Annotated in this window: 55 protein-coding genes (2 of these 55 running past the window's edge); 32 read left to right on the top strand and 23 right to left on the bottom strand. The window is 74.0% G+C overall.

Going from position 1 to position 55974, the window contains the following annotated elements; translation table 11 throughout:
- Positions 1-441, top strand: the 3' portion of a protein-coding gene (locus ACZ66Z_RS07320) for an ABC transporter ATP-binding protein (RefSeq protein ID WP_469933007.1). The gene continues 603 nt to the left of window position 1, outside the view; only the last 441 of its 1044 coding nucleotides appear in the window; its start codon lies beyond the left edge, outside the window; the stop codon is at positions 439-441.
- Positions 442-700: 259 nt separating this feature from the next.
- Positions 701-1633, top strand: coding sequence for a hypothetical protein (locus ACZ66Z_RS07315; protein WP_469933006.1), 933 nt, complete (start codon positions 701-703; stop codon positions 1631-1633).
- 55 nt (positions 1634-1688) lie between these two features.
- Here ACZ66Z_RS07315 and ACZ66Z_RS07310 read toward each other — a convergent pair whose 3' ends face one another.
- Positions 1689-3857: a S9 family peptidase gene (locus tag ACZ66Z_RS07310; RefSeq protein WP_469933005.1), complete on the bottom strand. Its 2169-nt coding sequence runs from the start codon at positions 3855-3857 to the stop codon at positions 1689-1691.
- 177 nt (positions 3858-4034) lie between these two features.
- Between ACZ66Z_RS07310 and ACZ66Z_RS07305 the strand changes: the two genes are divergently transcribed.
- The 4 genes from ACZ66Z_RS07305 (at position 4035) to ACZ66Z_RS07290 (ending at position 7903) form a co-directional block, all read left to right on the top strand.
- Positions 4035-4229 (top strand): hypothetical protein, encoded by a 195-nt coding sequence (locus ACZ66Z_RS07305; RefSeq protein ID WP_053640878.1) that lies wholly within the window; start codon positions 4035-4037, stop codon positions 4227-4229.
- Between the two features lie 25 nt (positions 4230-4254).
- Positions 4255-5145, top strand: coding sequence for an N-acetyl-1-D-myo-inositol-2-amino-2-deoxy-alpha-D-glucopyranoside deacetylase (gene mshB / locus ACZ66Z_RS07300; RefSeq protein WP_469933004.1), 891 nt, complete (start codon positions 4255-4257; stop codon positions 5143-5145).
- A complete protein-coding gene (locus ACZ66Z_RS07295; RefSeq protein WP_469933003.1) occupies positions 5142-5525 on the top strand; it encodes a DUF6113 family protein in 384 nt (127 codons plus the stop codon). The genes mshB and ACZ66Z_RS07295 overlap by 4 nt, the downstream gene beginning before the upstream one ends.
- Positions 5526-5701: 176 nt before the next feature.
- Entirely contained in the window at positions 5702-7903 is a 2202-nt protein-coding gene (locus ACZ66Z_RS07290) for a peptidoglycan binding domain-containing protein (RefSeq protein WP_469933002.1), read from the top strand.
- Positions 7904-8005: 102 nt separating this feature from the next.
- On the opposite strand, the gene ACZ66Z_RS07285 is transcribed toward ACZ66Z_RS07290, so the two are convergent.
- Both ACZ66Z_RS07285 and ACZ66Z_RS07280 read right to left on the bottom strand, forming a co-directional pair.
- On the bottom strand, positions 8006-8893 hold the full coding sequence (locus ACZ66Z_RS07285) for a transglutaminase family protein (RefSeq protein ID WP_469933001.1): 888 nt from the start codon (positions 8891-8893) through the stop codon (positions 8006-8008).
- The gene (locus ACZ66Z_RS07280) at positions 8890-9900 is read right to left on the bottom strand and encodes a GNAT family N-acetyltransferase (protein ID WP_469933000.1); all 1011 of its coding nucleotides are present in this window, start codon (positions 9898-9900) and stop codon (positions 8890-8892) included. Before ACZ66Z_RS07280 ends, ACZ66Z_RS07285 begins: the two co-directional genes overlap by 4 nt.
- A gap of 112 nt (positions 9901-10012) precedes the next feature.
- On the opposite strand from ACZ66Z_RS07280, the gene fdxA reads away from it, so the two are divergent.
- On the top strand, positions 10013-10333 hold the full coding sequence (fdxA, locus tag ACZ66Z_RS07275; protein WP_015035968.1) for a ferredoxin: 321 nt from the start codon (positions 10013-10015) through the stop codon (positions 10331-10333).
- 82 nt (positions 10334-10415) lie between these two features.
- Positions 10416-11513, top strand: coding sequence for a succinyldiaminopimelate transaminase (gene dapC / locus ACZ66Z_RS07270; protein WP_469932999.1), 1098 nt, complete (start codon positions 10416-10418; stop codon positions 11511-11513).
- 101 nt (positions 11514-11614) lie between these two features.
- On the opposite strand, the gene ACZ66Z_RS07265 is transcribed toward dapC, so the two are convergent.
- Positions 11615-12073: an ATP-binding protein gene (locus ACZ66Z_RS07265; RefSeq protein WP_469932998.1), complete on the bottom strand. Its 459-nt coding sequence runs from the start codon at positions 12071-12073 to the stop codon at positions 11615-11617.
- Positions 12074-12538: 465 nt separating this feature from the next.
- Positions 12539-13486: a VldE C-terminal domain-containing protein gene (locus ACZ66Z_RS07260; protein WP_469932997.1), complete on the bottom strand. Its 948-nt coding sequence runs from the start codon at positions 13484-13486 to the stop codon at positions 12539-12541.
- A 29-nt stretch (positions 13487-13515) separates the two neighbouring features.
- Here ACZ66Z_RS07260 and dapE point away from each other — a divergent pair, with 29 nt between their 5' ends.
- Positions 13516-14610, top strand: coding sequence for a succinyl-diaminopimelate desuccinylase (gene dapE / locus ACZ66Z_RS07255; protein ID WP_469932996.1), 1095 nt, complete (start codon positions 13516-13518; stop codon positions 14608-14610).
- An 84-nt stretch (positions 14611-14694) separates the two neighbouring features.
- Complete coding sequence (locus tag ACZ66Z_RS07250) at positions 14695-15444, top strand: LOG family protein (protein ID WP_123455262.1); 750 nt, start codon at positions 14695-14697, stop codon at positions 15442-15444.
- A gap of 86 nt (positions 15445-15530) precedes the next feature.
- Here the strand turns inward: ACZ66Z_RS07250 and folP are convergent, their stop codons facing one another.
- Positions 15531-16391, bottom strand: coding sequence for a dihydropteroate synthase (gene folP / locus ACZ66Z_RS07245; RefSeq protein WP_469932995.1), 861 nt, complete (start codon positions 16389-16391; stop codon positions 15531-15533).
- Positions 16392-16494: 103 nt separating this feature from the next.
- Between folP and ACZ66Z_RS07240 the strand changes: the two genes are divergently transcribed.
- Both ACZ66Z_RS07240 and ACZ66Z_RS07235 read left to right on the top strand, forming a co-directional pair.
- Positions 16495-16827 carry a hypothetical protein gene (locus tag ACZ66Z_RS07240; RefSeq protein WP_469932994.1) on the top strand — a complete coding sequence of 111 codons (333 nt, stop codon included), beginning with the start codon at positions 16495-16497 and terminating at the stop codon, positions 16825-16827.
- The gene (locus tag ACZ66Z_RS07235; RefSeq protein WP_469932993.1) at positions 16824-17408 is read left to right on the top strand and encodes a DNA-3-methyladenine glycosylase I; all 585 of its coding nucleotides are present in this window, start codon (positions 16824-16826) and stop codon (positions 17406-17408) included. Before ACZ66Z_RS07240 ends, ACZ66Z_RS07235 begins: the two co-directional genes overlap by 4 nt.
- 18 nt (positions 17409-17426) lie before the next feature.
- Here the strand turns inward: ACZ66Z_RS07235 and chcB are convergent, their stop codons facing one another.
- Positions 17427-18230, bottom strand: coding sequence for a 2-cyclohexenylcarbonyl CoA isomerase (gene chcB / locus ACZ66Z_RS07230; protein ID WP_469932992.1), 804 nt, complete (start codon positions 18228-18230; stop codon positions 17427-17429).
- Between the two features lie 320 nt (positions 18231-18550).
- Between chcB and ACZ66Z_RS07225 the strand changes: the two genes are divergently transcribed.
- Positions 18551-18718, top strand: a complete 168-nt coding sequence (locus ACZ66Z_RS07225; protein WP_017239934.1) for a DUF3117 domain-containing protein — start codon at positions 18551-18553, stop codon at positions 18716-18718.
- Between the two features lie 89 nt (positions 18719-18807).
- On the opposite strand, the gene ACZ66Z_RS07220 is transcribed toward ACZ66Z_RS07225, so the two are convergent.
- Positions 18808-19473, bottom strand: a complete 666-nt coding sequence (locus ACZ66Z_RS07220) for an O-methyltransferase (protein WP_093874218.1) — start codon at positions 19471-19473, stop codon at positions 18808-18810.
- 142 nt (positions 19474-19615) lie between these two features.
- Here ACZ66Z_RS07220 and sigE point away from each other — a divergent pair, with 142 nt between their 5' ends.
- The 5 genes from sigE (at position 19616) to ACZ66Z_RS07195 (ending at position 24426) form a co-directional block, all read left to right on the top strand.
- Complete coding sequence (gene sigE / locus ACZ66Z_RS07215) at positions 19616-20374, top strand: RNA polymerase sigma factor SigE (protein WP_225799322.1); 759 nt, start codon at positions 19616-19618, stop codon at positions 20372-20374.
- On the top strand, positions 20371-21312 hold the full coding sequence (locus ACZ66Z_RS07210; RefSeq protein ID WP_469932991.1) for an anti-sigma factor family protein: 942 nt from the start codon (positions 20371-20373) through the stop codon (positions 21310-21312). Before sigE ends, ACZ66Z_RS07210 begins: the two co-directional genes overlap by 4 nt.
- Before the next feature lie 75 nt (positions 21313-21387).
- Positions 21388-23211 carry a S1C family serine protease gene (locus tag ACZ66Z_RS07205; protein ID WP_469932990.1) on the top strand — a complete coding sequence of 608 codons (1824 nt, stop codon included), beginning with the start codon at positions 21388-21390 and terminating at the stop codon, positions 23209-23211.
- 91 nt (positions 23212-23302) lie between these two features.
- Positions 23303-23746 carry a sec-independent translocase gene (locus ACZ66Z_RS07200; RefSeq protein WP_469932989.1) on the top strand — a complete coding sequence of 148 codons (444 nt, stop codon included), beginning with the start codon at positions 23303-23305 and terminating at the stop codon, positions 23744-23746.
- 74 nt (positions 23747-23820) lie between these two features.
- Positions 23821-24426: a hypothetical protein gene (locus tag ACZ66Z_RS07195; RefSeq protein WP_469932988.1), complete on the top strand. Its 606-nt coding sequence runs from the start codon at positions 23821-23823 to the stop codon at positions 24424-24426.
- 180 nt (positions 24427-24606) lie between these two features.
- Here ACZ66Z_RS07195 and ACZ66Z_RS07190 read toward each other — a convergent pair whose 3' ends face one another.
- The 3 genes from ACZ66Z_RS07190 to ACZ66Z_RS07180 are packed head-to-tail and all read right to left on the bottom strand — an operon-like array spanning position 24607 to position 27609.
- On the bottom strand, positions 24607-25740 hold the full coding sequence (locus tag ACZ66Z_RS07190; protein WP_469932987.1) for an Mrp/NBP35 family ATP-binding protein: 1134 nt from the start codon (positions 25738-25740) through the stop codon (positions 24607-24609).
- 44 nt (positions 25741-25784) lie between these two features.
- A complete protein-coding gene (locus ACZ66Z_RS07185; RefSeq protein ID WP_469932986.1) occupies positions 25785-26348 on the bottom strand; it encodes a DUF1003 domain-containing protein in 564 nt (187 codons plus the stop codon).
- Entirely contained in the window at positions 26338-27609 is a 1272-nt protein-coding gene (locus tag ACZ66Z_RS07180; protein ID WP_469932985.1) for a magnesium transporter MgtE N-terminal domain-containing protein, read from the bottom strand. The genes ACZ66Z_RS07185 and ACZ66Z_RS07180 overlap by 11 nt, the downstream gene beginning before the upstream one ends.
- 293 nt (positions 27610-27902) lie before the next feature.
- Here ACZ66Z_RS07180 and ACZ66Z_RS07175 point away from each other — a divergent pair, with 293 nt between their 5' ends.
- The gene (locus tag ACZ66Z_RS07175) at positions 27903-28661 is read left to right on the top strand and encodes a hypothetical protein (protein ID WP_469932984.1); all 759 of its coding nucleotides are present in this window, start codon (positions 27903-27905) and stop codon (positions 28659-28661) included.
- On the opposite strand, the gene ACZ66Z_RS07170 is transcribed toward ACZ66Z_RS07175, so the two are convergent.
- Complete coding sequence (locus tag ACZ66Z_RS07170; RefSeq protein WP_469932983.1) at positions 28658-29188, bottom strand: hypothetical protein; 531 nt, start codon at positions 29186-29188, stop codon at positions 28658-28660. The two genes, ACZ66Z_RS07175 and ACZ66Z_RS07170, sit on opposite strands and share 4 nt — an antisense overlap.
- A gap of 14 nt (positions 29189-29202) precedes the next feature.
- Positions 29203-30330 carry a magnesium and cobalt transport protein CorA gene (locus ACZ66Z_RS07165; RefSeq protein ID WP_469932982.1) on the bottom strand — a complete coding sequence of 376 codons (1128 nt, stop codon included), beginning with the start codon at positions 30328-30330 and terminating at the stop codon, positions 29203-29205.
- Between the two features lie 420 nt (positions 30331-30750).
- On the opposite strand from ACZ66Z_RS07165, the gene ACZ66Z_RS07160 reads away from it, so the two are divergent.
- Positions 30751-31335 (top strand): suppressor of fused domain protein, encoded by a 585-nt coding sequence (locus ACZ66Z_RS07160; RefSeq protein ID WP_469932981.1) that lies wholly within the window; start codon positions 30751-30753, stop codon positions 31333-31335.
- A 9-nt stretch (positions 31336-31344) separates the two neighbouring features.
- On the opposite strand, the gene ACZ66Z_RS07155 is transcribed toward ACZ66Z_RS07160, so the two are convergent.
- A complete protein-coding gene (locus ACZ66Z_RS07155; protein WP_469932980.1) occupies positions 31345-32571 on the bottom strand; it encodes an MFS transporter in 1227 nt (408 codons plus the stop codon).
- A 178-nt stretch (positions 32572-32749) separates the two neighbouring features.
- Here ACZ66Z_RS07155 and ACZ66Z_RS07150 point away from each other — a divergent pair, with 178 nt between their 5' ends.
- The 3 genes from ACZ66Z_RS07150 to ACZ66Z_RS07140 all read left to right on the top strand — a co-directional run bounded on the left by ACZ66Z_RS07150 (position 32750) and on the right by ACZ66Z_RS07140 (position 35277).
- On the top strand, positions 32750-33388 hold the full coding sequence (locus ACZ66Z_RS07150; RefSeq protein ID WP_469932979.1) for a DUF6758 family protein: 639 nt from the start codon (positions 32750-32752) through the stop codon (positions 33386-33388).
- 121 nt (positions 33389-33509) lie between these two features.
- Positions 33510-34373 (top strand): PHP domain-containing protein, encoded by an 864-nt coding sequence (locus ACZ66Z_RS07145; RefSeq protein WP_469932978.1) that lies wholly within the window; start codon positions 33510-33512, stop codon positions 34371-34373.
- Positions 34374-34671: 298 nt separating this feature from the next.
- On the top strand, positions 34672-35277 hold the full coding sequence (locus ACZ66Z_RS07140; RefSeq protein WP_190154919.1) for a MarC family protein: 606 nt from the start codon (positions 34672-34674) through the stop codon (positions 35275-35277).
- A 99-nt stretch (positions 35278-35376) separates the two neighbouring features.
- Here ACZ66Z_RS07140 and ACZ66Z_RS07135 read toward each other — a convergent pair whose 3' ends face one another.
- Positions 35377-35529 (bottom strand): hypothetical protein, encoded by a 153-nt coding sequence (locus tag ACZ66Z_RS07135; protein WP_190154918.1) that lies wholly within the window; start codon positions 35527-35529, stop codon positions 35377-35379.
- A 175-nt stretch (positions 35530-35704) separates the two neighbouring features.
- Between ACZ66Z_RS07135 and ACZ66Z_RS07130 the strand changes: the two genes are divergently transcribed.
- Positions 35705-36646, top strand: coding sequence for an NYN domain-containing protein (locus ACZ66Z_RS07130; RefSeq protein ID WP_469932977.1), 942 nt, complete (start codon positions 35705-35707; stop codon positions 36644-36646).
- On the opposite strand, the gene ACZ66Z_RS07125 is transcribed toward ACZ66Z_RS07130, so the two are convergent.
- Together ACZ66Z_RS07125 and ACZ66Z_RS07120 are read right to left on the bottom strand one after the other, a co-directional pair.
- Entirely contained in the window at positions 36630-37517 is an 888-nt protein-coding gene (locus ACZ66Z_RS07125) for an alpha/beta fold hydrolase (RefSeq protein WP_469932976.1), read from the bottom strand. The genes ACZ66Z_RS07130 and ACZ66Z_RS07125 overlap by 17 nt on opposite strands.
- 213 nt (positions 37518-37730) lie before the next feature.
- Complete coding sequence (locus ACZ66Z_RS07120) at positions 37731-40319, bottom strand: DEAD/DEAH box helicase (protein ID WP_469932975.1); 2589 nt, start codon at positions 40317-40319, stop codon at positions 37731-37733.
- A 486-nt stretch (positions 40320-40805) separates the two neighbouring features.
- Between ACZ66Z_RS07120 and ACZ66Z_RS07115 the strand changes: the two genes are divergently transcribed.
- Complete coding sequence (locus tag ACZ66Z_RS07115; protein WP_469932974.1) at positions 40806-41528, top strand: ferritin-like fold-containing protein; 723 nt, start codon at positions 40806-40808, stop codon at positions 41526-41528.
- A 119-nt stretch (positions 41529-41647) separates the two neighbouring features.
- Here the strand turns inward: ACZ66Z_RS07115 and ACZ66Z_RS07110 are convergent, their stop codons facing one another.
- From ACZ66Z_RS07110 to ACZ66Z_RS07095, 4 genes are all read right to left on the bottom strand, one after another.
- Complete coding sequence (locus ACZ66Z_RS07110; RefSeq protein WP_469932973.1) at positions 41648-41917, bottom strand: hypothetical protein; 270 nt, start codon at positions 41915-41917, stop codon at positions 41648-41650.
- A gap of 175 nt (positions 41918-42092) precedes the next feature.
- The gene (locus tag ACZ66Z_RS07105; RefSeq protein ID WP_073809026.1) at positions 42093-42320 is read right to left on the bottom strand and encodes a DUF3107 domain-containing protein; all 228 of its coding nucleotides are present in this window, start codon (positions 42318-42320) and stop codon (positions 42093-42095) included.
- Between the two features lie 154 nt (positions 42321-42474).
- Positions 42475-43134: a TetR/AcrR family transcriptional regulator gene (locus tag ACZ66Z_RS07100; RefSeq protein ID WP_469932972.1), complete on the bottom strand. Its 660-nt coding sequence runs from the start codon at positions 43132-43134 to the stop codon at positions 42475-42477.
- A 164-nt stretch (positions 43135-43298) separates the two neighbouring features.
- Positions 43299-43514, bottom strand: coding sequence for a hypothetical protein (locus ACZ66Z_RS07095; RefSeq protein ID WP_469932971.1), 216 nt, complete (start codon positions 43512-43514; stop codon positions 43299-43301).
- Between the two features lie 138 nt (positions 43515-43652).
- Between ACZ66Z_RS07095 and ACZ66Z_RS07090 the strand changes: the two genes are divergently transcribed.
- From ACZ66Z_RS07090 to moeZ, 7 genes are all read left to right on the top strand, one after another.
- The gene (locus ACZ66Z_RS07090) at positions 43653-44618 is read left to right on the top strand and encodes an alpha/beta fold hydrolase (protein WP_469932970.1); all 966 of its coding nucleotides are present in this window, start codon (positions 43653-43655) and stop codon (positions 44616-44618) included.
- 410 nt (positions 44619-45028) lie between these two features.
- Entirely contained in the window at positions 45029-46099 is a 1071-nt protein-coding gene (locus ACZ66Z_RS07085) for a DUF3152 domain-containing protein (protein WP_469932969.1), read from the top strand.
- A gap of 684 nt (positions 46100-46783) precedes the next feature.
- The gene (locus ACZ66Z_RS07080; RefSeq protein ID WP_469932968.1) at positions 46784-48421 is read left to right on the top strand and encodes a glycosyltransferase; all 1638 of its coding nucleotides are present in this window, start codon (positions 46784-46786) and stop codon (positions 48419-48421) included.
- Positions 48422-48434: 13 nt separating this feature from the next.
- Complete coding sequence (locus ACZ66Z_RS07075; RefSeq protein WP_469932967.1) at positions 48435-50003, top strand: hypothetical protein; 1569 nt, start codon at positions 48435-48437, stop codon at positions 50001-50003.
- 202 nt (positions 50004-50205) lie between these two features.
- On the top strand, positions 50206-51177 hold the full coding sequence (locus tag ACZ66Z_RS07070) for an NAD-dependent epimerase/dehydratase family protein (RefSeq protein WP_123455293.1): 972 nt from the start codon (positions 50206-50208) through the stop codon (positions 51175-51177).
- Positions 51165-51911, top strand: coding sequence for a spherulation-specific family 4 protein (locus ACZ66Z_RS07065; RefSeq protein ID WP_469932966.1), 747 nt, complete (start codon positions 51165-51167; stop codon positions 51909-51911). Before ACZ66Z_RS07070 ends, ACZ66Z_RS07065 begins: the two co-directional genes overlap by 13 nt.
- Positions 51912-51974: 63 nt before the next feature.
- Complete coding sequence (gene moeZ / locus ACZ66Z_RS07060; protein WP_469932965.1) at positions 51975-53153, top strand: adenylyltransferase/sulfurtransferase MoeZ; 1179 nt, start codon at positions 51975-51977, stop codon at positions 53151-53153.
- 100 nt (positions 53154-53253) lie between these two features.
- Here the strand turns inward: moeZ and ACZ66Z_RS07055 are convergent, their stop codons facing one another.
- Positions 53254-54834 (bottom strand): alpha/beta hydrolase, encoded by a 1581-nt coding sequence (locus ACZ66Z_RS07055; protein ID WP_469932964.1) that lies wholly within the window; start codon positions 54832-54834, stop codon positions 53254-53256.
- Positions 54835-54910: 76 nt separating this feature from the next.
- On the bottom strand, positions 54911-55974 hold the final stretch of the coding sequence (locus tag ACZ66Z_RS07050; protein ID WP_469932963.1) for a lysylphosphatidylglycerol synthase domain-containing protein. 1582 nt of this gene lie beyond the right edge of the window; 1064 of the gene's 2646 nt are visible here — the last part of the coding sequence; the start codon falls outside the window, past its right edge — the gene reads right to left on this strand; its stop codon occupies positions 54911-54913.

Genomic DNA, 55974 nt, shown 5'->3' with positions numbered 1-55974 from the left:
AACCTGCAGACCGAGTTCTCCCTGTCGTACGTCTTCATCGCCCACGACCTGTCGATCGTCCGGCACATCTCCGACCGCGTCGGCGTCATGTACCTCGGCAAGATCGTCGAGATCGGCACCGACGCCCAGATCTACGACCACCCCACCCACCCCTACACCCAGGCGCTGCTCTCCGCCGTGCCCGTCCCCGACCCCGAGGCGCGCGCCCACCGCGAGCGGATCATCCTCACCGGCGACGTCCCCTCCCCGGCCGCCATCCCCTCCGGCTGCCGCTTCCGTACCCGCTGCTGGAAGGCCCAGGAACGCTGTGCCCTGGAGGTCCCGCCCCTCGCCGTCCCGGCCTTCTTCCGCCTCACGGACAGTCCCGCGAAACACGACTCCGCCTGCCACTTCGCCGAGGAGAAGCAGGTCGTCCCGCCGGAGACGCCCGAAACGCCCTGACCGGGCGACTCCACGGGAACGGATCCGATGCGCGGACGGGACGGGGGCACCGGCTCACGGCCCGCGCGGGCGCCGTGAGCCGGCCCGGGCGCACCGCGGCCGCCCCGGCCGGCCGCGCGCCGCCCCTTCTCGGCCCGTCCGAAACCGCTCGTTCCGCACCCACCCGAAACCGCTCGTTCCACGTGCACCCGGAACCGCTCGTCCGGTGTTCACGCGGAACCGCTTGTCCCCGCCGGTCGCGACGGTGAGTATCGGGACCGTGACTGTGACACGACCGGCACGTCTCACCGGCGCCGCGCTCTGCGCCGCGCTCGCCCTCATCGCCGCCGTGTGGATCCTCCAGGACCTCGCCGTGCTCGGCTCGCCCGCCGACCTCGGCTGGTACTGGGCCGGGGACCACCGCTTACCGACCCGGGGACGGTCCGCCACCTCCCTGCTCGACCCCGTGCTCCTCGCCGCCTGCGCCGCCACCGCCGTCGCCGCGCTCCGCTCCCGGCACGCGGCCTCCGCCCTCGCCGCCACCGGGGCGGTCACCCTCGCCCTGCGCCTCCCCGGGCTCTGGGCGGCCGGGAACGGAGCCCTCGTCACCGCCCTCCTCGAACTGGCCCTCGGCGCCGGACTCGTCCTCGCCGCCGCCGTCGGCCGCCGCCCCGCGGACGCCCCGCACGAGCGGCCCACCCGGCCCCGGACCGGTCCCGCCGTCGCCGCCGGGACCCTCCTCGCGGTCGCCGCGCTCCTCCTCGTCCTGTGGGAGCTGTACTGGGCCGGCGAACTGCCTTCCGAGGTCACCGTCGACCGGTTCACCGGCGGCCGGTCCGTCGTCGGGCCCGCCCTCGCGCCCCCGCCGGGCTGGCTGTCGCTGATCGCCGCAGGGCTGTGCGGCACGGCCGCCGCCTCCTGCTTCGCACGGGCCCGCCACGCGCGGGCGTTCGGGCTCCTCGCCGCGCTGCTCCTGACGGCGGGCGGCCTCGGCGCGGTCGCCCGCGCCGTGCGGTACGAGACCCTCGTCCACCTCGGGAGCCTCACCGCCCCGGGCCCGGCGGACGTCCTCACCTCCGCCTTCGAGCTCCTCGCCGGCCTCGCGGTGCTCGTGCTCCTGGCCGGGCGCGGCGCCCCCGCCGCGCCCGGACCGCACCCGGCGGCCGGGGCGCGGCCCCCGGCCCCGCCCCACCCGACGCCGCCCGGCTGGTGACGCGGGACCCGCCCTCCGTGCCGGGCCCCGCGGGGCCCGGCACGGAGGGCGGGCCCTACCGCGTGATGCCGAGCGACCGCTTCAGGAAGTCCACCTGGAGCAGCAGCAGGTTCTCCGCCACCTGCTCCTGCGGCGTCATGTGCGTCACCCCGGACAGCGGCAGCACCTCGTGCGGCCGGCCCGCCGCGAGCAGCGCCGACGACAGCCGCAGCGCGTGTCCCACCACCACGTTGTCGTCGGCGAGACCGTGGACGACCATCATCGGCCGGGCCGGCTCCTCCGGCGCCGTCAGCCCGTCGTCGGTCAGCAGCGACTGCGCCGCGTACGCCTCCGGATCGTCCTGCGGGGTGCCGAGGTACCGCTCGGTGTAGTGCGTGTCGTACAGCCGCCAGTCCGTCACCGGCGCCCCGACCACGGCCGCGTGGAAGACGTCGGGCCGTTGGAGCACCGCCCGGGCCGCCAGATAGCCGCCGTACGACCAGCCGCGGACCGCCACCCGGTCCAGGTCGAGCGGGAGGCTTCCGGCCAGCGCCCGCAGCGCCTCCACCTGGTCGTCGAGCGTCACCCCGAAGTCCCGCGCGACCGACTTCTCCCAGGCGGGCGAACGGCCCGGCGTGCCCCGCCCGTCCGCCACGACCACCGCGAAGCCCTGGTCGGCGAACCACTGCGAGGTCAGGTGCGGGTTGTGCGCAGCCAGCACCCGCTGCCCGTGCGGACCGCCGTACGGGTCCAGCAGGACCGGCAGCGGCCCGTCCCCCTCCTCGTACCCCGAGGGCAGCAGCACCGCGCACGGGATCCGCCGCGCCCCCGCCTCCGTCAGCCGCACCCGGGCGGAGATCACCGGCCGCTGGGCGTACGAGGCCACCACCGCGACCGGCTCGCCGTCCCGCAGCACCCGCGCCACGCTCCCCGGCTCCTCCGGCCGCGCCGACACCAGGACGGTCACCGCCCCCGCGCGCACCGCGCCGTGCACGCCGGGGCCGTCCGACAGCCGCGTGAGCCGCTCCGCGCCCCGCCCGGTCACCCGGTACACATGGATCTCGCCGGTCTCCGGCGCCGCCGCCGCCCCACCCGCCGAGGCCGACACGAGGACGTCGTCCGCCCCCACGTCGAGCACCGCCCGGACGTGCAGCCCCGCGTCCGTCCACGCCTCCTCCCCGACGGCCAGGACCCGCGCCCCGCCCTCGTCGGTGATCCGGACGAGCCCCCCGCCCGGCCCCCACGCCGGAACCCCGTGGTACAGCTCCAGCCACGCCGGATCCGCCTCCGCCCGTACGGTCGCGGTCCTGCCCGACTCCGGGTCCACCGCCAGGAACAGCTGCTCCCGCTGGTCCCGCGTCTGCACGAGCAGCAACGGCGCCCCGGCCGCCGACCAGTGCACCCGCGCCAGGTACGGACACCGCTCCCGGTCCCACACCACCTCCGTACGGGACCCGTCCAGGCCCGTCAGGAACAGCCGCACCTCCGCGTTGGCCGTCCCCGCCGCCGGGTACCCCACCCGCTGCGGCTCCCGCTCCGGATGCGCCGGGTCCGCGATCCACCAGCGCCGCACCGCCCGGTCGTCCGCCCGCGCCACGAGCAGCCGGTCCGAGGCGGGCGACCACCAGTGACCGCGCTGCCGCCCCATCTCCTCCGAAGCGATGAATTCGGCCAATCCGTAGGAGACGTGCTCGTCCTCCGGCACGGCCAGCGCCCGGTCGCCCGAGCCGTCCGCGCCCACCACCCGCAGGGCGCCCTCCGCCACGTACGCCACGAACCGCCCGTCCGGCGAGGGGCGGGGGTCGATCACCGGCCCCGGCACCGCGAGCTCCCGCGCCGTCCCCGCCCGCAGCCCCACCGTGAACAACCGCCCCGACAACGCGAACGCCGCCGACTCCACGGCCGCGTCCACCGCGTACGCCACGATGCCCGCCGAGCCCTCCCGGCTCCGCTCCCGGCGCGCCCGCTCCTGCGGCGACAACTCCTCCTCCGCGCCCGCGAGCAGCGCCACCGGGTCGGCGGCGACCCGCTCTCCGGGCTCGCCGTCCCGGGGCAGGTCCAGCACCCAGAGCAGGTGCGAACGGTCCGTCCCCGAACCGGATCTGACGAACGCCACGCGCTCCCCGTCCGGGGAGACCGAGAAACCGCGCGGAACCCCCAGGCCGAACCGCTGGGTTCGGGCGTGCTGACGGGGGAAGGAGAGACCGGCCGAGGGTGTGGCCGACTGCTGCGAAGACAAGGTCATGCGGCTGAAACTAGCGCCGTGCGCCCCCCTCGTGCCTCCGTCCGCCGATCGATGCGGCCGCACGGATAGTTATGATCCGTAGCGCTAGGTGGGTATGCATCGGACTGACATGCCCTCTGGCACATGCTGATCGACCGAACCGCTCGAATATCCGACCGAAGGTGGAGGTGAACCGCCGTGGCACTCTCGATCTCCGTGGTGGTGCTGCTGGCGATCGTCGTCTTCCTGCTGATCCGGAAATCCGGGCTGAAGGCTGGACATGCGGCGATCTGCGCGCTCCTGGGCTTCTACCTGGCGAGCTCCTCCATCGCCCCCTCCATCAGCACCCTCACGACCAACGTGGCGGGCATGATCGGCGGCCTCAAGTTCTGACGGCCTGACCTCGTAGGGTGGGGGCATGTCCGATCTCCCCGCCCGCCGTCTGCTGCTCGTGCACGCGCACCCGGACGACGAGTCGATCAACAACGGCGCCACCATGGCCAGGTACGCGGCCGAGGGCGCCCTCGTCACCCTCGTCACCTGCACGCTCGGCGAGGAGGGCGAGGTCATCCCGCCCGACCTCGCCCACCTGGCCCCCGACCGGGAGGACCGGCTCGGTCCGCACCGCGTCGGCGAACTCGCCGCCGCGATGGCCGAGCTGGGCGTCACCGACCACCGCTTCCTCGGCGGCCCCGGCCGCTTCCGCGACTCCGGAATGATGGGCGCCGAGCAGAACGAGCGCGCGGGCGCCTTCTGGAACACCGACGTCGACACCGCCGCGCCCCACCTCGTCGAGGTCATCCGCGAGACCCGCCCGCAGGTCCTCGTCACCTACGACCCCGACGGCGGCTACGGCCACCCCGACCACATCCAGGCCCACCGGGTCGCCACCCGCGCCGCCGAACTCGCCGCCGACCCGGACTACCGCCCCGACCTCGGACCGGCCCACACGATCGCCAAGATCTACTGGAACCGCGTCCCGCGCCCCGTCGCCGAGGCCGGATTCGCCCGGCTCCGCGCCGAGGGCTCCGCCTTCCCGGCCGTCGCCGCCGTCGAGGACGTCCCCGGCGTCGTCGACGAGGACCGGATCACCGCCGAGATCGCCGCCGACCCCGCGCACACCGCCCGCAAGCGCGCCGCCATGGCGGCCCACGCCACCCAAGTCGCCGTCGACGGCCCCTTCTTCGCCCTCTCCAACGACCTCGCCCAGCCGATCTTCACCACCGAGTACTACGAACTGGTCCAGGGCACGTCGGGCGCCCCCGAGGGCGAGCGCGAGACGGACCTCTTCGCGGGGGTGACCCCGTGAGCACCACCACCCCGACGCCCTCCCCGACGCCCTCCCCGGGCGTCCGGTACGCCTCGTACGCCGCCCTGCTCGTCCTCGGCGCCCTCGTCGGCACCGCCGGGGCCCTCGTCCAAGCCGCCTGGCTCCCCGGCGGCTTGCTCCTCGCCCTCCTCGCCACCGCCGGCCTCTTCTACGGAGGGCTCCGCGCCACCGGCACCCAGGTCGGCGTCGTTTCCGCCGCGGGCGGCTGGCTCGTGGCCGTCATCCTGCTCAGCCTCGGACGCCCCGAGGGCGACGGCGTGTTCGGCGGAGGCGTCGGCGAGCTGCTCTTCCTCTTCGGAGGCATGGCGCTCGCTGTGATGTGCGCCACTCTGCCCCGGATGTCGCGACCGGCCCCGTGAACAGCACGACTTGAGGTCGGGGTCGCCCTGACTTCGGCCGGATTGCCCGTCGTCCTCCGCCCGGGGGTCGGGTATGAGTCGGCGGCGTTCAGTATGGTGGTGCGCGCCGCCGAACCGCCCGGGTCAACACGAGCATCAGCAAGAGCGGGCGGTGGAGCCAACCGGGAGATCCTGCTTTGAGTCGTGAAACTGGTCGAGAGACTGACAGTTCGTCCTCCGGCGCCCAGGGGCGCGGGGGAGCCGCGTACCCCTCGGGTACCCCGCCGTACGGATCCCGCCAGTATCCGTCGCTCCACCCCACGCAGGACGCGTCGGAGGAGGGCGCCGTCGCGCCCGCCCCGCCGGAGGAGCCCAAGACCGAGACGACGCTGACGACCCGGATCCGGATCAACATCCCGGGTTCGCGTCCGATCCCGCCGGTCGTGGTCCGCAAGACGGTCAACGAGACGTCCGCCCCGGACCCCGAGCCCGTCGCGCAGCCGGAACCGGAGCCCGAGCCGGTGGCCCCGGCCCCGGAGCCCCCGCGGGCGGCCGAGGAGGCCCCGCAGGCGCCGAAGGCGAAGGAGACGAGCGACTGGTTCGCCCCCCGCAAGGCGGCGGCCCCCAGCCCGTCTCCCGCGCCCGCGCCCGCGCCGGTGGCCAAGCCCGCCCCGGCGCCCGCCGGGCCGGACGCCCCGGGCACGGGCTTCGCGGGCTCGGCGACCTCGGGCGTCCCGACGGTCGGCACCACCCCGTCGAGCCGCCCGGTCGCCGCACCCGCCCCGACCCAGCCGGGCAACCCGCTGTACGAGAGCGGCACACCGGCGGGCGGTACGCCGATGTACGACGGCACCCCTGCCGGGGGCACCCCGATGTACGACGGGACGCCCGCCGCCGGTACGCCGATGTACGAGGGCACGCCCGCCGCCGGTACGCCCCTGTACGACGGGACCCCTGCCGGGGGCTCCCCGATGTACGACGGGACGCCCGCCGCCGGTACGCCCCTGTACGACGGCGCCCCGGCCGCCGGTGCTCCCGCCCACCGGGGCCCGGGCGGTCAGGGCGCTCCCGGCGCTCCTGCGGCGCCCACCGGCCCCACCACGGGACCGGTCACCGGCACCGCCTCCTTCGGCGGCGCCGCCACCGCGCCCCGTCCCTTCGGCGGCGACCAGGGCGCGGGCTCCCCGTTCCCCGGCGGCGGCGCGCCCCGCATGTCCGACGACACCGCGATCCTGACGCCCCAGCAGCCCGCCCCGGCCCCCGGGCCCGGACCGGGAGCGACGGGCGACAACGGCGCGCACATCTCCGGGGACACGCTCACCAGCGGCATCCCCGTGGTCCCGCCGACGGCGGCCCGCCCGAACCTGACCCCGCGCATCGAGGAGCGGACGGGCCCGGCCCCCGCCCCGGCGCCGCGCCCGGCACCGGCGGCCGACCGCGCCCCGGCGAAGAAGGGCCGCTCCAAGCTGGTCCTCGTCGCCGCCGGAGTCCTGGGCCTCGCCGGCGTCGCCTACGGCGCGGGACTGCTCCTCAACCACTCCGACGTCCCCAAGGGCACCACGGTGCTCGGTGTGGACATCGGCGGCGGCACGAAGGAGGAGGCCGTCGACAAGCTGGACGCGGTGTTCGGCAAGCGGGCCACCACCCCGCTCCAGCTCGGCGTCGGCGGCAAGAAGGTCCAGCTGGCCCCGGACAAGGCGGGCCTGGCGCTCGACAGCCAGGAGACCGTCCGCGCCGCGGCCGGCAGCGACTACAACCCAGTCTCGGTCATCGGCTCCCTCTTCGGCGGCGAGCGGGTCGCGCAGCCGGTGTTCCCCGTCGACAAGGAGAAGCTCGCCGTCGCCCTGACGGACCTGGCCGGCACCTCCGCGTCGGCGAGCGAGGGCACGATCCTCTTCGCCCCGAACAAGGTGACCCCGGTGGAGGGCAGGCCCGGCAAGGGCCTGGACGTCCAGCGTTCGATGATCTCCGTCCAGGACGCCTTCCGCGCCCAGGTCGAGACCGGCCGGAACACGCTGGTCGAGCTGCCGGTCACCACCCGCCGTCCGACGGTCACCAAGGCCGAGCTGGACCGGGCCATGAAGGAGTTCGCGACGCCCGCCATGTCCGGCCTGATCAGGATCCAGGCGGGCGGCAGGCACATCGACTTCGGCCCGGCGCGGTCGCTGCCGCAGATCCTCTCCATGAAGGCCGTCGACGGCCGACTGGTCGAGGTCTACGACAAGAAGGCGATCGAGCGGCTCCTCGACGGCGCCTTCGACGGCGTCACGATCACCAAGGGCGACGGCACGAAGCACCAGGTCTCCGCCGACGACGTGGCCTTCGTGATGCGCGACGCGCTGAGGGGCAAGACCCTCGCGGAGCGCACGAAGACGATCGACCTGAGCGGCGAGGGCTGATCCTCCCCCGCTCCCGCCCCGAGCCCCCGTCCCGCGCAGGGACGGGGGCTCGCGCGTGCGGCCGGCGCGCCGGGCGGGACCCGGGCGGCCGCGTGCCGGGCCTCAGTTGAGCAGTGCCCGCGCCGCCTGGGCCCGTCGGCGGATCGTCGTCGCCGACTCCGGGTCCACCGCGTCCATGATCTGGGCGTACGCCTCCATCTCCACCGCCCCCGTGAGGAAGTCCCCGCGCTGGACGAGCAGCTCGGCCCGCTCGTAGCGGAGCCTCGCCGGGTGGGAGGGGAGCAGCAGGGCGAGCTCCACGGCCCACAGGGCCACGTCGGAGCGCTCGGGGCGGGGGGCCGCCCAGGCGCGGATGTTGTTGAGGATCCTCAGGACGACCGCGCCGGGCTCGGCGGGGCGGAGCATCGAGCGGTCGAGCGCCTCGCCCGTCGCGCTCGCCACCAGGAGCTCGGCGTCCGCGCCCGTCATCGCCCGGCCGCCCGCGAACGGGTCGGCGAGGTGGAGGTCGGCCGGGTCGCCGAAGCCGACGACGAAGTGGCCGGGCAGTCCGAGCCCGTACACGGGGGCGCCGGCCCGGCGGGCCACCTCCATCCAGACGACGGAGAGCAGGATGGGCAGGCCCCGGCGGCGCCGGAGCACCTCGTGCAGCAGCGAGGACTCCAGGCGCTGGTAGTCGGCCGGCACGCCCTCGAAGCCCTCGTGCCGGCCGAGGAGCGCGGCCAGTTCGGCGGCCCAGTCGCCGGTGATCCGGGTCGCGTACGGGACGAGCCCGGCGAGCCGGTCGAGTTCGATCTCGGCCTCGTCGAGGTCGCGTCGGGTGACGGCGGGATCGGCCACCGCGCCGATCAGCAGGCAGAGCCGGGCGAGGTCGGGCCGTTCGGCGCGGGCCTCCTCGGCGAACTCCCGCCGCCAGTCGTCCCGGCCCACCTCCCCGGACGCGCCCGCCGGGCCGTCCGGGGGGCCGTCCGGTGGTGGTACGTCCTCCGTCACGCCTCGACCCATCGGTAGTGGTGGTAGTGGTGGTGGGGCGCGAAGCCCATCCCGTCGTACAGCTCCCGCGCGGCGTCGTTGTCCGTCTCCACCTGGAGCCAGGCCGCCGACGCGCCCTCGTCGAGCGCCCGCCGGGCGAGCGCCGTCATGACCGACGTCGCCAGGCCCCGGCGGCGCTGTTCGGGGTCGACCTCGACCGCCATGAAGCCGGCCCAGCGGCCGTCGACCACACAGCGTCCGATCGCCGCCGGTGTCCCTTCCGTGCCCGCGACGGCCGCGAACCACACGCTCGGTCCGGACGCGAGGACGGACCGGACGGCCGGTCCCGCCTCCTCGTCACCGGAGAAGCGCCGGTAGCGGCGCAGCCAGTCCTCGTCGACCGCCCGGGAGAGGCGTACGGCGGAGACGTCGGCGTCCAGGTCGCCGATCGGGGCCAGCGCCCCGATCCGCACCTCGGCGGAGGCCTCGCGCCGCCAGCCGTGCCGGTCGAGGGCGGCGCAGAGCAGCTCCTGGGTCCCCTCGGCGCCGGTGGCGGCCTGGACGTACGCGGGGAGCCTCCGGGCCGCGTACCACGCGCGCGCGTGCGTCAGGGCCTCGGCGACGGGCAGCCCCGGATCACCGAGGGCGAGGACCGAGTTGGCGCGCCGGGTGAATCCGTCGGAGGCCCGCAGGGTCCACTCGCCGAGGGCCTCGCTCTCCACCGGCTGCCACGCGCGCGCGGTGGCGCGGGCGAGCTCCGCGAAGGTGGCGGAGGGGCCGCGACGGCGGGCGGGCGCGGCCGGGACGACCTTCCCCGCGGCCAGCGCGGATTCCGGGATCCGGACGCCCTCGCCGCTCTTTCGTGTGATCAGCAGCACACGGTTGTCCCATGATGTGAGAACTCCGACCGCGTCGGTGAACTTCTCACCCGGTTCCGCCGAGTCCGTCACGTACCGAACGGAGACACGTTTTCCCACGTCAGCGCTGGTGATGCGCACTTCAAGACGTCCTCCGCCGGTGATTTCCACAGCTTCTCCGCCCCTCCTGTTCGGATCGCCCCCAAGAACGGAGATACTAGGTGCGGGCATCGACGACGCCGCGCTCCCGCGCAGACCAGCCCTATCGAGGAGGAACGACAGCGTGACCTACGTCATCGCGCAGCCTTGTGTCGACGTCAAGGACAAGGCGTGCATCGAGGAGTGCCCCGTCGACTGCATCTACGAGGGCAAGCGGTCCTTGTACATCCACCCGGACGAATGCGTCGACTGCGGGGCCTGTGAGCCGGTCTGCCCGGTCGAGGCGATCTTCTACGAGGACGACACCCCGGAGGAGTGGAAGGACTACTACAAGGCGAACGTCGAGTTCTTCGACGAGCTCGGTTCGCCCGGTGGCGCCTCCAAGCTCGGCGAGATCGAGCGCGACCACCCCTTCATCGCCGCCCTGCCGCCGCAGAACGGCTGATCCTTCGCCCTCGGTCCCGTACGGCCCCGCCGCCGTACGGGACCGAAGCGTTTTCCGTACGTACGAGGAAGTGAGCCAACCCGTGAGCGCAGTCTCTTCGCGCCTTCCCGTCTTCCCCTGGGACAAGCTGGAGCCGTACAAGAAGACGGCCCTGACGCACCCGGACGGAATCGTGGACCTGTCCGTCGGCACGCCCGTGGACCCGGTCCCCGCGCTGATCCGGGAGGCCCTGGTCGCGGCCGCCGACTCGCCGGGCTATCCCACGGTGTGGGGCACGAAGGAACTGCGGGACGCGCTCACCGGCTGGTGCGGGCGGCGCCTGGGCGCGGTGGACCTCGCCCACGAGAACGTGCTCCCGGTGGTCGGCTCCAAGGAGCTGGTGGCCTGGCTGCCGACGCAGCTGGGGCTCGGCGCGGGCGACGTGGTCGCCTACCCGCGGCTCGCGTACCCGACGTACGAGGTGGGGGCGCGGCTCTGCGGCGCCACGCCCGTCGTGTACGACGATCCGGTCGCCGACCTCGACCCGGCCGCGGTCAGGCTCCTCTGGCTCAACTCCCCGTCCAACCCGACCGGCAAGGTCCTCGCCGCGGACGAGCTGACCCGGATCGTGGCCTGGGCGCGCGAGCACGGGATCCTCGTCCTCTCCGACGAGTGCTACCTGGAGCTGGGCTGGGAGGCCGACCCCGTCTCGGTCCTGCACCCGGACGTCTGCGGCGGTTCGTACGAGGGGATCGTCGCGGTCCACTCGCTGTCCAAGCGCTCCAACCTGGCGGGCTACCGGGCCGCGTTCGTCGCGGGCGACGCGGCCGTCCTGGGCGAGCTGCTCCAGATCCGCAAGCACGGCGGCATGATGACCGCCGCCCCGGTGCAGGCGGCGACGGTCGCGGCGCTCGGCGACGACGCGCACGTGGCCGAGCAGCGGGAGCGGTACGCGGCCCGGCGGGCGGCGCTGCGGGCGGCCCTGGAGGCGCACGGCTTCCGGATCGAGCACAGCGAGGCGAGCCTGTACCTGTGGGCGACCCGGGACGAGCCGTGCTGGGAGACGGTGGCGTACCTGGCGGAGAAGGGCATCCTGGTGGCGCCCGGCGACTTCTACGGCGAGGCCGGGGAGCGGTTTGTGCGGGTGGCGTTCACGGCGACGGACGAGCGGGTCGAGGCCGCGGTCAAGCGCCTGGGCTGACGCCCGGGGGACGTCCCGGGCCCACCGCGGGAACGCGGTGGGGGCGCCGGAGGGCCCGGGGAGCAGCTGCTCCCCGGGCCCTCCGCGCGTCCTGGTGCGGGTCAGCCGATCGGCAGACCGCCGAGGGTCTGGCCGGTCGGCAGTCCGCCGAGGCCGCCGCCCAGGGCGCCGCCGGTGGGGGCCTCGGCGCTCTCGGCGGCGGCGCCGGCGGTCTGGCCGACGACCTCGCCCGTGCTGCCGGCCGTCTTGCCGACGACCTCCTGGGCGGCGGGGGTGGCGGTCTTGCCGGCCGTGCCGACGGTCTTGCCCGCGGCCGGGACGGCCGTGCCGACGGCCTTGCCACCGGTCTGGCCGACCACGCCGGTCGCGGTCTGCGAGGCACCGTCGACGGCACTGCCCGCCCCGGCGGCGTCCAGGGCGGTCACGCCGCCGAGGGCACCGGCCGGCGCGAGGCTGTTGTCCAGAGCGCTCGCGGAGCCGGCCGCACCGACCACGGGGGCTGCTCCGGCCGCGACGATGAGGGCGGCACGGGCGATCCGGCGGGTCAGGGAGAGGGACATGGTGCTCCTTCGACGAAGAGGACGATTACGCGGTGACAACCGGCCCTGGGGCGGGGGAGGTTGCGGCGGCCGAAGGCAAAGAGTTGGCAATGCGTCGTATTGTCGGGCGGGGAGGAAAACGGGCGAACGCGTCATTGCGGGGAGCCCTGCCGAACCGTCACTTCCCTTGTGCCCCAAGGGGAGCGAGGGGGAGGGGTGACCCTTGGGGAAGGCGCCGCGGAGCTCCCGCGAATTCCTTCCGCCCCGCCCCCGGCCCGTGCCACGACCGGGTGAACCCCCGCACGGGCGCACGACCCGATCGAGCCGCCCCGGACGCCTCCGGCGCGGCCGTGCGGGCGTGCGACGCGGCCCCGCCGGACCGCGTGCGACGCCGGATCGCGTGCGACGCCGGACCGCGTGCGACGCAGGATCGCGTGCGACGCAGGATCGCGTGCGACGCCGGCCGACGGGGCAGGAGGGCCGCGGCTACGGGGCCAGGCGCATGCGGACCGACGCGGTGGGGCCGGCCGCCGGGGGAGAGGACTTCGACCAGCCCCCCTCGGCCTCGCCCGCACGCCAGACGCGGTCGTCGAACGAGACCTCCGTGATGCGCAGCGCGTCCGCCCTCGCCACCGCCCACTGCGCCAGCTCCCAGCCGCGCCGCTCGTCCGAACCGGCCCCCGGCGCGCTCCCCGCGCCCGTCGCCCCCCGGACCGGCACCACGAGCACCGGCGGCCCCGAGGCCGGGCGACCGGCGCTCGGGCCGCCCGTCACCGCCTTCGGCGCCGCCTTCTCGCCGAACGCCCGCACCAGCTCCCGGCGCACCTGCTCCGGATCGCCCGGCCGGCCCTCCGCCACGCTCGCCGTGCAGACCAGAGCCGCCGGCGACCGTCCCGTGAGCGCCGCCGACAGCAGCGCGGCGTCCGGCTCGTGCTTCGCGTACGCCTGCGGGAAACCGCTCCGCTGCACCTTCTGCGCCGCCACCGTCAGCGGCAGCCGCGAGTACCCGGGGACCTTCTCCAGGCCCTCGTAGAACTTCCCCGCCGCGTACACCGGGTCCATGATCTGCGCCCGCGTCCCCCAGCCCTGCGAGGGCCGCTGCTGGAAGAGCCCCAGCGAGTCCCGGTCGCCGTGCTCGATGTTCCGCAGCGCGGACTCCTGCAGCGCGGTCGCGAGCGCGATCGTCACGGCCCGCTCCGGCAGCCCCCTGGTGGTGCCCGCCGCCGAGATCATCGCCGCGTTGGACGCCTGCTCCGGAGTGAACTCGTAGCGGTTGTCCCCCTTGCCCACACTGCACCGGGGCGCCCCCGTGCTCCCCGTCATCTGGTGGACGGCCACGTACGCGGCGAGGCCGAGGAGCACGGCGAAGGCGGCCGCGGAACGGGCTCGGCGACCGCGACGGCGGGGGCGGGTGGGCTCGGACACGGGGCCCACCGTACTGGAGGCCGCGTTAGGGTCGGCACATGGCTGACATCACCCCGCCCGACGTCCCTCTCGACCTCTCCCTGGACGGGGCGGCGCTCACCGCCGCCCTCGTCGACTTCCCCTCCGTCAGCGGGACCGAGAAGCCGCTCGCCGACGCGATCGAGGGGGCCCTGCGCCTCCTGCCGCACCTCACCGTCGACCGGTACGGCAACAACGTCGTCGCCCGGACGCACCTCGGCCGCGGCGAGCGGGTCGTCCTCGCCGGCCACATCGACACCGTGCCGATCGCCGACAACGTGCCCTCACGGCTCGACGAGGACGGCGTCCTGTGGGGCTGCGGCACCTCCGACATGAAGTCCGGGGTCGCGGTCCAGCTGCGCGTCGCCGCCACCGTCCCCGAGCCCAACCGCGACCTCACCTTCGTCTTCTACGACAACGAGGAGGTCGCCGCCGACCTCAACGGCCTCGGGAAGATCGCCGCCGCGCACCCCGACTGGCTGGAAGGCGACTTCGCCGTCCTCCTGGAGCCCTCCGACGGCCAGGTCGAGGGCGGCTGCCAGGGCACCCTGCGGGTCGTCCTGCACACCGCCGGCGAACGCGCCCACTCCGCGCGCGCGTGGATGGGCTCCAACGCCATCCACACCGCCGCGCCGATCCTCGCCCGCCTCGCCGCGTACGAACCGCGCAAGCCGGTGATCGACGGCCTCCAGTACCACGAGGGGCTCAACGCCGTCCGGATCGAGGGCGGCGTCGCCACCAACGTCATCCCCGACGCCTGCGCCGTCACCGTCAACTACCGGTACGCCCCCGACCGCTCCCCGGCCGAGGCCCTGGCGTACGTCCGCGAGTTCTTCGACGGATGCGACATCGCCGAGTTCGTCGTCGACGACGAGAGCCCCGGCGCCCTGCCCGGCCTCTCCCACCCCGCGGCCGAGGCCTTCATGAAGGCCGTCGGCGGCAGCGCGCAGCCCAAGTTCGGCTGGACCGACGTCGCCCGCTTCAGCGCCCTCGGGGTGCCCGCCGTCAACTACGGTCCCGGCGACCCGATCTACGCGCACAAGCGGGACGAGCACGTCCCCGTCGACCGGATCCACCACTGCGAGGCACGGCTCCGCGACTGGCTGACCGCCTGACTCCCGTAATTTCGCATTTCGTCACCTCCGTGGTCCTACGCTGACCCCAGCAGAAGATCGTCGGTTCGACGGAGGGAGCAGGCCATGGGTGTCCCCGAAGGGGAGACGAAGCCGGAGGAGCAGCGGCTCGGGCCGGTGCTCAGGCGCAGGGACCAGGTCCAGCCGGGCACCACGGACCAGCGGCTGCTCGACACCGAGGGCGACTCGGAGTGGGTGCACACCGACCCCTGGCGGGTCATGCGCATCCAGTCCGAGTTCGTCGAGGGCTTCGGCGCCCTCGCCGAACTGCCGAGCGCGATCAGCGTCTTCGGCTCGGCCCGCACGAGGCCGGACTCGCCGGAGTACGAGGCGGGCGTACGGATCGGCCGGGCGCTCGTGGAGGCCGGGTTCGCCGTCATCACGGGCGGCGGGCCGGGCGCCATGGAGGCGGCCAACAAGGGGGCCAGGGAGGCCAGGGGCGTCTCGGTGGGCCTCGGCATCGAGCTCCCCTTCGAGCAGGGGCTCAACCCGCACGTCGACATCGGCGTGAACTTCCGCTACTTCTTCGTCCGCAAGACGATGTTCGTGAAGTACGCGCAGGGGTTCGTCGTCCTGCCCGGCGGCCTCGGCACCCTCGACGAGCTCTTCGAGGCGCTGACCCTGGTGCAGACCCGCAAGGTCACCCGCTTCCCGATCGTGCTCTTCGGCACGGAGTACTGGAAGGGCCTCGTCGACTGGCTGCGCGACTCGGTCGTCGCCGGCGGCAAGGCCTCGGAGCACGACCTCCTCCTCTTCCACGTCACGGACGACGTGGAGGAGGCGGTGACCCTGGTGACGAAGGAGGTCGGCCGCTAGGGCGACCGGCGCCGGTCGGTTGTGGGCAGGCGTTCCGCGGGGCGGAACGGGTGGTCACAACCGACCACCGGGCCTCAGGAGCAGGTCTACGCCAGTCCGCGCCGCGCGACCGCCGGCGGACGGTGTCCGGCGATCGACGCCACCATGTCGAGCACCTGACGGGTCTCGGCGACCTCGTGCACCCGGTACACCTGGGCGCCCAGCCACGCCGAGACCGCCGTCGTGGCCAGGGTCCCGAGGACCCGCTCCTTGACCGGCCGGTCGAGCGTCTCGCCCACGAAGTCCTTGTTGGACAGGGACACCAGCACCGGCCACCCCGTCTCCGTCATCTCGCCGAGCCGACGCGTCGCCTCCAGGCTGTGCCGGGTGTTCTTCCCGAAGTCGTGACCGGGGTCGATCATGATCGCGTCCCGCCGCACCCCGAGCGAGGCCGCGCGCTCCGCGAGGCCCACCGTGACCCGCAGGACGTCGGCCATCACGTCCTCGTACTCCACCCGGTGCGGCCGGGTCCGCGGTTCCGCGCCGCCCGCGTGCGTGCAGACGAGCCCCGCCCCGTACGCCGCCGCGACCTCCGCGAGCCGCGGGTCGACCCCGCCCCACGCGTCGTTGAGGACGTCCGCCCCGGCCTCGCAGACCGCCTCGCCGACGTCCGCCCGCCAGGTGTCGACGCTGATCACCACGTCGGGATGGCGCCTGCGGACCTCGGCGACGAAACCGACCGTGCGCCGCGCCTCCTCCTCGGCCGACACCTCCTCGCCGGGGCCCGCCTTCACCCCGCCGATGTCGACGATCGCCGCCCCCTCCGCCACGGCCTGCTCGACCCGGGCGAGCGCCGGCTCGTCCCGGAAGGTCGCGCCCTGGTCGTAGAAGGAGTCCGGGGTCCGGTTCACGATCGCCATGATCACCGGCTCGTGCGGCCCGAATTCACGCCGTCCCAAGCGCAGCATCCCTTTTGTCCTCCCTCGCGTCCGTTCGCCTGTGACCCTAACCGTCGGTGGTGCATGGCACGATCGGCACCGGACGTTTTCCACCCCGGGGAGAGGCGCGCAGGTGTTCTGGTTTCTGCTCATCACGATGGTCGTGGTCGTGGCCGCGGTGGCCCTCGCCGTGGTCGGCGGCGGCGACGGCGAGGTGCTGCCCGAGGTGGCGCCCGAGCAGCTCGTCGACCCGCTCCCGGCGGCCCGCCCGGTGGACCGCGCCGACGTCGAGGCGCTCCGCCTCCCCGTCGCCCCCCGCGGCTACCGGATGGCCGACGTGGACGACGTCCTCGTGCGCCTCGGGGCCGAACTCGCCGAGCGCGACGCCCGGATCGCCGAGCTGGAGGAGGCGCTCGCGGGCGCGGGCCGCGCCGGTGACGCCGGCGGAGAGGGCGGCGGGGAGTGACGGGCGAGGCGGTCCCCGGGCCCGACGGGCGGCTGCGCTGCCCCTGGGGCCTGTCGACCGAGGACTACGTCGCGTACCACGACGAGGAGTGGGGGCGGCCGGTCCACGGCGACGACGCGCTCTTCGAGCGGCTCTGCCTGGAGGCCTTCCAGTCGGGCCTGTCGTGGATCACGATCCTGCGCCGCCGCGAGGGCTTCCGGCGCGCCTTCGCCGGCTTCGAGATCGCCTCCGTCGCCGCCTTCGACGAGACGGACCGCGAGCGGCTCCTCGCCGACGAGGGCATCATCCGCAACCGTGCCAAGGTCGACGCGACCCTGGCCAACGCGAAGCTGCTCGCCGGCTGGTCCCCGGGCGAGCTCGACGCGCTGATCTGGTCCCACGCCCCCGACCGGACGACCCGCTCCGCCCCGCGCACGCTCGCCGAGGTCCCGGCGGTCACCGACGAGTCGACGGCCCTCTCCAAGGCCCTCAAGAAGCGCGGCCTCCGCTTCATCGGCCCCACCACGGCCTACGCCCTGATGCAGGCCTGCGGCCTGGTCGACGACCACCTGAAGGACTGCGTGGCCCGGGGCGACGGGTAGCCGCCCCGGGCGCGGGCCTCAGCGTCCCAGGTAGGTCGGCTTCTCCTTGGCGACGAAGGCGCGGACCGCGATCGTGTGGTCCTCCGAGGCGCCCGCCAGGGTCTGGAGCTCCTCCTCCTTGTCGAGGGCCTCCGTGAGGGAGTGGTCGGCGCCGAAGGCGAGGGACTCCTTCAGGGCCGCGTACGCCACCGTCGGGCCCGCCGCGAGGGTGCGGGCCACCTTCTCCGCCTCGGCGGCCAGGTCGGCGGCCGGGACCAGCCGGTTCACGATGCCCAGCTCGTACGCCTCCCGGGCGCCGATCGAGCGCGGGAAGAGCAGCAGGTCGGAGGCGCGGCTCGCGCCGATCAGCCGGGGCAGCGTCCACGACACGCCCGAGTCGGCGGTGAGGGCCACGCCCGCGAAGGACGTGTTGAAGGAGGCCGTGTCCGCGACCACCCGGTAGTCCGCCGCGAGCGCGAAGCCGAAGCCCGCCCCGGCGGCGACGCCGTTCACGCCCGCGACGACCGGCTTGCGCATGCCGGTGAGCGCGCGCACGATCGGGTTGTAGTGGTCACGGACCGTGTTCATGGTCTCGCTCGTGCCGGACTCCCGGTCCGCCGCGAGCAGCCCGACGTGCTCCTTCAGGTCCTGGCCCACGCAGAACGCCCGGTCGCCGGCCGCCGTGAGCAGCACCGCCCGTACGGCGGGATCGGCCGCGGCCGTCTCGGCGGCGTCCCGCAGGGCGACCTTGGTCGCCACGTTCATCGCGTTCATGGCCTCGGGCCGGTTGAGCGTGATGGTGGCGAGCCCGTCGCTCACCTCGTACAGCACCGTGTCGGCCATCGGGATCCCTTCGCCTCATTGCGTGGTTGACCAGCCCAGCATGGCGGAGATCACCCGTGTCGCCCATGTGAGGTGCGTCAAAGACGGCGGAGATCGAAGGGGCCGCTCCGGCGCCGAGCGGCGAAGTATCGCAGGCCGATCCCCGAAATGTGGGGTTTTGAGAGAGCGCGTTGCGCAAGCGATGCCGAGCGATGTTGGTCATCGGGTCCTGCCATGCGGGATAATGACCTGGAAGCAATGTGTTCGAAGCCGGTGACGCGTGCTCCACATCAAGGAGCTGCCCGGCTGACGATGAGCTGGTTTCAGGAAGGGGAACAAGCATGGCGGCCATGAAGCCGCGGACGGGTGACGGCCCGCTCGAGGTGACCAAGGAGGGGCGGGGCATCGTCATGCGCGTTCCGCTCGAAGGCGGCGGTCGGCTTGTCGTCGAGCTGACCCCGGGCGAGGCCGAGGCACTGGGCGACGCCCTCAAGAAGGTCGTCGGCTGACCCTCTTCTCCACGATTCCTGAGCGCTGCCCCGGCACGGTCCGCCGTCCCGGGGCAGCGGTGTCTCCGGAGCCGGACGGGGCGGCGCGATCAGCCCCGGCGCACCGCGCAGAGCAGGCCGTCGCCCACCGGCAGCAGGGAGGGGACGAGCTCCTGGCTCTCCCGCACCGCGCGCAGCAGCTCGCGGACCCGCTGGACCTCCGCCGGCTGGGCCCCCGAATCGACCGTGCGACCGTCCGCGAAGACCCCCTCGAAGCAGACGAGGCCCCCCGGTCGCAGCAGGCGCAACGATTCAGCGAGATAGTCCAGGTACTCCAGCCGGTCGCCGTCGCAGAACACGAGGTCGTACCCGCCGTCCGCGAGCCGGGGCAGCACGTCGAGGGCGCGGCCGGGGATGAAACGGGCCCGGTTGCCCGCGAAGCCGGCCGCCCGGAACGCCGTCTTGGCGAGCTGCTGCCGCTCCGGCTGGAGGTCCACCGTCGTCAGGACGCCGTCCGGCCGCATCCCGAGCAGCAGATAGATCCCGGACACGCCCGTGCCGGTGCCGATCTCCGCCACCGCCTTGGCGTCCGCCGTCGCGGCGAGCAGGCGCAGCGCCCCACCGGTGCCCGGCGACACCGAGGGGAGCCCTGCCTCCCGGGCCCGCTCACGGGCCCAGCGCAGAGCTTCGTCCTCGGCGACGAAGGCGTCGGCGAACGACCAGCTCGTCTGCCGGTTGGCGGTAATGGCCCTCTCCTGTCCCCGTAGTTGACGCAACGGTGACTGTATCCGCTGTCAGCGGGAACCCGCAGATGGGACCGTGCGTTCACCAGGGTGAGGACGCGACAGGAGGTGGCCGGGCGAGCCGGTGCCAAATTCGCGTAAAGATTCTTATCCGGAGCTAACGGGCGAGGTGGCTATGGTAGGGGCTCCACTGGACACCACCAGAGCCGACAGGGGAGGTGCGGCTGCGCCTGTGGATCGGGGAGGAGTGCTTCGGCGTCTTCTCAGGTCGGCGGGTGAGCCGAAATCCGTGACCGACACCGCTGACCGTTTCCGCACCACCGACTCCGCTCCCACCACCGCGACCTTCGCATCGGATGCGGAATCGCAGGCGTGGACCCCTCCCACCTGGGAGGAGATCGTCAGCACCCACAGTGGCCGGGTCTACCGCCTCGCCTACCGCCTGACGGGCAACCAGCACGACGCCGAGGACCTGACGCAGGAGGTCTTCGTCCGCGTCTTCCGCTCGCTGTCGACGTACACCCCGGGCACCTTCGAGGGGTGGCTGCACCGCATCACCACCAACCTCTTCCTCGACATGGTCCGCCGCAAGCAGCGGATCCGCTTCGACGCCCTCGCCGACGACGCGGCCGAGCGGCTCCCCAGCCGTGAGCCCTCGCCGCAGCAGGTGTTCAACGACACGCACTTCGACGCCGACGTGCAGCAGGCCCTCGACACCCTCGCGCCCGAGTTCCGCGCGGCCGTCGTCCTCTGCGACATCGAGGGACTGTCGTACGAGGAGATCGCCGCGACCCTCGGCGTGAAGCTCGGCACCGTCCGCAGCCGCATCCACCGCGGCCGCTCCCACCTGCGCAAGGCGCTCAAGCACCGCTCGCCCGAGGCCCGGGCGGAGCGTGCGCTCGCCTCCGTCGGATGGGAGGCAGCGACAGCGTGAGCGGCAAACGTCCCACGTCGCCGACCCCCGCGGAGCACCACCTCGGGGACCGGCTGGCCGCGCTCGTCGACGGCGAGCTCGGCCACGACGCCCGCGAGCGGGTCCTCGCCCACCTCGCGACCTGTGCCCGTTGCAAGGCCGAGGCGGACGCCCAGCGCACGCTGAAGAGCGTCTTCGCGTCGGCGGCTCCTCCGTCACCCTCGGAGGGGTTCCTCGCCCGTCTCCAGGGGCTCCCCGGCGGTCCCGGCGAGCCGGGAGGGTCCGGCGGGCCGCGCGGCCCCCTCGAAGAGCTCCTCGACACGAGCGGGGTGAAGTCGGACGGCTTCGCCACCGCCGTCGTCACCCCGCACCCCGGCGCACCCGGCGCGGGCTTCCGCATCCACGCCGTCGGCCACCGGCCCTCCGGGCCCTCCGGACGGGGCCGGCGCTTCGCCTTCGCGGCCGCCAGCGCCGTCTCGTTCGCCGCGATCGCCCTCGGCGGCACCCTGCCCCTCGAAGCCTCGGTGAGCGCGAGCGCACGCGGCGGCCAGGGCACCGGCAGCACCGTCACCCCGCTGCGCGCCCCCGCGACCGGCGGCGGCACGAGCACCGGGGCCGGGACCGGGACCGGGCGCGGCGCGCGTTCCGGCGAGCGCCCGGGCGCCCAGTCCGTCGGCGACGCCGAGCCGCTCGCCGCGGTGACCCCGGCGGCCGTCCCGCGGGGGCCGGTCGTGGCCGTGGCCCAGGGCACGGTCCCGTCGGGCGCCGTCCCGCCGGACGCGGTGCGCTCCGCCGCCGCCCCGTTGGTGGCCGTACGGCTCCGGAGCCCGGCCCCGCAGTCGCTGCTCGCCCTCTCGCCGTTCGTACGGCCGACGACTCCGGCCCTCCAGCTGGCCTTCGCCCCCGGGCCCAGCCCGATGGTGAGCCCGACGGCCGGACCGCTCGGCTCCCACCGCTGACCCGCGACCTGGTTGAATCCAGGGACAGGGGCGCCCGACCCAGGGCGCGGACGGGTCAGCTGTTGCGGGGAGAGCATGAACAACGGGAAGCCGAACTGGTGGAGCCGGCCTTCGAGCGCACCGGAGGCGGCACGGATACCCACGCCGCCTCCGGCCGACGAGGGCGACGGTGACTTCCCCCTGCCCGCGCCCCGGCCCACCTCCGGGCAGGAGCCGGCCGACCCGACGGACACGGCCCCGGCCCCTCGGCCCGGGGCGCCCGCACCGCTCGCGGCGGAGCCCGTGGCGGCCGGGTCGGGACGGACGGCGGAGGCCCCGGCTCCGGGGGCCGCGCCCGCGCCGGCGGTCGAGCTGACGAAGTCCGCGCCCGCGCCCGTGCCGGAGCCGGAGCCCGCGCCCGTCCTGCCCCCGGCGGAGCCGGCCTCCACGGGAGGTCCGGTCGCCCCGGCGGAGCCGGTTCCCGCGGCGGCCCCCGCGCCCGTCGGCGCCGAGGTCCGGGCCCCCGAGGTCCAGGCCCCCGACCCGCAGGCCCGGCAGCCCCTGCACGCGCCCGACGAGTACCGCACGCCGCCCTACGGCGAGCCGGGACCGTGGGCGCCCGCACCGCCCGTGCAGCGCCCGCCCGCCTCCGTACCGCCGCAGGCGCACCCCCAGGCCCAGGCCCACCCCCCGATGCACGCCCACCCCCAGCCGCAGCCGCAGGGCGGGGCCGCGCCCTGGGTGCAGTACGACCCCTGGAGCACCGCCGGGACCGGCGTCCCGCCGCTGCCCGCGAAGAAGTCCCGGAAGGGGCTCGCGCTCGCCGGCGCGCTCGTCTTCGCCCTGGTCACCGGTGTCATCGGCGGCGGGATCGGCGCCTACGTCGAGCGGAACGGCGGACTCACCACCGTCGAGCTGCCGCAGGCCGGGGCCGGGGACACCGGCCGCGCCCCCGACAGCGTCGCCGGGATCGCCGCCAGCGCCCTGCCCGGCGTGGTCACCCTGCACGTGAAGGGCAACGGCTCCTCCGGCACCGGCACCGGATTCGTCCTGGACACCAAGGGCCACATCCTCACCAACAACCACGTCGTCGACGGGGCCGCGTCCTCCGAGGACATCTCGGTGACCTTCTCCAGCGGCGAGACGGCCCGCGCCAAGCTCATCGGCAAGGACACCGGCTACGACCTGGCCGTCGTCCAGGTCACCGGCGTCTCCGGCCTCAAGGCGCTGCCGCTCGGCAACTCCGACAACGTCCGCGTCGGCGACCCCGTCGTCGCCATCGGCGCCCCCTTCGACCTCTCCAACACCGTCACCTCCGGCATCATCAGCGCCAAGGAGCGCCCGATCACCGCCGGCGGGGAGAAGGGCGACGGCAGCGACATCAGCTACGTCGACGCGCTCCAGACCGACGCCCCCATCAACCCCGGCAACTCCGGCGGCCCGCTGCTCGACTCCAAGGCCCGGGTCATCGGCATCAACAGCGCGATCCGCGCCGCCGGCGGCGGCTCCGGCGAGGGCGAGGGCGGCGGCGCGAGCCAGCCCGGTTCCATCGGTCTCGGCTTCGCCATACCGATCAACCAGGGCAAGCGCGTCGCCGAGGAGCTCATCAACACCGGCAAGGCCACCCACCCCGTCATCGGGGTGAGCCTCGACATGCAGTTCAACGGCGACGGCGCCCGGGTCGGAGAGAAGGGCAAGGACGGCTCCGCCTCCGTCACCGCCGGCGGTCCGGCCGCCAAGGCGGGGCTCCGGCCGGGGGACGTCATCACCAAGGTCGACGGCCAGCGCGTGCACAACGGCGAGGAGCTCATCGTGAAGATCCGCTCCCACCGCCCCGGCGACAAGCTGGAACTCACCCTGAGCCGGAACGGCAAAGAGCTGACAAAGACGTTGACGCTCGGGTCCTCGCAGGGCACCTGAGCGCCGTGTGGCGGACACCACGAGGTACCCGTCCGACAGTTTGGGCGGGTACCGTGGACCGGGCCCTGGACCGGCGTGAAGGAGCTACTAGGTGTTCAGCGACATAGGCGCACTCGAGCTGGTGACGCTCGTGGTCCTCGCCGTGCTCGTCTTCGGGCCGGACAAGCTCCCGAAGGTGATCCAGGACGTCTCGCGCTTCATCCGGAAGGTCCGCGAGTTCTCCGACGGCGCGAAGCAGGACATCCGCAGCGAGCTGGGACCGGAGTTCAAGGACTTCGAGTTCGAGGACCTCAACCCCAAGACGTTCCTCCGCAAGCAGCTGGAGAGCAACGACGACCTCAAGGAGCTCAAGGAGCTGCGCGGCACCTTCGACCTCAAGAAGGAGATGAACGAGGTCGCCGACGCCGTCCACGGCCGCGAGTCGGCCGCCGCGCCCGCCGCGGTCAACGGCTCCCCGGACCTGCTGAAGAAGCCGGAGAAGCGGGACGACCAGGGCACTGCCGAGCGTCCTCCGTACGACTCCGACGCCACCTGACGACGGCCTGTCACCGAACCGCTCCTCCTCGGTGGCTATCCTCCCTCTGTTGACGGAACGAGGAGGCGGCCGAGATGAAGACGACGAGTCGGGTGGAAGCCGATGGCTTTCTGCGCGCGTCCTTCGCCTGGTACGGGCTGGACGAGGCGTTCACCGGCCCGCGCCGGCTGATGCAGGTGGGCACGGCGGCGGACGGCACCGTACAGCACGGCTCGATGGGCCACGGTGACGAGCCGTCGATAAAGTCCGAGGCCGGCGGCGCGGAGAAGGAGCGCTTCGCGGTCGTCGTGACGGTCGCCGCGAACCCCGTGCGCCGCACCGGGGACGGCACCGGCGTCCTCGACGCCACCACCGTCTCCTCCGCCGCCTGGCTGGCCGGCTCCGGGCTCCTCGCCCACACCTGGCCCGCCTCGCTCGACCACGCGCTGCGGGACCACTGGCTGGACCAGCAGACGGAGACGGCCTTCGAGCTGGCCGACGACCTCGACGGGCCGGCCTGGACGACCCTGTCGCTGCCCGTGGACGGGGTGCCGGTGCCGTTCCACTACCGGGAGTCCGAGTTCGGCTGGGTGCTGGCCGGGTCCGCGGGGGACGCGCACATCGGGGCGTACGGGCGGGGGATGAGCGCGTACGGGCTCGGGTTCTCCCAGGTGAAGGACCTCGCCGCGTACGGCGCCTAGCCACCGCGTGCGCGCCTCGGCATGACGTACGGCGCCGGACACCGCGCACGGCGCACGGCGCTCGGACGTGGCGTACGGCGCCGGACAGTCAGGACACCGCGCACGGCGTCCGGACGTGACGTACGGCGTCCGGACGTGACGAAGGGCGCCCCCGGCGGGGGCGCCCTTCGTCACGACGTCTCAGAACTTGTTGCGCGGGGTGATGCCCAGGCTCATGCCGGACAGGCCGCGCTGGCGACCGCCGAGCTTGCCGGCGATCGCGCGGAGGGCCGCGCCCGCCGGGGAGTCGGGGTCGGAGAGGACGACCGGCCTGCCGTCGTCGCCGCCCTCGCGGAGCCGTACGTCGATCGGGATCGAGCCGAGGACCGGGACCGTGGCGCCCGTGGTCTGCGTCAGGCCGTCCGCGACCTTCTGGCCGCCGCCCGTGCCGAACACGTCGACCATCTCGTCGCAGTGCGGGCACGGCAGGCCCGCCATGTTCTCGACGACGCCGACGATCTTCTGGTGGGTCTGGACGGCGATCGAGCCGGCCCGCTCGGCGACCTCGGCCGCCGCCTGCTGCGGGGTGGTGACCACGAGGATCTCCGCGTTCGGCACGAGCTGCGCGACCGAGATCGCGATGTCGCCGGTGCCCGGCGGCAGGTCGAGCAGGAGGACGTCCAGGTCGCCCCAGTACACGTCCGCGAGGAACTGCTGGAGCGCGCGGTGCAGCATCGGGCCGCGCCACACCACCGGCGCGTTGCCCGGGGTGAACATGCCGATGGAGATGACCTTCACGCCGTTCGCCGACGGCGGCATGATCATGTTCTCGACCTGGGTCGGACGCCCGTCCGCGCCCAGCATCCGCGGCACGCTGTGGCCGTAGATGTCGGCGTCCACGACCCCGACCTTCAGACCGTCGGCGGCCATCGCCGCGGCCAGGTTCACGGTCACGGAGGACTTGCCGACGCCGCCCTTTCCGGAGGCCACCGCGTACACCCGGGTCAGCGAGCCCGGCTTCGCGAAGGGCACCTCGCGCTCGGCGCCCGTGCCGCGCAGCGCCGCCGCCAGCTCCTTGCGCTGCTCGTCGCTCATCACGTCCAGCGTGACGTCGACGGCGGTGACGCCCTCGACCCGGGAGACGGCCTCGGTCACGCGCTGCGTGATGGTGTCGCGCATCGGGCAGCCGGAGACCGTCAGGTAGACCGTGACGGCGACCCTGCCGTCCGGTTCGATCTCCACCGACTTGACCATGCCGAGCTCAGTGATCGGCTTGTTGATCTCAGGGTCGTTCACCGTCGCCAGTGCTTCGAGCACCGCGTCTTCCGTAGCCATACCGACGATGGTACGGCGCCGACCACGGGCCGGTGAAAGGGCTGTCAACGGTCGGGTACGTCACTTCCGCGGTCTCCGCCGGACGGGAATAGATCCCGGCGCTCCTCCATCTCCTTGAGCAGGTCCTGGAGCTCCGAGCGGATCCAGTCGCGGGTCGCGACCTCGCCGAGCCCCATCCGCAGCGCCGCGATCTCCCGGGTCAGGTACTCGGTGTCCGCGATCGACCGCTCGTTCTGCTTCCGGTCCTGTTCGAGATTGACCCGGTCCCGGTCGTCCTGCCGGTTCTGGGCGAGCAGGATCAGCGGCGCCGCGTACGAGGCCTGCAGGGACAGTGCGAGCGTCAGGAAGATGAAGGGGTACTCGTCGAACCTCAGCGACGACGGCGCGAAGACGTTCCACCCGATCCAGACGACGACCGTCAGGGTCATCCAGACCAGGAACCTGCCCGTGCCGAGGAACCGGGCGATCCGTTCCGAGAGGCGCCCGAAGGCCTCCGGGTCGTACTCCGGCAGCAGCCGGGACCGCCGCTCGCGCGGCAGGTCGAGCCGGATGCGGGGCACGGACCGCTCCCGCTCGCGCTCCCGGTCCTGCGTGCGCTCAGCCGTCATGTCCGGCCCCCTCCTCGTGGAACTCGGTCTCCCGCCAGTCGTCCGGCAGCAGGTGGTCGAGCACGTCGTCGACGGTGACCGCGCCGAGCAGCGAACCGCTCTCGTCGACCACGGGCGCGGCGACCATGTTGTACGCGGCGAGGTAGCTGGTCACGGCCGGCAGCGGGGTGTCCGGGCCGAGCGGCGCCAGATCGCTGTCCACGAGCGAACCGACCAGCGTGAACGGCGGGTCGCGAAGGAGCCGCTGGAAGTGCACCGTGCCCAGGTACTTGCCGGTCGGCGTCTCGTCCGGCGGCCGGCACACGTACACCTGCGCCGCGAGCGCCGGGGACAGGTCCTGCTGACGGACCCGGGCCAGCGCGTCCGCGACGGTCGCGTCCGGGCGCAGCACGATCGGCTCCGTCGTCATCAGACCGCCCGCCGTGTGCTCCTCGTACGCGAGCAGCCGGCGCACGTCGGCCGCGTCGTCCGGCCGCATCAGGGTGAGCAGCCGCTCCTGGTCCTCCTCGGGCAGCTCGGACAGCAGGTCGGCGGCGTCGTCCGGGTCCATCGCCTCCAGGACGTCGGCGGCGCGCTCCTCCTTCAGCTTGCCCAGGATCTCGATCTGGTCGTCCTCCGGCAGCTCCTCCAGCACGTCGGCGAGCCGGTCGTCGTCGAGGGCGGCGGCGACCTCGGCGCGCCGCTTGGGGGAGAGGTGGTGCAGGGCGTTGGCGAGGTCGGCGGGGCGCAGCTTCTCGAAGGTGGCGAGCAGGCTCTCGGCGCCCTGCCCGTGCTCCTCCAGGGAGAAACCGGTGACGGCCGACCACTCCACGGTCAGCGTCTCCCCCTTGCGCCGCAGCGCCCCGCCCTTGCCGCGCCGGACGAAGACCTTGTCGATCTCCCAGTCGCGGCGGGCGGGCAGCTGCTGGATGGCGACGTCGAGGACGGTGACCTCCTCGCCCGTCTCCACCAGCGTCACGCGCCGGTCGAGGAGCTCGCCGAGGACGAGCCGCTCGGTGGGGCGCCGCTCGAAGCGCCGCATGTTGACGACGCCGGTCGTGATGACCTGGCCGGAGGCGACACCGGTGACCCGGGTCATGGGGACGAAGACCCGGCGGCGGCTCAGCACCTCCACGACCATGCCGAGCAGCCGGGGCGGCCTGCGGCCGACGCGGAGCATGGCGACGAGGTCGCTGACCCGGCCGACCTGGTCGCCCACCGGGTCGAAGACGGGGACCCCGGCGAGGTGGGAGACGAAGACCCGGGGGGCGCCTGCCGCCATGCCACGCGCCTCCTCGATGCCGCACGATCCGAGCCGTCGCAGAGCTTTGCCGGGGATCGCAGAGCTTTGCCTGGTTCAGGCTAGCCCGTGACGTTCCGCCCCGCCCCGGCAGTGCCTCCGTACGGCTGCCTGCGGGGCCCGTCATCCGTCCCGGGTACGCTGCGGTCTGCCGTTCCCCCCATCGGCCCCGCCACCGGACCCGGCCCTTCCGCCCGGCCGGAACACGGCCGTCCCCGGCACCCCGCACGGGCCGCGCCCGTCCCCCCACACGCACGACACGAGAGGCAGCGCAGATGACCGTTCGCACCCCGTCATCGCGTATCCGCAGGGCCGTCACGCCCCTGGCGCTCTGCGCCGGACTGACGGTGGGGCTCACGGCCTGCGCCGCCGACCCGGACGAGGGGACGAACGGGGTGGGGAGACTCTCCGCACCCGAGATCGAGAGCAAGGCGCAGACCGCGGCGGACGCGGCGAGGGCGGTACGGCTGTCCGGCACCCTGGTCAGCAAGGGCGGCACCTTCAAGCTGAACATGCGCCTCAAGCAGGACGGCGCCACCGGCTCGGTGACGACGAAGAACAGCACCTTCGAGCTGCTGCGGGTCGGCGACGCGCTCTATCTGAAGGCCGACGCCGGGTTCTGGGCCCACGACGGCAAGGAGGACGACACGCCGTCCGATGCGGACTCCGAGGCCGCCGACACGCTCGACGACAAGTACGTGAAGGTCCCGCAGGGCGACCCCTCGTACAAGCAGCTGCGCGGCTTCACCGACATGGGGCCGCTCCTCGACGGGCTGATCGGCCTGCACGGGGAGAAGGTCAAGGGCGACCGGGACCAGATCGGCGGGGTCCGCACGGTCAAGGTCAGGGGCGGGGCCGACGGGGAGGGCGGCACGCTCGACGTGTCCCTGGACGGCGAGCCGTACCCCGTGCAGTTCGCGCGGGGCGGGGGAGGGGGCATCGTGGTGCTCTCCGAGTGGAACAAGGACTTCCCGCTCACCGAGCCGTCGAAGGAGGAGACCCTCGACTACGGCAAGCAGCTGCCCCGGACCTAGGGGGTGTCCCGTCGAAGGCGCTGACGCCGCTTCTTCCGGAACAGCAGCTTCGGCAGCGCGGCCGGGACCGGGCGGCGGGTGTTCGCCGTGGTCGGCAGCGGCACGGCGGCCAGGGAGCCGTCCGGCAGCTCCGTGGTCGAGGAGCGGGGGTCGAGGCGCACCACGCGGCACTCGCGCGCCCAGCGCTCGGGCATGGCCTCGCCGTCGGGGGCGTTGAGCCGCTTCCCCTTCAGCTCGGCGACCGCCGCGTCCCACTCCTCCGTGCCGGGGGCGATCTCGCGGACGGCGGCGGTCCAGGCGACGAGCCGGCCGCCCTTGTCCTTGCTGCGGACGGTCACCTCGGCCGTACCGCCGTCCACCAGGCCCGGCAGCGGCTGCTCGCCGGGGCCGTCGCCGACGACGTGCGCGGCGCCGTCGTGCCAGACGTGCCAGAGCGCGCGGGCGGGGCCGGAGCCCCGTACCCAGACGAGGCCGGACTTCTTGGTGGCCTCCTCGACGAGGGCGGACCCGAGCAGCTCTTCTGTCATGGCCCGAAGCCTATCTACAGCCAGCCGTTCCGCTTGAGGGTGCGGTGGATGGTGAAGCAGATGGCGGCGATGCCGACGAGCACCATCGGGTAGCCGTACTTCCACTGCAGCTCCGGCATGTACGCGAAGTTCATGCCGTACACGCCGCAGACCGCCGTGGGGACGGCGACGATCGCCGCCCACGAGGTGATCTTGCGCATGTCCTCGTTCTGCGCGACGGTCGCCTGCGCCAGGTTGGCCTGGAGGATCGAGTTGAGCAGCTCGTCGAAGCCGACGACCTGCTCCTGGACGCGGGCGAGGTGGTCGGCGACGTCCCGGAAGTACTTCTGGATGTCGGGGTCGACCAGCCGCATCGGCCGCTCGGAGAGGAGCTGCATCGGGCGGAGGAGCGGCGACACGGCCCGCTTGAACTCCAGCACCTCGCGCTTGAGCTGGTAGATCCGGCCGGTGTCGGCGCCGCGCGTGGAGCCCTTGGCCGGCGGCGAGAAGACATCGATCTCCAGCTGGTCGATGTCCAGCTCGACGGAGTCGGCGACCGCGATGTAGCCGTCGACGACGTGGTCGGCGATGGCGTGCAGGACGGCCGAGGGCCCCTTGGTGAGGAGCTCCGGCTCGCCCTGGAGGCGGTGGCGGAGGTTGCGCAGCGAGCCCTGGCCGCCGTGCCGGACGGTGATGACGAAGTCGGGGCCGGTGAAGCACATGACCTCGCCGGTCTCGACGACCTCGCTGGTCGCGGTGAGCGCGGCGTGCTCGACGTAGTGGATGGTCTTGAAGACGGTGAAGAGGGTGTCGTCGTACCGCTCCAGCTTGGGCCGCTGGTGGGCGTGGACGGCGTCCTCGACGGCGAGCGGGTGCAGCCCGAACTCGGCCGCGATGCCGGCGAATTCGGCCTCGGTCGGCTCGTGGAGCCCGATCCACGCGAAGCCGCCGCTCTCCCGCACCTGGCGCATCGCGCCGCGCGGCGTGAGGCACTCGCGGTCGTCGACCCGGCGCCCGTCGCGGTAGACGGCGCAGTCGACCACGGCGCTGGAGGCCGAGTGGTCCCGGGTGGGGTCGTACGCGGTGTACGTGGTGGGGGTCTTGCGTAGACTGTGCCGCAGGCTCGGGCGGACGGCGGCGGTGAGGTCACGGATCATCGACATGGGCGTGCTCCTTCACGGATCGGCCGTCGGTGCGGAGCGTGGCACAGCCCGGAATGGGGACGGAGAGGTACGTCGTCCACAAAGCGGGCGGCACCGAGGAGGCGCGGTGACGGCGGTCGCTACAGACAGGGGAAGGCGAAAGATGCTCTTCCGTCGTGCGAGATGCCGGAGGGGCGGGTCCGTGCCGGACCCGGACGTCACCGGGAGAAGCGCACCGGGCTGGGGTGCTGAGCGGCGGAAGAGCGGCTGGTACTGCCCGATCGACTTCGGTCCATCGCAGTCCCACCTCCTCCGGCCGGTCCCCTGTCGGGGATGACGTGTGACGAGCAGTCGGGAATCCCGACCAGTGGCCAACACTATCAGCCGACAGAGGGTCAATCCCTTACTTTGCCCGTTCCATACGCGATCTATGCTCCCCACATGGGAGAAGTTCTTGCACTGGTCGAGGCCCGGCTGCGGACCGCCCTCGGCGAACCGGACGCGCGGGCCGCGGTGACCTTCCTCGGCACGGACCGGATCGAGGTGCTGCGCTTCGTCGACGGCGACCTCGTGCGGTACGCGACCCTCGGGATGTCCGCGCAGCCGATGGCCGATCCGACCTCCGCGCTCGCCGACCCGGTGAAGGGCCCGCGCGCGGAGCTGGTCCTGACGGTGCGGGGCGGGCTCGCCGACACCGACAAGGTGCTGCGCCCGCTCGCGGTCCTCGCCGCCACCCCGCAGGTCGAGGGCGTGGTCGTGGCCCCGGGCGCCTCGCTCGACGTCGGCGATCCGCTCTGGCCCGGCGCCCCCTTCAGCTCGGTGCTCGTCGCCGAGTCGGGGGGACTGGTGGAGGACCTGGAGCTCGACGCGCCCTTGGACCCCGTCCGTTTCCTGCCGTTGCTGCCGATGACGCCGAACGAGGCGGCGTGGAAGCGGGTGCACGGGGCGCAGGCCCTGGAGGAGCGCTGGCTCGCACGCGGGACGGACCTGCGCGATCCGCTGCGCAGGTCCGTGGACCTGGACTGAACGCGACCGCTAGTTCGCGAAGACGCCGACGCCGTCCTCCGCGGCGTGCCCCGTGGCGAGTTCCTCCGCCTTGCCGGTGAGGGAGGCGCGGCGGACCCGGACGATCACGGCGCCGAGGACGGCGGCCGCACCGGCCACCAGGAAGGGCGTGCGGACGTCGCTCCACTCCTCGATCTTCGGGGCGAGGTACGGGGCGGCCGCCGCGGCGAACCAGCGGACGAAGTTGTAGCCGGCGCTCGCCACCGGGCGCGGGGCCTCCGAGACCCCGAGCGCCAGCTCGGTGAAGACGGTGTTGTTGACGCCGATGAACGCGCCCGACAGGACCGTGCAGACGATCGCGGTGGTGTGGCTCCCGTAGCCGAGCACCACCACGTCCGCCGCGAGCAGCACCAGGGAGCCGCCGAGCACCGTGAGCGGGCCGAGGCGCCGCTGGAGGCGGGGTGCGACGAGCACCGAGAAGACGGCGAGCAGCACGCCCCAGGCGAAGAACACCGCGCCGGACTTGTACGGCGTCATGTCCAGCACGAACGGGGTGAAGGCGAGCACCGTGAAGAAGGCGTAGTTGTAGAAGAACGCGGCCGCCGCGGCCGAGGCCAGGCCGCCGTGGCCGAGCGCCCGGATCGGGTCGAGCAGCGAGGTCTTCCGGGCCGGCTTCGGCTGCTCCTTCAGGAAGACCGTGATGCAGAGGAAGCCGATCGCCATCAGCGCGGCCGTGCCGAAGAAGGGGTAGCGCCAGCTCGCGTCGCCGAGGACGGCGCCGAGCAGCGGCCCGCAGGCCATGCCGAGGCCGAGCGCGGACTCGTACAGCAGGATCGCGGTCGCGCTCCCTCCGGCCGCCGCGCCGACGATGACGGCGAGCGAGGTCGAGACGAAGAGCGCGTTGCCCAGGCCCCAGCCGGCCCGGAATCCGACCAGCTGGCCGACCGTGTCGGAGGTGCCGGCGAGGGCGGCGAAGACGACGACGAGGGCGAGGCCGGCGAGCAGCGTCTTCCGGCCGCCGATGCGGCTGGAGACGAAGCCGGTCACCAGCATCGCGACGGCCGTGATGAGGAAGTACGAGGTGAAGAGCAGCGACACCTGGCTGGGGGTCGCGCGCAGGCCCTGGGCGATCGAGGGCAGGATCGGGTCGACGAGGCCGATGCCCATGAAGGCCACCACCGAGGCGCCCGCGGTGGCCCAGACGGCCGGGGGCTGGCGCAGGATGCCGCCGCCGCGTTCGTTGACCGCTCTCTCCATGCCGTCGCTCCTCCGCGTCGAAATGCTTGCGATATACACAGAATAAGTTAGACGAGCTAATGAATGCAAGCTACATCTATCTCGGCGGAGGTCCCGCGGGGGAAGGGCTCGGGCCGGACGGGTGATCGTTCGCAGCCGTTCTTGACGCGGGGCGGAAGAGCTAGGACCGTTGAGCCCTATGAGGGGCGAACCCAGTTGTCCGAAGTGCGGTGGCCGGGTCAGGGCGCCCGGTCTCTTCGCCGACTCCTGGCAGTGCGACGTGCACGGCTCGGTGCATCCGCTCCAGCCCGTGATCCCGCCCAGCGTCGAGAGCCTCGGGGTCGTGGTGCACAGGTCCCACGTCCCGGTGTGGATGCCGTGGCCCCTGCCCGTCGGCTGGCTCTTCACCGGAGTCGCGTACGCCGGGGACGACCGCAGCGGCGGACGCGCGACGGCCGTCGCCTGCTCCGGGCCCGGCCCGCTCGGCGGGATCGGCGAGCTGCTCCTGATCGCCGAGGAGCTCGGCGTCGGGCTCGGCGCGCGGTACGCCGGCATCGACGGCCTCGACCCCGGCTCCGGCATGGCCATCGACAAGCCGCCCCAGGCGAAGGTGCTCGCCGCCGGACGCCCCACCCCCCTCTGGCACGTCACCGGCGCCCCGCAGGACCGCGCGGTCTTCGCGGGCGAGGCGCGCGGCCTGTGGCTGTGGGCGATCGTCTGGCCCGAGCAGTCCGGCCTCCTGATGTACGACGAGCTGGTCCTCACCGACCTGCGCGACGCGGGGGCCGAGGTCGACCTGCTGCCCTGCGGCGCGCTCACCCCGAGGCTGCTCGGCTGAGGGGTGCCCTCCGCGGCCCGGATCCGACGGTCCGGCAGGTGACGTTCCGTACGGACGTGTTCGATTCGCCCGTTATGCTGGAGCGTCCCTCGTCCGTGCCGAGTCCCTGGAGTACCGCGTCGTGCGCATCGATCTGCACACCCACTCCACGGCCTCCGACGGTACGGACTCCCCGGCGGAGCTCGTCCGGAACGCCGCCGCGGCCGGTCTCGACGTCGTCGCGCTCACGGACCACGACACCACCCGGGGCCACGCCGAGGCGATCGCGGCCCTGCCCGAGGGGCTGACCCTCGTCACCGGTGCCGAGCTGTCCTGCCGGATGGACGGCATCGGACTGCACATGCTCGCGTACCTCTTCGACCCCGAGGAACCGGCGCTCCTCGCCGAGCGCGAACTCGTCCGCGACGACCGGGTGCCGCGTGCCCGCGGCATGGTCGCCAAGCTCCAGGAGCTCGGCGTCCCCGTCACCTGGGAGCAGGTCGCCCGGATCGCCGGCGACGGCTCCGTGGGCCGCCCGCACGTCGCGGAGGCGCTCGTCGAGCTCGGGGTCGTGCCGGACGTGTCCGGCGCGTTCACGCCCGAGTGGCTCGCCGACGGCGGCCGGGCGTACGTCGGGAAGCACGAGCTGGACCCGATCGACGCGATCCGCCTCGTCAAGGCGGCCGGTGGCGTCACCGTCTTCGCGCACCCGCTCGCCGTCAAGCGCGGCCAGGTGCTGCCGGAGGCCTCGGTGGCCCGGCTCGCCGAGGCCGGGCTCGACGGCATCGAGGTCGACCACATGGACCACGACGAGGCGACGCGGGCCCGGCTGCGCGGACTCGCGAAGGAGCTCGGCCTGCTGACCACGGGCTCCAGCGACTACCACGGCAGCCGCAAGACCTGCCGCCTCGGCGAGTACACCACCGATCCCGAGATCTACGGCGAGATCACCCGCCGCGCCGCGGGCGCCTTCCCGGTCCCGGGCGCCGGGGGACCCACCGCCTGAGGCCGCTCCGGCGGGCCGGGGCCACGCGTCCCCGGCCCCGTCCGGGAGCCGTTCCGCCCGGCGTCCGCTCGCGCGGCCGGCCGGGGGTCCGCTCCCGGCCGGTCCGTCCCGCGCCCCGTCCGGTTCGCCGGCGCGCGCCCCGACGCTCCGCCCCGGGCCACCTTCCTTCCTGGTCCGCCCCCGGACGGCTCCGTGCCGTGCGCGGGGTGGCATCCCCCCTGCCCTGACACCGGAATCCCCCGTTCCGCCCCGTACGGGCACACCCCACCGTTCCACCTCTCCCGCAAGGCACCCCACCGTGTTCGACGTCGCCGTCTTCGGCTCGCTGTTCCTCACCCTCTTCGTCATCATGGATCCCCCCGGGATCACCCCGATCTTCCTCGCCCTCACCTCCGGCCGTGCGGCCAAGGTGCAGCGCCGGATGGCCTGGCAGGCCGTCGCCGTCGCCTTCGGCGTCATCACCGTCTTCGGCCTGCTGGGCCAGCAGATCCTGGACTACCTGCACGTCTCCGTCCCCGCGCTGATGATCGCGGGCGGTCTCCTGCTGCTGCTCATCGCGCTCGACCTGCTCACCGGCAAGACCGACGAGCCCAAGCAGACCAAGGACGTCAACGTCGCCCTCGTCCCGCTCGGCATGCCGCTGCTCGCCGGGCCGGGCGCGATCGTCTCGGTCATCCTCGCCGTGCAGAACGCCGACGGCGTGGCCTCACAGGTCTCCGTGTGGACCGCCATCGCCGCCATGCACGTCGTGCTCTGGCTGACCATGCGGTACTCGCTGCTGATCATCCGCGTCATCAAGGACGGCGGCGTCGTCCTGGTGACCCGCCTCGCCGGCATGATGCTCTCCGCCATCGCGGTGCAGCAGATCATCAACGGCGTCACCCAGGTGATCCAGAACGCCTGAGCCGGCGCCCGGGAGCCCCGGACGCCACTGCGCCCCCGTACGGATTCCGCTCTTGCGAAGTCCGTGCGGGGGCGCGGTGCGTGGGATGGACCCGACCTGTTACGAGGCCGAGGTCTCGGCGGGGCGGATCCAGATGCGCTGGCCCACCGAGGCGGCCTGCTGCACGATCCGATTGACGGAGGCGGCGTCCACGACGGTCCGGTCGACGGGCGTGCCGTCGATGTCGTCGAGTCGCAGGATTTCGAAGCGCACGGGCTTCTCCCTTCGTCTGAGTTGATCCTCCTGGTGGAGAACTGCGTTACACACGGGTCCAACGACGTGCACCCTGCAAACATTCCTTACGCTAAGGAAAATTTTCGGATGGCTAACTACCCATGGGTAGGAGGGTGTGGCGGCCGGTCCCGGAGCAGCGGACAATGAGCCCCGTATGAACGACGCAGACACCCCCCGGCCGACCGGGGCCACGACCGACACCGACACCCGCCTGCGCGCGCTGGACGCCCGCCTGGAGCGCACCAACGAGCTCCTGCAGCGGATGCTGGCCGAGGTGGCCAAGACCCCTTCCACCCACGCCATCTTCGTCGACGCGGGTTACGTCCATGCTGCGGCCGGGTTGCTCGTGGCGGGCACCGAGGACCGGCGCTCCTTCGACCTCGACGCCGAGGGCCTCATCGAGGCCCTCATCGACAAGGCCCGCACGATCTTCGCGGACAGCCGGCTCCTGCGCGTCTACTGGTACGACGGCGCCCGCCGCCGCATCCACACCCCCGAGCAGCAGGCCATCGCCGGACTTCCCGACGTCAAGGTCCGCCTCGGCAACCTCAACGCCAGCAACCAGCAGAAGGGCGTCGACTCCCTCATCCGCACCGACCTGGAGTCCCTCGCCCGCCACCGCGCCATCAGCGACGCCGCCCTCGTCGGCGGCGACGAGGACCTCGTCTCGGCCGTCGAGGCCGCCCAGGGCTACGGCGCCCGCGTCCACCTCTGGGGCATCGAGGCCGCCGAGGGCCGCAACCAGGCCGAGGCGCTGCTCTGGGAGGTCGACAGCCAGCGCACCTTCGAGCTGGACTTCTGCCGCCCGTACGTCACGCGCCGCCCCGTCACCACGTACGAGAACGAGGACGAGCCGCCGCCCTCCCGCGAGGAGGTGCGCTTCGTCGGCGCCCAGATCGCCGCGGCCTGGCTCGCCGAACGCGGCCGGGACCGCCTCGCCGAACTCCTGCCGGCCGCGCCCTATCTGCCCGGACCGGTCGACCAGGACCTCCTCGTCGAGGCGGAGCGCCTGCTCAGCCGCTCCCTGCGCGGCCACGCCGCGCTCCGGCGCTCACTGCGCGACGGCTTCTGGCAGCACCTCAAGGCGCAGTACTGACCCCGGCCGGACTGCTCGTCCGCTCCCAGAAGCCGGCGAGGCGGTCCGTCAGCTCCTGGGGGTGCGACACGTTGGGGGAGTGACCGGCGCCCGCCACCACCGTGTGGTGCGCCCCGGTGCGGGCGGCCGCCGCCGAGAGGTCCGCCGGGGCCCAGACCATCTCGTCCGCCCCGTACGCGAAGTGCAGCGGCACGCGCAGCGCGGCCAGCTCCTCCGCACCGTCCCGGCGGTCCAGCAGCAGCCGCCCGGCGCCCGAGAGCTGGGCGATGCGGGTACGCATCCAGCGCCGCCGCAGGAAGCCCGCGAGCTCCGGCGTGTCCCCCGTGGCCGGCTCGTCGCCCCGGCTGTCCAGCCAGCACATGGCCTGCCACACCCGCTCCTTCGACAGCACCGCGAGCGCGGCGCGCAGCACCCGCACCCGGATCCGCTGCGGTCGGGCCACCCGGCCGGGGCCCGAGGAGAGCAGGGTGAGCGAACGGAAGGCGCCCGGCGCGAGGGCGACCGCCGCGCGGGCCACCAGCCCCCCGAAGGAGTGGCCGACCAGGTGCACGGGACCGTCCCCGAGCGCCGCCGCCTGCGCCACCGCGTCGAGCGCGAGCGCCTTGCGACGGTAGGCGGCCCGGCCCCGGGGCCCCGGCGTCTCGTTCTGGCCGCGCCCGTCCACGGCCACCGCCCGGTACCCGGCCTCGCTCAGCGGGCCCAGCAGCGCGAGGAAGTCCTCCTTGCTGCCGGTGTACCCGGGCAGCAGCAGCACCGTGCCCCGCCGCTCGCCCACCGGCTCCGCATCGAGCGCGGCGAACCACCCCCGGGCGGTCTCCAGCCGACGGGCACGGGTGCGGGGCGGCAGGACGAGGGAACGGGGCTTGCTCATGTCTGGACTGTAACGGGGAGGACGGGGGACGGCCGAGCGGGCTGCGCCCGTGCCGGGGCGGGGCCGGGCCTCCGTCCGCCGCGCCCGTGCCGTGCCGGATCGGGGCCCTGTCCGCTCCCCTCCGGGCGTGTGCCCGCACGACGGAGGGTGCCGGACGGCCGAGCGGCCCGTCCCCCCGGTGGGGGACGGGCCGCTCGGGACCGGCGGTGCGGATCAGCCCTCGGGCTGGGCCGCCGCCTTCTTCGTGGTGCGGCGGCGCGGGGCGGCCTTCTTCGGGGCCTCCTCGGACACCGTCTCCTCGGCGACCGCCGCCTTCTTGGTCGTGCGACGGCGGGCCGGGGCCTTCGGCTCGGTCTTCGGCGCGGAGGCCTCGGGAGCCTCGGCCACGACCGCCTTCTTGGCCGTGCGGCGACGGGGAGCCTTGGGGGCCTCCTCGGCCGGTGCCGCCTCGACGGCCTCGGCGACGACCGGCTCGGCCGCGGCCTTCTTCGTGGTGCGGCGGCGGGGGGCGGCCTTCTTCGGGGCCTCCTCCTTCGGGGCCTCCGCCACGACGGGCTCGGCGACGGCGACCGGAGCGGTCACCGAAGCGACGACGATGACCTCCGCGGGCGCCCCGGAGGTCGGGGACCCGGCGGGCCGACGGGCCGCACGACGCCGACGCGGCGCGGACTCCTCCGCGACCGGAGCGGCGACGGGCTCGGCGGCCGGGACCTCGGCCACCGGCGCCTCGGCGGTCACCGGCGAACCGGCCGGCCGACGGGCGGTACGGCGGCGACGCGGCCCGGGAACCTCGACGACCAGGGTCTCGACGACCGACGCCTCGACGACCGGGGCCTCGGCCGCGGCCTCGACGACGGGCTCGGCCACCGGCTCCGCGACGGCCTTCCTGGCCGTGCGGCGGCGGGGGGCCTTCTTCGGCTCCTCGGCCTTCGGCTCCTGGGTCTTCGGCTCCGCGACGGCGACCGGAGCGACCTCGACGGCCGGGGCCTCGGTGGACCGCTGGGCCATCAGGGCGACCGCGGCGGTCTCGGGCGTCTGGAACGACACGGTCTCCTCGACCGGACGCGCCATCCGGGCGCGGCGGCGGCGCGGCGCCGGCTCCGCGGCCACGGGGGCCCGGTCGACCGGAGCGGCCTCCGGACGGGCGGCACGGGCGCGGCGACGGGGGGCCTTCGGCGCCTCGGCGGCCGGCGCCTCGACGGCCTTCGTCTCGACGGCCTTCGTCTCGACGGCCTTCGTCTCGGGGGCGGCCGGGGTCTCGGCGGCCTTCGCCTCGGCGACCTTCGCCTCGGGGGCGGCTGGGGCCTCGGGGGCGGCCGGGGTCTCGGCGGCCTTCGTCTCGGCGACCGGAGCCGTCGTGACCGTCTGGCCCGCGACCGGCACGGAGCCCGTGCCGACACGGGTGCGACGGCGGCGGCGCGGGGTGCGCGGCCCGGCCTCGGCGGGGGCCTCGTCCGCCGGGGACTCGACGGCCGGAACCGTCGTCGGCGCCGGGGCGTCACCGAGGTCACTGCCGTTGCGGGTGCGGCGACGCTGGCGCGGGGTGCGCGTACGGGCCGGAGCCTCCTCGGTCCGCTCGGCGGGCTTCGGACCGCGGCCGCGGCGACCGCCGGGCTCGCCCAGGTCCTCCAGCTCCTCCGCGCCCAGACCCGCACGGGTCCGCTCGGCGCGGGGCAGGATGCCCTTGGTGCCCGCCGGGATGTCCAGCTCCTCGAAGAGGTGCGGGGAGCTGGAGTACGTCTCGACCGGGTCGTGGAAGTCCAGTCCGAGCGCCTTGTTGATCAGCTGCCAGCGCGGGATGTCGTCCCAGTCGACCAGCGTCACGGCCGTGCCCTTGGCCCCCGCGCGGCCGGTGCGGCCCACGCGGTGGAGGAAGGTCTTCTCGTCCTCGGGGGACTGGTAGTTGATGACGTGGGTGACGCCCTCGACGTCGATGCCGCGCGCGGCGACGTCGGTGCAGACGAGCACGTCGACCTTGCCGTTGCGGAAGGCGCGCAGCGCCTGCTCGCGGGCGCCCTGGCCGAGGTCGCCGTGGACGGCGCCGGAGGCGAAGCCGCGGCGCTCCAGCTGCTCGGCGATGTCGGCCGCGGTGCGCTTGGTGCGGCAGAAGATCATCGCGAGCCCGCGGCCGTTGGCCTGCAGGATGCGGGAGACCATCTCCGGCTTGTCCATGTTGTGCGCGCGGTAGACGTGCTGCTTGATGTTGGCGACGGTCACGCCCTCGCCGTCGGGCGAGGTGGCGCGGATGTGCGTCGGCTGCGACATGTAGCGACGGGCCAGACCGATGACGGCGCCCGGCATGGTCGCCGAGAACAGCATCGTCTGGCGCTTCGCCGGAAGCATGTTCATGATCTTCTCGACGTCGGGCAGGAAGCCCAGGTCGAGCATCTCGTCGGCCTCGTCGAGGACGAGGACCTTCACGTGCGAGAGGTCGAGCTTGCGCTGGCCGGCGAGGTCGAGCAGACGGCCGGGGGTGCCGACGACGACGTCGACGCCCTTCTGCAGCGCCTCGACCTGCGGCTCGTACGCCCGGCCGCCGTAGATGGCGAGCACGCGGACGTTGCGCACCTTGCCGGCGGTGAGCAGGTCGTTGGTGACCTGCTGGCACAGCTCGCGGGTGGGGACGACGACGAGCGCCTGCGGGGCGTCGGTCAGCTGCTCGGGCTCGGCCCGGCCGGCCTCGACGTCCGTGGGGACGGTGACGCGCTCCAGGATGGGGAGGCCGAAACCGAGGGTCTTGCCCGTGCCGGTCTTCGCCTGGCCGATGACGTCGGTGCCGGTGAGGGCGACCGGGAGGGTCATCTCCTGGATGGGGAAGGGGGTGACGATGCCGACGGCCTCCAGGGCCTCGGCCGTTTCGGGGAGGATTCCGAGTTCACGGAAAGTCGTAGTCAGGGTGCTGCCTCTTCTGTGAGACGCGGTGCGAGGCGAACGAAGGGGGTCGTACCGTGCCGGGATCTTCCGGGGGGATCGAGGGAGATCACCGCCGGGTGGCACGGGACCACTGCCGTCGCTCGAGCGTCGTACCGCTGAGGGTGACCCTTCCGCGGGTCCGCCGGAAGGGCTGTCGGGCCGGAGCCGATCGGGCCACCGACCGGGCATCCTCATTCATGAGTCGGCCCACCGATTACGTCCGAACGTGCGAAAGCATGTCCGCATACTCAGCAGGCGCCTTACCACTGTACCCCGGAATCGCGCATGTGTGTCGGGAGAAATCGCGATGAGGGCACGGTCACACTGACTGACCAGCGCCTTCCCGGGCCCCGCGGGCGGGCTATTGTGCGCTTCATGGAGACGCCTGACAACGCCACGCCCACCGGGATCGCCGCCAAGGACTGGGCGGAGGCTTCCGCCGAGCCGCAGTACCGCGCCGCCGTGATCGACCTCCTCGGCGCCCTCGCCTACGGGGAGCTCGCGGCCTTCGAGCGGCTCGCCGAGGACGCCAAGCTGGCGCCGACCCTCGCGGACAAGGCGGAGCTGGCGAAGATGGCCTCGGCCGAGTTCCAGCACTTCGAGCGACTGCGGGACCGCCTCGCCGCCGTCGACGCCGAGCCGACCTCGGCCATGGAGCCCTTCGCGAAGGCGCTCGACGAGTTCCACCGCCTGACCGCGCCCTCGGACTGGCTGGAGGGCCTGGTCAAGGCGTACGTGGGCGACTCGATCGCCAGCGACTTCTACCGGGAGGTCGCGGCCCGCCTCGACTCCGACACGCGCGCCCTCGTCCTCGCGGTGCTCGACGACACCGGCCACGGCAACTTCGCGGTGGAGAAGGTCCGCGCGGCGATCGACGCCGACCCGCGCGTCGGCGGTCGGCTGGCGCTCTGGGCGCGCCGGCTGATGGGCGAGGCGCTCTCCCAGGCCCAGCGCGTGGTCGCCGAGCGCGACGCGCTCTCGACGATGCTGGTCGGCGGTGTGGCGGACGGCTTCGACCTCGCGGAGGTCGGCCGGATGTTCTCCCGGATCACCGAGGCGCACACCAAGCGCATGGCCGCGCTGGGTCTGGCGGCCTGAGGCGTCCGCGCCGGCCGGACGGCGCCGATCGGCGCGGGCGGCGGCCGGATCGCCCCGGACGGCGTCCGAGCCGATCGCCCCGGACGGTGACCGATCGGCTCGGACGGTGACCGATCGGCTCAGACGGTGGCTGATCGGCGCATTCTGCGTGAGGCCGGGCGGATCAGCAGCGACAGCAGCACCGCCGCCACGGCCACGGCGCCGATCAGGGTGGCGAGGAAGTGACCGGGACCGAGCGCCCCGTGGGTCACGAGTGCGCCGAAGGCGCCGCCGAGCGTCCCGGTGACGAGGACGATCGCGCGGACGGGGAGACGATCGGGCAGCCGCTGTGCGGCGACCCAGGCCAGGGCGAGACCGAGCAGGGCGGAGCCGAGGGCTTCCAGGAGCACGGAGGATCACCTCGCGGGGGGTGCGGGGCGGGTGGTGCGGTCACAGGCGTCCTACCCCAGGCGTCCGAAACGCAATCCTTCCGTACCCCCTGACGTGGGAGTACGGGAGTACGGACACACGAAGGGCCCGGTGGACCGAAGAGGTCCACCGGGCCCTTCCCGTCGGATCCGGGGCTCAGAGCGCGCCGAAGCCCACACGACGCACGGTGGGCTCGCCGAGCTCCACGTACGCGATCTTCTCGGCGGGAACGAGGACCTTGCGGCCCTTCTCGTCCGAGAGGCTGAGCAGCTGCGCCTTGCCGGCCAGCGCGTCGGCCACCGCGCGCTCGACCTCCTCGGCGGACTGCCCGCTCTCCAGAACGATCTCCCGGGGCGCGTGCTGCACGCCGATCTTGACCTCCACGGCTATGTCCCTCCGAACGGTCAGCGTTGCGCGAATACCCGCGCCGTACGCTGCACACATTAGCCCGGTGAGGGGACCCGCACGGGTCAGCCGCCGCACGCCAGGAGCGAACAGCCCCCGGGAATGAAACCCGGAACGCGGCGCGCGGGAGGGCTCAGTGGCCCTCGGCGCTCAGCTGGCCGTCCGCCGGGTGCAGCGGGAAGCCCGCGATGCCGCGCCAGGCGAGCGAGGTGAGCAGCCCGACCGCCTTGTCGCGGGGGATGGCCGACTCGCTGGACAGCCAGTAGCGGGCCACGACCTGGGAGACCCCGCCGAGACCGACGGCGAGCAGCATCGACTCGTCCTTCGACAGGCCGGTGTCCTCGGCGATCACGTCGGAGATGGCCTCCGCGCACTGCAGGCTGACCCGGTCCACGCGCTCGCGTACGGCCGGCTCGTTCGTCAGGTCGGACTCGAAGACGAGCCGGAACGCGCCGCCCTCGTCCTCCACGTACGCGAAGTACGCGTCCATCGTCGCCGCGACCCGGAGCTTGTTGTCCGTGGTGGAGGCCAGCGCCGTGCGCACGGCCAGCAGGAGGGCCTCGCAGTGCTGGTCGAGGAGGGCGAGGTAGAGCTCCAGCTTCCCGGGGAAGTGCTGGTACAGCACCGGCTTGCTGACGCCGGCCCGCTCGGCGATGTCGTCCATCGCGGCGGAGTGGTACCCCTGGGCGACGAAGACCTCCTGGGCCGCGCCGAGCAGCTGGTTCCGTCGGGCACGTCGCGGCAGGCGCGTGCCCCGAGGGCGTGCTGCCTCTGTCTGCTCGATGGCGCTCACGCGGCCTCCCAAAAATCGATCCATGTGCGCTGTCGCGCCGCGCCGCCATCGTACTTTTGGGTAACCCGGCTGTGCGCGGTGCGAACGCAGAATTTCACGGACCGGACGCCCGGGTCGACAGTCGATTCAAGAATAAACCGAATAAATCGGCGGGAGTCGTGCGCTCAGCGGTAGTCGTCCTCGTCGAGGTTGACGACGCGGGCCTGTTCGGACGCGTCGGCCTCGTTCGCCGAGTCGCGCTCCAGATGAGTGGGCTCCTCGTCCTCGCGCTGCTGCAGTTCGGTGTGCTGCTCGGCAGCGTCGGCCTCCGGGATCTCCTGGTCCAGCACGACGTCCTCTTCCTCGGTGAAGGTGTCCGGCTCGGTCGGATCGACAGTCATGCGCTTCCTTCCGGGTACGGGTCGCGGCGCTCCCGATGGCCCTCTCTCCGAGCCTAGGAGTGAACGCGCCCGGCCGCACACGCACCTGTGACCCCACCCACACGCGTCGGCGCGTGATCGTCTCGTAATATTGCGGCCATGTCCTCGACCGAGCTGCCGGAAACCCGGACCGTCGCCGCACCGCCCGCGTCGCGGAACCGCACCGTACGGGTCGCCGACGGCGAGGAGCTCCGCTCCGTCTCGCTGCCCGGACTCACTCTCACCGTGCGCGCCCGGCCGGGGAACCGGCCCGGTCTGCCGCCCGCGCTGTACGTCCACGGCCTCGGCGGCTCCTCGCAGAACTGGTCCGCCCTCATGCCGCTGCTCGCGGACGACGTCGACGGCGAGGCGGTCGACCTGCCCGGCTTCGGCGACTCCGCGCCGCCCGACGACGGCAACTACTCGGTCACCGGGCACGCGCGCGCGGTCATCCGGCTCCTCGACGTCGGCGGGCGCGGACCGGTCCACCTCCTCGGCAACTCGCTGGGCGGCGCCGTCGCCACCCGCGTCGCCGCCGTCCGGCCCGACCTGGTCCGCACCCTCACCCTGATCTCCCCGGCCCTACCCGAGCTGCGCGCCCAGCGCACCGCCTGGCCCACCGCGCTGCTCGCGGTGCCCGGCGTCGCCCCGTTCTTCGCGAAGCTCACCAAGGGCTGGACGGCCGAGCAGCGGGTCAAGGGCGTCCTCGCGCTCTGTTACGGGGACCCCGGCCTGGTCACCGACGAGGGCCTCCGGCACGCCGTCGAGGAGATGGAGCGGCGCCTGGAGCTTCCGTACTTCTGGGACGTCATGGCACGCTCCTCTCGCGGCATCGTCGACGCGTACACCCTGGGCGGGCAGCACGGGCTGTGGCGGCAGGCCGAGCGGGTCCTCGCCCCGACGCTGCTCGTCTACGGCAGGCGCGACCGGCTCGTCTCGTACCGGATGGCCCGGAAGGCGGCCGCCGCCTTCCGCGGCTCGCGCCTGCTGACCCTCCCCGAGGCGGGACACGTGGCGATGATGGAGTACCCGGAGGCGGTCGCCCAGGCCGTCCGGGACCTGATCGCCGATGACGGCGGGAGCTGATCCGGGGCGTGGGACGACACAGTCGCAAGGGCTCCGCGCCCTCGGTGGCCGACACCGGCCGACAGGCGGGGGCCGGGACGGGACCGGGACCCGAGGCGTCCCCGGCGGGGTCGTCGCCCGGGACGGGCCGCCGCCGCAGGGCCGCGACCGCGACCGACGGCGGCCGGGACACCACCGGCCCGCAGGGGTACGGGTCCCCGGCCCAGGGCGCGCCGACGTACGGGACTCCGGCGCAGGGGACCCCCCGGTACGGTGCTCCGACCCAGGGGGCCCCGCGTCACGGGACCCCCGCGCACGGCACTCCCCGGGTCGGGGCTCCGCAGACCGGGGCTCCGGCGCAAGGCGCTCCGGAGCGCGGTGCGTCCGGGTACGGGGCGCCACGGCACGCCACGCCCGCCCACGGGACCCCCGTGCGCGCCGGCGGGGCCTCCAGCGGCCCCGCCTCCGGCACCCCGGCGCGCGGTGTCCCCGTCCACGGGGCGTCCGTACGGGGCGGTCATCCGCAGCACGAGGAGACCTCCGCCCCGCGCCCAGGGTCCTACGGCCCCCGCGGCGCCGCCCGGACCACCGCGCCCGAACGGGCCGGTGCCGAGGCGCCGTTCGTCCCCGCGCCGCGCCGGGAGAGCCCCGACGAGAGCCCGGAGCCGGAGGCCCCGGCCTCCCGGGGCGGGCTCGGCCGCACCTTCACCGGGATCGCGGCCGCCGCCGTCGCCACCGTCCTCGCCGTCGTCGTCGCCGGGCAGGTCACGGGCCGGGACGAGTCCTCGGCCGCCACCCGCGCCGCCGGGAAACCGGCCGGACGGCCCTCGGACGACACCTCCGCCTCCCGCTCCGACGAGCGGGCCGTCCCGGCGAAGCCGGTCCCCGTCGTCATCCCGCCGACGTACGAGCAGTTGCTGACCCGACAGTTCCCGATCGACCCGAAGCTGAAGGGCTCGGGGGAGTTCGAGACCGTGCCGGGGCTGGCGAGGGCGCCCGGCAAGGGGCGGCTGGTCCGCTACCGGGTCGACGTCGAGAAGGGGATCGGCCTCGATCCGGACCTCTTCGCCGACGCGGTGCAGAAGACCCTCAACGACGAGCGCAGCTGGGCCGGTCGGGGCGAGATGGCCTTCGAGCGGATTTCCAGCGGCGATCCGGAGTTCGTGATCACCCTGGCCAGCCCGGGGACCACCGGTGCCTGGTGCGCGAAGTCCGGCCTCGACACCACCGTCGACAACGTCTCCTGCGACTCGGCCTCGACCCAGCGCGTGATGATCAACGCGTACCGCTGGGCGAGGGGGTCGGTGACCTTCGGTCCGAAGGCGATGCGCGCCTATCGCCAGATGCTCATCAACCACGAGGTCGGACACCGTCTCGGGCACGGGCACGTCAGCTGCCGCACGCCGGGCGCCCTCGCTCCCGTGATGCAGCAGCAGACGAAGTCCCTGGACATCGACGGAATCAAGTGCCGCCCCAACCCCTGGGTGCATCCGGCGAGTTGACGCTCGGCCCCCGTCGAGGAGCGTCCGCGTCCCGAGACGGCGGTCCCGGGACGATGTGCATGCGCGTCGACGTCGCCCAGGCGTCCGTCCGCGCTCCCCGGCATGTCGCACCGCCGCGTCGTTCCCGACGGCGCCGCCCCGGAGCCGGCGCTCTTCGGCGCGGCCGGACACGCGGTCGCCGACATTCTCCGTGGCCGACGCGGCCCGGGCGATCTTCCGTTTTCGTTTTTCCCGCCACGCCCGGGTTCTTCGTTCCCGAAGGCGTCGTCCCCCTTTTTTCCAGGCCCTTTCTCCGCGCCTGCGGAATTCCCTTTTCCCTCTCCGCGGTCCACCCCGAGAGATCTTTTTCCGACGCGTCATTCGTCCGTCGTCCCGCGCGGCGCGGCAGCGGCCGCCGTCGGTGCCGTCCCGCCTTCCGACGCCATCGCCGTTCCCCTCGACCCGGTCCTCGCGGCGGAGCGCGGGAACGGCGCCGGGGGCCGGCCGCCGTCTGACGCTCCGTGAGCGTTCCGCCGCTTACCGCGACAGAACGCGACCGGGGTGGGAAAGTTACGTGCATTCACCCCTTCCGGTGGTGCGACGGACAACCGTCCGTCGCGTCACCGTTGTCTCCGCTTACGTTCTTCCCGCTGCGAGTCACCGGGCCGACGGTGACCGCCGTCAAGGGAGATCGGGGGTGCACGCGTGCGGATCGGACTGTTCACGGAGGGTGGCTACCCGTACGCCACCGGTGAGTCCGGACACTGGTGCGAACGGCTCGTACGCGGGCTCGGACAGCACCGGTTCGACCTCTACGCCCTCGGCCCCGCCGGCACCCCGCGGCCCCTGCCGCCGAACGCCCGCGTCGCCCGCACCGCCGACCTCGACGGCCCCGCCGGAGCCCCGGCCGCCCCCGGAACGCGGAGCCTCTGCGAGCCGCGCGCCGCCCGCCGGGCCTACGGACGCCACGAGCGGCGCCGCTTCACCGAGGCCTACCACCGGCTCGCCACCGGCCTCTGCGCCGAGGACGGCGGGGCCCCCTTCGCCGAAGGGCTCTACGCCCTCGCCGAACTCGCCCGCGAGCGCGGCGGACTGCCCGGGGCGCTCCGTTCCGACGACGCCGTCCGCGCCCTGGAGGCCGCCTGCCGCGCGCCCGGCGCACGCCGGGGCGCGGCCGCCGCCGGACTCCCCGACCACCTCGCCTTCGCCGAGCAGCTGGAGCGGACCCTGCGTCCCCTCTCCCTCGACTGGTACGAGGAGGACGCGCTCGGCGCCGCCGACCTCTGCCACTCCGCCGCCGGAGGCACCACCGCCCTTCCCGGCCTGCTGGCCAAACGCTTCTTCGGAACCCCCCTGCTCGTCACCGAGTACGGCGTGCCGCTGCGCGCCCACTACCTCTCCGCGGCCGGCGCCGACCGCTCCGCCCCCCTGTGCGCCCTGCTCGCCGCCCTCCACGGCCGGCTCGCAGGCGAGATCTACCGGCAGGCCGCCCTCCTCACCCCCGGCAACGCCCACGCCCGCCGCTGGCAGGAGAAGTGCGGCGCCGACCGGGCCCGCATCCGCACCGTCCACCCCGGCATGGCCGCCGAGCGCTTCGCCGAGGTCGGCGAGGACGAGGAGAGCGGCGACCCCGCCACCCTCGTCTGGGTCGGCCGCGTCGAACCCGCCAAGGACCTCGTCGGCCTCCTCCACGCCTTCGCCGAGATCCGGGCCCGCCAGTCCGACGCCCGGCTGCGGATCGTCGCCGTGCCCGAACGCGAACCGTGCGGCGGCTCCTACCTCACGTACTGCAAGGGGCTCGCCGCCCAGCTCTTCCCCGACGAGGCCCCCGGGGCGCACGCCGTCGGCGAGAACCCCGTCACCTTCGAGGAGCTCGGCGGGCCGGAGGCGCCCACCCTGGAGGACACGTACGCCTCGGGCGCGCTCGTCGTCCTGTCCAGCCTCGCCGAGGGCTTCCCCGCCAGCCTCGTCGAAGCGATGTTCTGCGCACGGGCCACCGTCTCCACCGACGTCGGCGCCGTCGTCGAGATCATCGGCGGCACCGGACTCGTCGTCCCCCCGCGCAACCCCCGGGCGCTCGCCGACGCCTGCCTCGCGCTGCTCCGCGACCCCGAGCGCCGCCACCGGCTCGGCGCCGCCGCCCGCGCCCGCGCGCTCGAACTCTTCACCGTCGAGCAGAACCTCACCGCGTTCCGCGGCATCTACCTCGAACTCCTCTCCCACGCGCCGGTGCGCCACCGCCCCGGGGACGGAGTCCCCTTCGCCCACCCGGCCGAGGCCCACGTGCCCGGCAGTTGGGTGCACAAGACCGTGACCGCGGGGACGGGAGCCCCCGATGCCTGAAGGAGGCACCCCCATGCGCGGCTCCGCCGCCCCGACGAGCCCCGGAGCCTGGGACGCCCGCTCCGAGGCGCTCCTCGGCACCCCCGCCCTCACCGCGGCCGGCACCCTCGACCTGCGCGCCCCCGCCCCCGAGGACCCCGTCGACGCCGCCCCCTCCGGGATAGCCCCGGCCCCGGGGACGGCCCCCGCGACGCCCCCGTCCCCCGGCACGTCCTGGGGCGCGCCGGGGGCCCCGGAGCCGGCACCGGAGGAGCCGCGGGAGGCCGCCCCGGAGGACGCGGCTGCGGAGGACGCGCCCCGGGAGGACGCGCCCCCGTCGGCTCCGACCGCCTCGAAGACCCCCCTCCCGGCCCCGAAAGCCCCCCGCCGGCCCCTGGAGCCGACCGACCCGGCCGGGCCGACCGAGCACGCCGACCCGGTCGACCCGCCCGAGCGCCCCGGCCCGGCCCGGGCCGGGGGCCGCGTCGCGGCCGGCGCGGGCGACGTCGCGCACCGTCCCGCGCCCGTGCCCCCGGGTGCCGGCGCGGAGGCCGTCGTCCGCCCCCGGAGCCGTCGCGGACAGGCCGATCCCGTGAAGGTGCTCATGCACCGCCACCGGGAGCTCTGCGAACGGGCCGTCGACCCGCTGGAGATCGCCGCGGGCCTCGAAGCGCAGGGGTTCACCGACCGGACCGCCGCACGGTTCCGGCACCGGGACGTGTTCTCGCTCGCCGAGGAGCTGTACGCGCGCGTGCCCCGGAGCCAGGAGAAGCCCGCGCCCGCCGCGGAACCGGAGCGGGCGCACGCGCCCTGGGCGCTCGCCGCCCTCGCCCCCGGCGGGGTCGCCGGGCTCACCGGGCTCGGACTCGCCCTCGGCCACGGTCCCGTGCGGCTCGCCGTCGGGGCCGCCGGAGCCCTCGCCCTCGGCGGGGCGCTGCTGCTCGCCGTCCGACAGGGCCCCTTCCGCGCCCCGGACGGGGGGACCGTCCCCGCCGCCCGGCTCTGGACCCTCTGGCTCCTGGCGTACGCGGTCGGCGGGGACGGCTTCCTGGACCAGGTCCTCACCGGCGGCCCCGACGGGCCCTGGGAGATCGCCCCCGCCCCCCTCCTGGGCCTCGCCCTCGCCGTCGCCCCCGCCGCCTGGGGCGCCCACCTCTTCGCGAGCCGGGCCCGCCGCCGGATCGCCGACAGCCGCGGCCTCGCCGACTTCGCCGCCGCCGCCCGGCCGCTGCTCCTCGGCACCGTGACCCTCCAACTCCTCGCCCTCACCGGCCTGCTCGTCCTCACCGGCTTCAGCTCCGGAGCCCTCGCCCTCGGGGCGCTCCTGCTGCTCGCCCGGCTCCACACCGTCCACGGCCACCCCGAGACGGCCGCCGCCGTCCTCGCCGCGGCCTGCGCCGGCGAGGCCCTCGCCCTCGCGAGCGTCCTCGCCGCCCGCCTCCCCCTCCCCGGCCTCGACGCGCTCGCCGCCCCGGTGCGCACCCTCGTCGGGGCCTGGGGCCCCGGGGCCGTGCCCACCCTCGTCTGCGGCGCCGCCGCGCTCGGCCTGCTGGCCCACGCGACCGGCGCCCTCGCCCGGGCCTCGGCCCACGCCACCCGGTGAGAACCAGCCGTGAACACCGCCGCGGGCTCGGCAGCCACAGCGACCCCCACCCCGACGAACCTCCCGCCGAGAACCTTTTCGCACCCGCGGAGCCGACGCCGCGGGCGCGTCCCCACCACCTCTCCCCTCACCCCGCAAGGAGACCGAAGACCATGACCCCTCGAACCCAAGGACCCGCCGGTCGGCACGAAGGGGCCGCGCGATGAGGGTGCTACTGCTCGGAGCCAACGGCTTCATCGGCCGCTTCGTCGCCGACCGGCTGCTCGCCGACCCGGCCGTCCACCTCACCGCGCTCGGCCGGGGCGACGACGCCGACGTGCGCTTCGACCTCGCCTCCGGCAGCCCCGGCGCGCTCACCCGCTTCCTGGACGCCGTCCACCCCGGGGTCGTCGTCAACTGCGCCGGGGCCACCCGGGGCGGCGCCCGCGAGCTGACCCGGCACAACACCGTCGCCGTCGCCACCGTCTGCGAGGCCCTGCGCCGCAGCGGCTGCGGGGCACGGCTCGTCCAGGTCGGCTGCGCCTCGGAGTACGGGCCGAGCCAGCCCGGCTCCTCCACGGCCGAGGACGCGATCCCGCGCCCCGGCGGCCCGTACGGCGTGTCCAAGCTCGCCGCGACGGAACTCGTCCTCGGCTCCGGGCTCGACGCCGTCGTCCTGAGGGTCTTCTCCCCGGTCGGCCCCGGCACGCCCGCCGGCTCCCCGCTCGGCCGCCTCGCCGAGGCGATGCGCCGCGCCATGCAGGCCGGGGACGGCGAGCTCAAGCTCAGCGGCCTCGGCGTGCAGCGGGACTTCGTCGACGTGCGGGACGTGGCGCGGGCCGTCCACGCCGCCTCCCTCTCCGCCGCCCAGGGCGTCGTCAACATCGGCACCGGCCGCGCCGTCAAGCTCCGGGACGCCGCCGCCGTCCTCGCCCGGGTCGCCGGCTACTCCGGCAACCTGCACGAGCTGGACGCCCCGCACGGCGTCCCGCAGCGCCCGATGATCGGCGCTCCCCGCACCGAGGGGACCATCGCCGACCAGCTGGCCTCCGCCCCGTACCCGTACCCCGACGGCTGCGGGCCCTGGCAGCAGGCCGACGTCCGCACCGCTCGCGACCGGCTCGGCTGGCGGCCCCGGATCAATCTGGAGGAGTCCCTCGCCGACATCTGGATGGAGGCGGCGTGTCGCATCTGACGACGCCCACGGCCACCGGGGCCGTCCAGGCGCTCGGCTTCGGGGTCCCCGGCTACGCCCATCCGCTGCTCGCCCCCGTCGAGTGGGCCGAGTTGACCCGCCCCGGGACCCCGCTGCACTGGGCGGTGCTCAACGTGGCGGAGGGCCCCGGGACCCGCCCCGACCCGCACTGCCTGGAGGCGGCCGGGAAGCTGCGGAACGCCGGGGTGAAGGTGCTCGGGCACCTGGACCTGGCGCACGGCTCCCGGCCCTTCGGGGAGCTCGTCGCGGACGCCCACCGCTTCCTCGACTGGTACGGGACCGGCGGCTTCTACCTGGACCGGGCCCCCGCCGACCGGGCGGACCTGGCCGGGACGCGACGGCTCACCGCGGCCCTGGAGGCCGTGCTCGGCGGCGAGGCCCACCTCGTCCTCGGCCACGGCACCCATCCCCACCCGGGGTACGCCGAGGCCGCCGACCAGTTGGTGACCTTCGCCGGCTCCTGGGTGGACTACCGCTGGTCGCAGGTGGCGGAGTGGACCGCCGAGTACACGGAGGCCAAGTTCGTCCACCTCGTCCACGGGATTCCGCGCACCCACCTGGACGAAGCCCTGCGGATCGCCCGCTGGCAGGGGGCGGGAACGATCTTCTTCACGGACCGCGCGGGGCGGCCGGGACAAACCGCCCCATTCCAATCGCTGCCCGGCTACTGGGACGAAATCGTCTCGCGGATCGGAACGGGTGTCTCGGAATGAGAAGGGGCGTGGCAGTGTTACGGGGAGAACAACCGTACTGACATCCCGACCACCGGAGTCCCCGTGTCGCTGCCACCCCTGGTCGAGCCGGCCGCCGAGCTCACCGTAGACGAGGTCCGCAGGTACTCCCGCCACCTGATCATCCCGGACGTCGGGATGGACGGGCAGAAGCGGCTGAAGAACGCCAAGGTGCTGTGCGTGGGCGCCGGCGGCCTCGGTTCCCCGGCCCTGATGTACCTGGCCGCCGCCGGCGTGGGCACGCTCGGCATCGTGGAGTTCGACGAGGTGGACGAGTCGAACCTCCAGCGCCAGATCATCCACAGCCAGGCCGACATCGGCCGCTCCAAGGCCGCGTCGGCACGCGACAGCGTGCTCGGCATCAACCCGTACGTGAACGTGGTCCTTCACGAGGAGCGGCTCGAGGCCGACAACGTGATGGACATCTTCAGCCAGTACGACCTGATCGTCGACGGCACCGACAACTTCGCCACCCGCTACCTGGTGAACGACGCCTGCGTGCTGCTGAACAAGCCGTACGTCTGGGGCTCGATCTACCGCTTCGACGGCCAGGCGTCCGTCTTCTGGTCCGAGTACGGCCCCTGCTACCGCTGCCTCTACCCGGAGCCCCCGCCGCCGGGCATGGTCCCGTCCTGCGCCGAGGGCGGCGTCCTGGGCGTGCTCTGCGCGTCCATCGGCTCCATCCAGGTCACCGAGGCCATCAAGGTCCTGGCCGGCGTGGGCGACCCGCTGGTCGGCCGCCTGATGATCTACGACGCCCTGGAGATGCAGTACCGCCAGGTGAAGGTCCGCAAGGACCCCGACTGCGCGGTCTGCGGCGAGAACCCGACCGTCACCGAGCTCATCGACTACGAGGCCTTCTGCGGCGTCGTGTCCGAGGAGGCCCAGGAGGCGGCGCTCGGCTCGACGATCACTCCGAAGCAGCTCAAGGAGTGGATCGACGCGGACGAGAAGATCGACATCATCGACGTCCGCGAGCCGAACGAGTACGAGATCGTCTCGATCCCGGGCGCGCGCCTGATCCCGAAGAACGAGTTCCTGATGGGCGACGCCCTCCAGGACCTCCCGCAGGACAAGCGGATCGTCCTGCACTGCAAGACGGGTGTCCGCAGCGCGGAGGTCCTCGCGGTGCTCAAGTCCGCGGGCTTCGCGGACGCGGTCCACGTCGGCGGCGGCGTGATCGGCTGGGTCCACCAGATCGAGCCCGAGAAGCCGGTCTACTAGGACGGACGGAAGGCCCCGGACCCGCCTCGGCGGGTCCGGGGCCTTCCGCACGTGCCGGGGCCTTCCGCGTGCGCCGTGCCTTCCGCGCGGGCCGGGTCCGTCACTTCTTGCAGACCGTGCCCGAGGTCGGGACCTTGCCCGCCAGCAGGTAGTCGTCCACCGCCTTCTTCACGCACGCGCTGCCGCCGTTGTACGCGCCGTGGCCCTCTCCCTCGTACGTCAGCTCCACGCCGACGCCCTTGCCGAGCGCCTTCACCATGGCCCGGGCGCCCTCGTACGGCGTGGCCGGGTCTCCGGTGTTGCCGACGACCAGGATCGGTGCCGAGCCCGGCGCGGAGACGTCCGGGTGCTCCCACGCTCCCGGCACCGGCCAGTTCGAGCAGCTCGCGAGCGCCCAGCCCATGAAGTCGCCGAAGACGGGGGAGGCCTCGCGGAACTGGCCGAGCCGCTCCTTCGCCTGCCCGAGGGTGTAACGCTCCTTGAAGTCCACGCAGTTGATGGCGGCGTTCGCGGCCTGGATGTTGCTGTACGAGCCGTTCTCGCCGCGCCCGTTCATCGAGTCGGACAGGGAGAGGAGCAATCCCCCGTCACCGCCGTCGGCCGCGTCGAGCCCCTGCTCCAGATACGGCCAGAACTCCTTCGAGTACAGGGCCTGCGCGATGCCGTTGGTGGCCTGTGTCTGGGTCAGCTTCCGGTCGCCGATCCCGGGGATCGGCTTCTTGTCGAGGGCCGCGAGGAGGTCCGTGATCCCCTCCTCGATCTCGGCGACGCTGCCGCCCGGCAGCGTGCACTCGTCGCCGCGGTCCACGCAGTCCTGGGCGAAGTTGTCCAGCGCGAGCTGGAAGCCCTTCGCCTGGCCGAGGGCGCCCTCCTCGACGCCCGCGTCCGGGTCGACGACCGCGTCGAAGACGGCCCGGCCCACGTTCTGGGGGAACATGTGGGCGTAGACGCCGCCGAGTTGGGTGCCGTACGAGATGCCGAAGTAGTGCAGCTTCTCGTCGCCGAGGACCTGGCGCATCAGATCCATGTCCCGGGCCGCGTTCTCCGTGCCGACGTGCGGCAGGGCCGCGCCCGATTCCCGCTCGCAGCCCTTCGCGTACCGCTTCTGCGCGTCGGACAGAGTCCGCTCCTCCGCGGTGTCGTCGGGCGTGAAGTCCAGGGCGTAGTAGGCGTCGAGCTCCTTGTCGGTGGCGCACTCGACGGGGTCGCTGCGGCCGACCCCGCGCGGGTCGAAGGAGACCAGGTCGTAGCGGCCGCGCAGGGCCTCGTAGTCGGCGGCGAAACTGGGCAGGCCGGTGATGCCGGAGCCGCCGGGCCCGCCGAAGTTGAAGACGAGCGAGCCGATCCGCCGGGAGGCGTCACGGGCCCTGGCCCGGATGAGGGCCAGCTCGATCTTCTCGCCGTCCGGCGCCGACCAGTCGAGCGGCGCCTGGAGGAAGGAGCACTCCCAGGAGGCGCCCCCGGGCAGCGGCGAGGGCGCCGGCCCCCCGCCCTCGGCGGCGGACGGCGGCGGACAGGGCGCCCAGGACAGCTTCTGCGACGTCAGCGCCGAGATCCCGCTCGTGGCGGCGGACGGCTTCACCGCACCCGCCGTCCCGTCTCCCCCGTCCGAGCAGCCGGCGGCGAGCAGCACGGTGGTGGCGGTGAGCAGAGCGGCGCGCTGGGCGGCGGAGATCGGCATAGGCCCATCGTGGGCCGCCGCCCACGCCCCCGCGCGGGACGGAGGTCCAAGTGGGTGGCGGACGGCGGGGCCGCCCCTACAGGGCTTCCCGCTTGGTCAGCCAGTTGAAGCAGAGCCACCCCGGCAGCACCGGGATCCACAGGGTCAGCAGGCGGAAGAGGAGCACCGCCGGGGTCGCGACCTCCAGAGGCAGGTCCCCCACGGTCACCAGACCGACGGTCAGCGCGCCCTCGACCGCGCCGACGCCGCCCGGCGTCGGCGCCGCCGAGCCGAGCGCGTTGCCCGCGAGGAAGACGACGGCCACGCTCGCGTAGCTGATCGACTGATGGCCGTGCCCGAAGGCCTGGATCGAGGCGTCCAGGCAGAACACGAACGCGCCCGTGAGCAGCAGCATCCCGCTGATGCCGGTCAGCAGCTTCATCGGCCGCTGGAGCACGTCCAGCATGCGGGGCACCACACCGGCGAAGAGCGAGCGCAGCCGCGTCGACACGAACTTGCGCATGAACGGGATCGCCGTCACCACCAGGACGAGCACCGCGACCGTCAGGAGCCCGGCGATGACCGTCCTGGACGGGGTGAAGGACTGCGACTTCTCCGTGCCCGTCAGATAGCCGAAGGAGAGCAGGAGCAGGATGTGCGCCCCGAGACCGAAGAGCTGCGAGGCGCCGACGCTCGCCACCGCGAGCCCCGGGCGCACCCCCGAGCGCTGGAGGAAGCGGGTGTTCAGGGCGACGCCGCCGACCGCCGCCGGGGCGACGATCTTCACGAAGGAGCCGGCGACCTGTGCCACCACCGTCCGCGAGAACCCGACCCGCTCGGGCACGAAGCCGAGCAGGCTCATCGCCGCCGCCACGTAGCTGAGCGCCGAGAACAGCACCGCCGCCGCCACCCACCGCCAGTCCGCCTGGCTGATCGTCGACAGCGGCGTACGGGCGATCTGCGAGAGCAGGAAGTACGCGGCGACCGCGCCCGCGATCAGACTGACCAGGGTCCGCGGCTTGATCCGCTCCAGACGGACCGGCTCCACCGGGGCCTGCGGGCGGATCAGCAGCACCTGCTGCCGGATCTGCGCGAGCAGGTCCTCCTCGCGGGCCTCGTCCAGGGCGGTGTCGAGGGCCCGCTTCTCGGCCTTCTTGTCCG

Source organism: Streptomyces sp. NPDC107498, assembly GCF_055582805.1.
Note: the sequence above shows the minus strand (reverse complement) of the source record. Positions and strands in the feature narration are given on the sequence as shown.

Excerpts from the sequence above, each read along its gene's own strand:
- ACZ66Z_RS07075 (WP_469932967.1), top strand. The coding sequence starts at position 48,435 with ATGCGCGGCTCCGCCGCCCCGACGAGCCCCGGAGCCTGGGACGCCCGC.
- ACZ66Z_RS07150 (WP_469932979.1), top strand. The coding sequence starts at position 32,750 with ATGAGGGGCGAACCCAGTTGTCCGAAGTGCGGTGGCCGGGTCAGGGCG.
- ACZ66Z_RS07120 (WP_469932975.1), bottom strand. The coding sequence starts at position 40,319 with ATGACCCTCCCGGTCGCCCTCACCGGCACCGACGTCATCGGCCAGGCG.
- ACZ66Z_RS07180 (WP_469932985.1), bottom strand. The coding sequence starts at position 27,609 with ATGGCGGCAGGCGCCCCCCGGGTCTTCGTCTCCCACCTCGCCGGGGTC.
- ACZ66Z_RS07205 (WP_469932990.1), top strand. The coding sequence starts at position 21,388 with ATGAACAACGGGAAGCCGAACTGGTGGAGCCGGCCTTCGAGCGCACCG.
- ACZ66Z_RS07170 (WP_469932983.1), bottom strand. The coding sequence starts at position 29,188 with ATGACAGAAGAGCTGCTCGGGTCCGCCCTCGTCGAGGAGGCCACCAAG.
- ACZ66Z_RS07165 (WP_469932982.1), bottom strand. The coding sequence starts at position 30,330 with ATGTCGATGATCCGTGACCTCACCGCCGCCGTCCGCCCGAGCCTGCGG.
- ACZ66Z_RS07095 (WP_469932971.1), bottom strand. The coding sequence starts at position 43,514 with ATGACTGTCGATCCGACCGAGCCGGACACCTTCACCGAGGAAGAGGAC.
- ACZ66Z_RS07250 (WP_123455262.1), top strand. The coding sequence starts at position 14,695 with ATGGGTGTCCCCGAAGGGGAGACGAAGCCGGAGGAGCAGCGGCTCGGG.
- ACZ66Z_RS07155 (WP_469932980.1), bottom strand. The coding sequence starts at position 32,571 with ATGGAGAGAGCGGTCAACGAACGCGGCGGCGGCATCCTGCGCCAGCCC.
- chcB (WP_469932992.1), bottom strand. The coding sequence starts at position 18,230 with ATGGCCGACACGGTGCTGTACGAGGTGAGCGACGGGCTCGCCACCATC.
- ACZ66Z_RS07125 (WP_469932976.1), bottom strand. The coding sequence starts at position 37,517 with ATGAGCAAGCCCCGTTCCCTCGTCCTGCCGCCCCGCACCCGTGCCCGT.
- ACZ66Z_RS07130 (WP_469932977.1), top strand. The coding sequence starts at position 35,705 with ATGAACGACGCAGACACCCCCCGGCCGACCGGGGCCACGACCGACACC.
- ACZ66Z_RS07185 (WP_469932986.1), bottom strand. The coding sequence starts at position 26,348 with ATGACGGCTGAGCGCACGCAGGACCGGGAGCGCGAGCGGGAGCGGTCC.
- folP (WP_469932995.1), bottom strand. The coding sequence starts at position 16,391 with ATGCTGCGCTTGGGACGGCGTGAATTCGGGCCGCACGAGCCGGTGATC.
- mshB (WP_469933004.1), top strand. The coding sequence starts at position 4,255 with ATGTCCGATCTCCCCGCCCGCCGTCTGCTGCTCGTGCACGCGCACCCG.
- ACZ66Z_RS07225 (WP_017239934.1), top strand. The coding sequence starts at position 18,551 with ATGGCGGCCATGAAGCCGCGGACGGGTGACGGCCCGCTCGAGGTGACC.
- ACZ66Z_RS07115 (WP_469932974.1), top strand. The coding sequence starts at position 40,806 with ATGGAGACGCCTGACAACGCCACGCCCACCGGGATCGCCGCCAAGGAC.
- sigE (WP_225799322.1), top strand. The coding sequence starts at position 19,616 with ATGGTAGGGGCTCCACTGGACACCACCAGAGCCGACAGGGGAGGTGCG.
- ACZ66Z_RS07190 (WP_469932987.1), bottom strand. The coding sequence starts at position 25,740 with ATGGCTACGGAAGACGCGGTGCTCGAAGCACTGGCGACGGTGAACGAC.
- dapE (WP_469932996.1), top strand. The coding sequence starts at position 13,516 with ATGGCTGACATCACCCCGCCCGACGTCCCTCTCGACCTCTCCCTGGAC.
- ACZ66Z_RS07160 (WP_469932981.1), top strand. The coding sequence starts at position 30,751 with ATGGGAGAAGTTCTTGCACTGGTCGAGGCCCGGCTGCGGACCGCCCTC.
- ACZ66Z_RS07055 (WP_469932964.1), bottom strand. The coding sequence starts at position 54,834 with ATGCCGATCTCCGCCGCCCAGCGCGCCGCTCTGCTCACCGCCACCACC.
- ACZ66Z_RS07175 (WP_469932984.1), top strand. The coding sequence starts at position 27,903 with ATGACCGTTCGCACCCCGTCATCGCGTATCCGCAGGGCCGTCACGCCC.
- ACZ66Z_RS07265 (WP_469932998.1), bottom strand. The coding sequence starts at position 12,073 with ATGTCCCTCTCCCTGACCCGCCGGATCGCCCGTGCCGCCCTCATCGTC.
- ACZ66Z_RS07090 (WP_469932970.1), top strand. The coding sequence starts at position 43,653 with ATGTCCTCGACCGAGCTGCCGGAAACCCGGACCGTCGCCGCACCGCCC.
- ACZ66Z_RS07070 (WP_123455293.1), top strand. The coding sequence starts at position 50,206 with ATGAGGGTGCTACTGCTCGGAGCCAACGGCTTCATCGGCCGCTTCGTC.
- ACZ66Z_RS07310 (WP_469933005.1), bottom strand. The coding sequence starts at position 3,857 with ATGACCTTGTCTTCGCAGCAGTCGGCCACACCCTCGGCCGGTCTCTCC.
- ACZ66Z_RS07195 (WP_469932988.1), top strand. The coding sequence starts at position 23,821 with ATGAAGACGACGAGTCGGGTGGAAGCCGATGGCTTTCTGCGCGCGTCC.